Consider the following 53,520-nt stretch of genomic DNA (forward strand, 5'->3'; position numbering starts at 1 on the left):
GGCTGAAAAAGCCGCTTCCCAAGGCAGATCCTCGCGGCGGAAGAGATTTGGCGCGAGCGCCGCCTCCACTTCTTCGCGCGTGGTGTATCCAGCTGCCATTTCCGCATAGATAAGCGGATTGATCAGCAGAGGTCCGACGGCTCCAGCATTCGCCAACTGCGCCATCGACCAATCCGTGAAGGCGCTTCGTGTGTGAAATACGTCGATCAGCACATTTGTATCTACGAGCGTTGCCACCGACTCAGTCCCTCAGCAACCGATAGAATTCGTCGCCCGTGAGGTCCCCGAGATACATCGTGCCCTGATGGCGCCGAAGGTGGTCGGTCAATTGGCGGATATGCCGGTCGCGCTCCTCATGGGATGGTTCGACGCGCCGCAGCACGGCTTCGCCATCACGCAATTCGAACTCAACCTCGCTTCCAGCCTCGATCCCGAGATTGGAACGCACGGTTTTGGGAATCGTGACCTGGCCTTTTTCGGTGACACGCATGGTAATACCTCTCAAGTATTACTTATCGACCGAATTGGAACAAGTCAAGAACAAACCGTACGACACTCACCCCGCCAAGGCTTGGCGCATGCGGTTACCGCCGCGATTGTGGGCGTGGCAGATGGCGATCGCCAAGGCGTCGGCCGCGTCATTGCCCTTGAATTCCACCTTGGGCATCAGGATCTTCAGCATCATGTGGATCTGCTTCTTGTCGCCGTGGCCAACACCGATCACCGACTTCTTGACCGCATTGGGCGCATATTCGGCAACCGGCAATCCGGCGCGGGCCGGCACCAGCATGGCGATGCCACGGGCTTGTCCGAGTTTCAGCGTCGCCACCGCATCCTTGTTGACAAATGTCTGTTCGACGGCGGCCTCATTCGGCTGGTAGCTGTGCACCACTTCGGCGAGGCCGTCATGCAGCTGGCACAGGCGCGAGGCGAGATCCATGTCGCCATCCGAGGTGACGGTGCCCGATGCCACGAAGCGCAGCGAATTGCCGAGTGTTTCGATAACACCCCAGCCGCAGCGGCGAAGCCCCGGATCGATGCCGATGATGCGAATCGTCTGTGTCATGGCGGTTATCCTATCGTGGGGCCGTAAAAGCAGCCAGTGAAATGCGAACAAACCAAAAACATATGCCACGTTAACGCCCGGTTAATCCTCTTCCAACGGTTTTTGAAACTACCTCCGCATATGAGTCGTTGCTGAAATATCCCCGTCAGAACTATGGGGAAGAGGAGGTCATGATGACGATAGTGAAGCAGTTGCGGGCGCGGCCGGTGCAGGTCCTTTCCGTTCTGTTAATGATCAACGGCCTGGCTGTCGGCGCCATGATGGCGCAGGCGGTCCCGGTCGATCAGGCGGCAGAGACAGGTGTTCTGGTTCCATTGCTGGGCGCTTGCGCGCTGTTGGCAACGCTTGCATCGTTGATTGCGCTTGCACGTCTGGTGCGCGATCCGCTGGAGCGGCTGGAAACGGCCCTGCGCTCGGTCAGTGCGGAAGTGGCGCGTGGCGGTGATCCGGTTTCCGGCCTTGGCCTGCCGCTTGCCTGCAGTGGTGATCTGACGGCCTCCACCCGCTCCCTTTTGCGTCTGCGCCAGGTTGTTTCGGATCGCAACCGCCGCGCGGAGCAGGACATCCAGCATCGCCGCAATGTCGATGAATTGCTGGCGTCCGAATTTTTGAAGCGGACTGCCGACGAACAGGTGCGTCATGGCGCCGTCGCCGAACTAGCCGATGGCCTGCGCCGCCTCGCCAATGGCGAACTCGGCATGCAGTTGGAACTGGCGATGCCGGCGGAACTGGAGCCGGTGCGCATTCACTTCAACCGTGCCTCGATGATGATCGCCGAAAGCATCGGCGGTGACGGCAGCCATACGGCTATCCTGCGTGACACCGGGATCGCACTGGCCGCCAGCACGGACCTCGCCAAACAGGGCGCCGATCAGGCAAGCGGCATTGTCGAGCTGCGCCGCTCGGCCTCGATGCTTGGCCATGGCGCAGCAGTGCGTGCCGAAGAGGCGCAGGAGCTTGCAGCCCTGGCCGCATGGGCGCGCACCGAAATCATGCAATGCGCACAGACGATCGCTTCGGCAAAAACCGCTGTCGATACGGCCGCGAAGACCTCTGCGGAGATGAATGCAACGGCGGAAAGTGTTCGCGACATCCTGCGGGAAACCAGCTTTGCCTCGCTCAATCTGGGTATCGGTGCCGTCCAGTCCGGTGAAGCAGGTCAGGATGTGCCGGCTCTGCTTGAACAGGTGAGGGCGCTTGCCGACCGCGCGGCGCGTGCTGCCAGCAAACTCACGGGCACGACGATGCCGGGCAGTGCCAGAATGACTGCGGCCGCAACCGCGGTGGAAAAGACATTGGCCGATATCGAGGCAGTCGGTCAGCAGATCGAAGCCGTCGAGGATCGCGCCGCAACGCTTGCCCGCGCCGGCCATGAGGATGCGGTCATCATCGGCGAAGTCGAACTGGTGGCGCGTGAACTGGAAGCAGGTGCACGCGGCCATGCCAATACGGTCGAACAGACGGTGCTGGCGATGAGCGCTCTTTCCCGCAGCCTTGGCCGTCTGGAATTGAAGCTCGGTCTGTTCCGCCAGTTGGCGCCATCCGCACCGGCAATGCCGCCGATGCACGCACCGGCCAACACATCGCGCCCGACGGGGCCGCGGCCTTATCTTCGCCGCGTCAAATAGCCGCCTGCCGCGCAGGCATTTATGTGATGTCGGCCTGGCAAAAAACAATTCGGGGACCTTAGCATCTGCGCTAAGGTTTCCTACATGGAGGGTGCGGTGGATCGTCGTCTGCCGCATTTTCATGTTCGCCAGCAGGATTTCACGATGATCCCTTTTTCCATTCTCGACCTTTCGCCGATCGGTGAGGGCAAGACCGCTTCCGAGGCTCTCGACGAGTCGCGCCGGCTGGCCATCAAGGCCGAGGAGGAGGGCTTCAACCGTGTCTGGCTTGCCGAACATCACGGCATGCCGGGCATTGCCAGTGCCGCCACCGCCGTCGTCATCGGCCATATCGGGCAGGCCACAAAACGCATCCGCGTCGGCTCCGGCGGCATCATGCTGCCCAACCATTCGCCGCTCGTGGTGGCCGAACAGTTCGGCACGCTGGACGCGCTGTTTCCCGGCCGCGTCGATCTTGGCCTCGGTCGTGCTCCCGGCACCGACATGCGCACCGCGCAGGCGCTTCGCCGCAACATGGAGGCCGGCGTCGACAATTTTCCCAACGACATTCTCGAGTTGCAGCACTTGCTCAGCACGCCGCTGGAAAATCAGGCGATCCTTGCCATTCCGGGCATAGAATCCAACGTGCCTGTCTGGCTGCTTGGCTCCAGCGTCTACAGCGCGCATCTGGCGGCCGCACTCGGCCTGCCTTACGCCTTCGCCTCGCATTTTGCGCCTGACATGCTGTTCGAAGCGCTTTCCATCTACCGCGAACGTTTTCAGCCGTCTGCGACGCTGGACAAGCCTTATGTCATGGTCGGCGTCATGGGTGTCGGTGCGGAAACGGATGAGGAGGCAAAACGCCTGTTCACCTCGTCGCAGCAGCAGTTCGTCAACCTGCGCAAGAATATCCGCACAAAATTTCCAAAGCCGGTGGACAGCATGGATGCGCACTGGTCACAGGTCGAGCAGATCAATGTCGAACACACGCTGCGTTTCGCCGCCGTCGGTTCGGCTGCCACGCTGGAAAAACAGCTCGGCGAATTCCTGACCGACACGGCGGCGGACGAACTGATCGTCTCCATGCCGATCCACGATCTCGATGCGCGCCTGCGTTCGGTGGAGATTTTTGGCGGACTGTCGATGATGCGGAAAATCTCCGACTGATCCGGAAACCTTTCGATTGATCGGGCCTCGACCGGAACAAACCCGGTCGGGGCCTGTTTCGTCTTCAGAACCAAGGAGGCGAGACATGCGAAAAATCCGCGCCGGAACCAAGGTTGAATGGACCTGGGGTGCTCATGAGGCCGATGGCAAGGTGGAAAAGACTTTCACCGACGATGCCAGCGTCAGGATCACGGGCAAGCAGATCAAACGCAAGGCTGATGACAAAAAGCCCGCATTGCTGATCCGTCATGAAGATGGCGGCCGTGTTCTGAAAAGCCGTTCGGAAGTGAGGGCGGCCAATGTCAGGTAAGCAGGCATCCCGTGACCTTCAGTACATTCCGCCCGAACCGGTTTCGGCGGCCGCCCGCAAGGGGCTGGCGCTGCGGCAGAAATTTCACCGTGGCGGTACGATGGTGGGCGTTGCCCGCGCCCGAGATCTGAAAAACCGCACGCCGCTATCCGATGACATCATGAAGCGTATGGCCGCCTATTTCGCCCGCCACGATATCGACAAGCGCGCGCAAAATTTCGGCAATGACGAGGATCCGTCCCCCGGTTATGTCGCGTGGCTGATGTGGGGTGGCGATGCGGGGAAAACCTGGGTGGAGGGGCAGAGGCAGTCGCGTCTGCAGAGGCCTGCTGTAAAGTCGCATTAGGGTGACGATGGCTGAGCGGTTTGCGCCAGCGCGTGCAACGTGCCTGTGAGCCGCTCTCGCCCGCCGGGTTGCCAGCCCAAAGTTTTGAGTTGCGTCGTGTCCATTATGCTGACCATTGAATGATCAGCCGGTGCGGGCAGGGGATGTGACACGCCGCTTGCCCTGGCATGGAGCGACAGGATTTCGTATGTGTCTGTAACGATATCCGAAATGTTGAACACCTTGCCGTTTACCGCGTCGGGGTTATGTTCCAGCAGCAAAAGGATTGCCGCTGCCAGATCGTCGCCATGAACTTCGCTGCCGGCCCGCGATGCCACCGGTTTTCCGGCGCAGTAATCTTCAAACAGCGCATCCCATTTGTTCGGCCGGTGATGGCCGTAAACGCCGGTGGCCCGCAGGCTGGTGGTAATGAAACTGCTGGAAGAAAGCGCTGCAAGTGCCTGTTCAGACTCAAGCTTGATCTGGCCGTAGAGGCTGTCGGGCGCCAAGGCCATATCTTCCCTCAAGAGGGTGCCGGGTGGCACGCCATCATAGACGGCGCGACTTGAGAGAAAGATGCAGCGTTTCACGCCGGCCGCCTTCGCGTCCTCGAACAGTTTGACGCTGCCTTCGTGATTGAGTTTTCGAAACCGCACCGGATCATCGCCTTCACCGCCGCGATACCGGCCGGGCAGGTGATCGAAGGCGAGATGGATGAAGGCGTCGATGCCGGCGAAGTGTTGGCGCTGGTCGAGTGTGGGGTCGAGGGTGAGGGATAACGCTGTTGTTTGAGCAGCAATGGAGCGGCTGGCTCCCTCTGATCTCCCCCCTTGAGGGGGAGATGTCACCGTAAGGTGACAGAGGGGGGTGAGCAACGGTGAGGCAGATGGCGGGAAAGCGGCATTTGCGCCAGCATTACCCCCCTCTGCCCTGCCGGGCATCTCCCCCACAAGGGGGGAGATCGGCAAGTGGCGACGGCCCAACGTCACCGCATGCCCGGCAGCGACCAGCACCTCGACGACATAACGCCCGACCAGCCCCGTTCCGCCGGACACCAGAACCTTCATGCCGGCGCATCCGTCGGGTTGGCGAGCGTCGAAATTTCCGGCACCTCGCGCCCCTCATGGAAGGCGTGCCACAGGTCGATCAGCGGCCGCAGTTTTTCCGCCTTGGGGTGATCCGTCTCCCACGGCTTCTCATACTGGTAATGCAGCACGCCGATGCTCTTCCAGTCCCACAGGTCCGGCATGGCGAACCAGACATATTGCAGCATGTTCATCGTCACCGGCAGGCCGTGCCAGTCGGGGAAAAAGTGTTCGAGAAACGTCTGGTCAGTGCGCCGCCAGAAGGCGTCCGGCACGTCCAGCGCTTGAAGCATGGCGCCAAAAGTTTCGAGCGAGGGTTTTGCGACGAAGACGCCGGAATTCATCCGGTGAAAATCGCCAAGCCCTTCATAGACATTCGGGGCGGCGCAGAATTCCGGGTAGTCAAACAGCTTGTCTATATTCTTCAGGACCAGCGCATCGGCATCGATGAAAACGACGCGCTCGTATTCGGTCAGTTGCCACAGGCGCAGCTTGCAGAAATTGTCGAGCGGTGTGTGGAAATCCGGCTTGCGGCCCTTGGTGAAGGGGGCGGCACCATGCAGGTTCTTGCGGGCATGGCGTTCGTTGAAGGTGTCAGACAGCGGCAGGTGCTCGACTTCGATGAGGCGGCAGCCAAGCGCGGTCAGCGTCAACAGGTCGAGGCCGGAGACGGCGGCCGTGTGCAGCACGACGATATCGGCATCCGTGCCGGTGCGCAGGATGGAGCGGGCCAGCGCCGTGGCCCCCATGGCATAATCGGCATTGGTGACGAGTGTGACGAAAGCGTGGTTCATGGTTGCTGTTCCTTAACGCCCCCCCCCCCTCCGCCGTCATCCTCGGGCTTGTCCCGAGGATCTGCTACCGTTGAATGATCGCTGGCGTGCTTGGATCCTCGGGACAAGCCCGAGGATGACGGGAGAGGAGGTGTCATTCTTACCCAGTGATCGTCTCAGGAAACCGACTTCAGCCTTTTGCCTTCCGGATCATGCTCGATCTTGGCGGCAATATCCTTCGTCCAGGCGGAAACGGCCGGAACGCGTGTGCGATCAACACGATAGGCGTATTTCTTCGCAACGTCGACGATCTCCGCCAGCAGGCCTTCGCCAAGCGTTGTCGGTTCCAGGCCGAGGCCGAGGAACTTGTCGTTTTTCACGACCAGATCGTTTTCAGGCGCTTCCTTGCGCGGGTTGGGCAACCAGGCGATTTCGGTGCCGCTCATTTTTGAAATCATCTCGGCCAGATCGCGCACCCGGTGGGTTTCGGTCATCTGGTTGAAGATTTCCACGCGGCTGTTTCTCGCCGGCGGATTGTTCAGCGCGATTTCGATGCAGCGCACCGAATCCTGAATGTGGATGAAGGCGCGCGTCTGGCCGCCGACGCCGTGCACGGTCAGCGGATAACCGATCGCCGCCTGGATGAGAAAGCGGTTGAGGACCGTGCCGTAATCGCCGTCATAGTCGAAACGGTTGATCAGCTGCTCGTGGCGGCGGGTCTGCTGCGTATGCGTGCCCCAGACGATGCCCTGATGCAGGTCGGTGATGCGCAACCCGTCATTCTTGGCGTAGAAGGCGAACAGCTGCTGATCCAGCACCTTGGTCATGTGGTAGATCGAGCCGGGATTGCCGGGATAGAGGATTTCCTGCGACACCGTGCGGCCGTCCATTGTCTCGATGCCGACCGGCAGATAACCTTCCGGGATGGCGGCACCGACGGTCGAATACCCGTAGACGCCCATCGTGCCGAGATGCACGAGATGGGCATCGAGATCGAGTTCGACCAGCGCGTTCAAGAGGTTATGCGTGGCATTGACGTTGTTGTTGACCGTGTAGTTCTTGTGGCGGTCGGACTTCATCGAATAGGGCGCGGCGCGCTGTTCGGCGAAATGCACGATGGCGTCTGGGCGGTTTTTGGCCAGCCAGCCCTTGAGAAGCTCGTAATCCTTGGCGATGTCGATCAGGTTGAAATGGATGCGGCGGCCCGTCTCACCATGCCAGATGCGGGTGCGCTCCTGTATCGAGTCCATCGGCGTCAGCGACTGCACGCCAAGCTCGGTATCGATCCAGCGGCGGGAAAGGTTGTCGAGGATATGGACATCGTGTCCGGCATCCGACAGGTGAAGGCAAGTCGGCCAGCCGACAAATCCGTCGCCGCCCAGAACTGCAATCTTCATGGTAATGTCTCCGCTGGTTTTCGAGAAATTTCCTGTTAGGGAAGTTTCATGACAGGCAATAAGGCGTGGTGCGTGGTCCCTCCTTTATGAAGGGCGCAACATGAATTTTCCAAGGCATATCCATGACTGAGCACAGTTTTTCTCTTTCCGGCGAACTTATCGAAAACGGTCATCGTCTGGTTCAGCGGGTCTATTACGAGGACACGGATTTCTCCGGCTTGATCTATCACGCCCGTTATCTGCATTTTCTCGAGCGCGGCCGATCCGACTATCTGCGCTGCCTCGGCTGCGAGCAGAGCGCACTGATTTCCGTCGATGACGAGGGGCTGGTTTTCGTCGTCCACCGCATGGAAATCGACTTCAAACAGCCGGCCCGCATGGACGACGTCATCACCATCCAGACCATCACGGAAAAGGCCGGTGGCGCCAAGATGGTGCTCAATCAGGAGATCCGTCGTGGCGAAACGCTGCTGATTTCGGCCAAGGTGGTGATCGCGGTGATCAACAGAAACGGTCGCCCGCGGCGCTTGCCGGAGACGATTGCGGAGAAGTTTTTGGGGAAGGCCGAGTAGGGCGATTTCCGAGTCGTTTCAACTCTTTCGCGGCGGCCATTGCCGTGCGGTGTGAAGCAGGCGCAAGATGCGGATATGATCAGCTTCTATATCGTAGATGATCATATAGCGGGGATGTATGACCAACTCTCGCGTGCCCGCAACGCGCCCGGGTCGTCCTAACTTGGGATGTAAGGCGAGATGCAAAAGCTGCTTCTCTACACTCGCATCCATGGTGATCGCTGCTGACGGATTTTCAGCTTCAATAAAATCATAGACATCGTCACGGTCTCTGCTTCCGAGCGGTGTCCAGATGATTTTCATCTTAGGCCGCCAATTTTGCGAAGTGTCCGTTCTCGCCGCTCTGCGAAATGTCTCTCAACCTCTTCGGACGAGATCACATTGCCGGCATCAGCTTGAGCAATTCCTTCCTCTACCTGTTGTCGAAACCATGCGTCGTAGGCCGGGTCTGCCTCGCGTTCGATCACGAAATCGCGCATCAACTGGCGCAGGAGTTCGTCACTGCTCGTATCCTGTGCCTTTGCCGCGTGGTCAAATGCGGTCATCAGTTCGTCGTCGACTGCGAAGGTAAAGGTCTTATCCGTCATGGCTTTCTCCGCCGGATATTGCTCGCGCGCATCATAACATTCGCGATGGCAAAAGCACAGCCGATCTGCGCTCGACCTTCGTGATCACGAAAGATCATAACCCTTTATTAACGATAATCATGTCTTACTCAGGCGTGAGGAATTTGTGCAACGCACGCCTTCCTTTGACCAAATTTCAAGGCGAGAAGCCAAGCTGAAAACCTAGGACATCTGGGGTCAGTCGGTTTCTTTAGCGAACAGACACATACTCGCGAGAGCGCGCTTTTGAACCCGCCCGGTCTTTGAACAAGCCGGGCGTTTGGATTCGGGGATTGAGAGTTACATGGAACAGGTAGCGTTGGAAGCTGCGACACACGATGTCAGTCTGTGGGCGCTGTTCATGCAGGCCGGGTTTATCGTCAAGGCGGTGATGATCGGCCTCCTGATGGCGTCCGTGTGGACATGGGCCATCGTCATCGACAAGTACATCAACTTCGCCAAGGCAAAACGCCAGTTCGACCAGTTCGAACAGGTGTTCTGGTCTGGCCAGTCGCTTGAAGAGCTTTATCGCACGCTGTCCGATCGCCAGAATGTCGGCCTCGCTGCCATCTTCGTCTCCGCCATGCGCGAGTGGAAAAAGAGCTTTGAGCGCGGCGCCCGTTCGCCGATCGGCCTGCAGATGCGTATCGACCGCGCCATGGACGTCACGCTTGCCCGCGAAGCGGAAGGTTTTGAAGCGCGCCTCGGTTCGCTTGCCACCATCGGTTCGGCAGGACCATTCATCGGTCTGTTCGGTACGGTCATCGGTATCATGACCTCGTTCCAGGCGATCGCCGGTTCGAAGTCGACCAACCTTGCCGTTGTCGCACCGGGTATCGCCGAAGCGCTGCTCGCGACTGCGATCGGTCTGGTCGCCGCTATCCCGGCCGTTATTGCCTATAACAAGTTCATGGGCGATGCCGGCAAGCTGTCTTCGCGCATGGAAGGTTTTGCCGACGAGTTCTCCGGCATCCTGTCGCGCCAGATCGACGAGAAGCTGCAGCCGCGTCAGCAGGCTGCGCAGTAAATCCAACGGCGAAACGCGTTCTAGGAGCATAACCCATGGGCATGTCGGCCGGCGGTGCAAAAGGTGGTGGTGGCGGTCGTCGCGGTGGACGTCGTCGCCGTTCAGGTGGCGGTGCCATCAGCGAAATCAACGTGACGCCGCTTGTCGACGTCATGCTCGTTCTGCTCATCATCTTCATGGTTGCCGCACCGATGATGACCGTCGGCGTGCCGATCGACCTGCCGGAGACGCAGGCCAGCGCCATGAACTCCGATACCCAGCCGATTACGATCTCCGTCAACCCGGCTGGCGAAATCTATCTGCAGGAAACCCCGATCGGTATCGACGAAGTCGTGCCGAAGCTCGAAGCCATTGCCACGACCGGTTATAACGAACGCATCTATGTGCGCGGCGATACCGCTGCAGCCTATGGCGTCGTGATGAAGGTCATGGCCCGCGTTTCCGCGGCCGGCTTCAAGAATATCGGTCTGGTCACCCTGCAGGAAACAAAGTGATCGGGGTGCCATGAAGACCAGTCTCGGCACATCCTTTGCTCTTCACTCCGCGGCACTGGCCTTTGCGCTGGTGTCGATAGGCGCGCCTGCGCCCATGGAAGTGGCGCCGGTCGAGGCGCTGCCGGTCGATATCGTTCCGGTGGAATCGATTACCCAGATCCAGGAAGGCGACAAGAAGGCCCCCAAGGCCGAAAAATCCGCCCCGACCCCGACAAAAAAGCCGACCAACGTTCCCGATGCCCAGAACACCGGAGACAATAGCGTCGACCTGAAAAGTGCGCCTGTTCCGGTCGAGCGGCCGGTCAAGACCGAATCTGCTGCAGCACCGCCGAAGGTGGACAAGCCGCTGCCGGAGACGGCGAAAGAGAACAATGACGTCAAGGACGTGGTGAAGGAAGAGACGGCGCCGAAGCCGGTCGAAACCGCATCGCTGCCGCAGCCAAAACCTGAAATTCAGCAGCCGACGCCAAAGCCGCCGGAGCCGACGCCCGCGCCGACGGAAACCAAGGTCGAGGAAACACCGCTGCCTTCCAGCGTGCCGTTGCCGGCCGCGCGCCCGAAACCGGAGCCGCCGAAAGAACAGGCAAAGCCCGTCGAAAAACCGCCGGAAAAGCCGGTCGAGAAAAAGACCGAAACGAAGACGGCTGAAAAACCGGCTGACAAGAAGGTTGCCGAAAAGAAGCAGGAAACCGCCAAGACCACCAAGGCGGGGGACAGCAAGTTCAACCCGGACGATATCGAGAATTTCCTCAACAAGCAGGATGCGCCGAGCAGCGGTGCCAAGGCTTCGACGCAGACGGCAGCCCTTGGCGGCAAGAAGACGACGGGCGGCCAAAGCCTCAGCATGTCGGAAATGGACGCACTGCGCGGCCAGATCCAGAACAACTGGTCGACCTTCGCCGGTATCGAAGGCCTTCAGGGCATGATCATCACCGTCAGCTTCAGTCTCGACGAGGGTGGCAATATCGTTGGCAGTCCCAAGGTTTCATCGACGGGCGGATCGGATACCGCACGCCGGACGATGGAAGCCAGTGCCCGCCGCGCCGTTATGAAGTCGCAACCCTTCCAGGGCCTTCCGGCCGATAAATATGACACGTGGAGCGAGGTCATCGTCAATTTCGATCCCTCCGATTTCGCGCTCTAAACAGCTGAAAGCGTAGCTGAAAGGCTTTAATACCATGATGAAACGTTCTTTCATCCGTCTCGTGATCGCTCTGGCGGGCATGGCCGTGATGTTCTCAACCTCGGCCCAGGCGGCCGTGACGATCAACGTCAACAAGGGTCGTGTCGAGCCGTTGCCGATCGCGATCACGGATTTCCTGTCCAACGACGCGCTCGGTCCGCAGATCTCCCAGGTCATTGCTGCCGATCTGCAGCGTTCCGGCCTTTTTGCGCCGGTCAACAAGGCTGCGTTCATCGAAAAGATTTCCGATCCCAACAAGACCCCGCGTTTTGAAGACTGGAAGGCGATCAATGCGCAGGCCATGGTCTCCGGCCGCATCACGCGTGAAGCCGATGGCCGTCTGCGCGCCGAGTTCCGCCTGTGGGATACGTTTGCCGGCCAGCAGATGACCGGCCAGCAGTTTTACACCCAGCCGGACAACTGGCGCCGTGTCGCCCATATCATTGCCGATGCGATCTATCAGCAGATCACCGGTGAGAAGGGCTATTTCGATACCCGCGTCGTGTTCGTTTCCGAAAGCGGCCCGAAAACGGCCCGTCAGCGCCAGCTGTCCATCATGGACCAGGATGGTTTCAATGTCCGTGCGCTGACCAATGGCAAGGATCTGGTTCTGACGCCGCGCTTCTCGCCGAGCCGTCAGGAAGTCACCTACATGTCGTTTGAAGGCGACCAGCCGCGCGTCTACCTGCTGCAGCTAGAAAGTGGACGCCGCGAAGTCGTCGGCAATTTTCCGGGCATGACCTTCTCTCCGCGCTTCTCGCCGGATGGCCAGAAGGTGATCATGAGCCTTCAGCAGGAAGGCAATGCCAATATCTATACGATGGACCTGCGCTCGCGCACCACGACACGGCTGACCAACACTGCTGCTATCGATACCGCACCGTCCTATTCTCCGGATGGCCGACAGGTAACGTTCGAAAGCGACCGTGGTGGTCGTCAGCAGATCTATGTCATGAATGCCGATGGCTCCGGCCAGAACCGCATTTCCTTCGGCGACGGCTCCTATTCGACGCCGGTCTGGTCTCCGCGTGGCGATCTCATCGCCTTCACCAAGCAGTCGGGCGGAAAGTTCTCGATCGGCGTGATGAAGCCGGATGGTTCGGGCGAGCGTATCCTCACCTCGGGCTTCCACAACGAGGGCCCGACCTGGGCGCCGAACGGCCGCGTGCTGATGTTCTTCCGTCAGGCCGCCGGCTCCGGTGGTCCGCAGCTCTACTCGATCGACCTGACCGGTTACAACGAGCAGGCCATCAAGACCCCGACATTCGCGTCCGACCCGGCGTGGTCGCCGTTGATGGAATAGCATGAGAGCGACAAGAGGCGGGTGACCGCCTCTTTTGCTTTGTGAGACCGGAGGCAGGCGACCGCCTCTTTACTGCCGCAATGTCCTGAAAAAGCGCAGAAAGGGACATTGGTGACGTTTCGTTAACCATAACCGTTTGCCGTCGATTAACCGAGAAAGGTTAGGGTCCGGCAACCGTAAAGTTTATCCAAGGAGAAACCGGCCATGAGCCGCATTGAGACCCAGGCGATGAGCCGCATGCAGACACTTGCCCGCAACCCGGCCGTCATCGCACTGACGCTCGCTCTTGCTCTGGCCGGCTGCGCCAACAAGAAGAACATGCCGAACAATGCCGGTGATCTCGGCCTGAACGGCGGCGCCGGTGGTGCAGCAACCCCGGGCTCCGCCCAGGACTTCACCGTCAACGTCGGCGACCGCATCTTCTTCGACACCGACAGCACTTCGGTTCGCGCCGATGCCCAGCAGATCCTCGACCGTCAGGCCCAGTGGCTGCAGCGTTACCCGCGCTACGCCATCACCGTCGAAGGCCATGCCGACGAACGCGGCACCCGCGAATACAACCTGGCTCTCGGCGCACGTCGCGCTGCCGCCACCAAGGAATACCTCGCATCGCGTGGCGTACCGGCCAACCGCATGCGCACGATCTCCTACGGCAAGGAACGTCCGGTCGCCGTTTGCGACGACATCTCGTGCTGGTCGCAGAACCGTCGCGCCGTTACCGTTCTCGGCGGCGCCGGCATGTAATTCGAATTGCCCCGTCAGTTTCGGGGCACGAAAAGTTGAAGGCGGCCCGCGGGTCGCCTTTTTCGTTTCTCCTTAGTTTGGCCGAGTTTCACTTGTTTTTTGACGGCAACTAACAAAATGTCTGCTTGCGCCAATCCGGCGTAGCTTCAGATGATTCGGGATCGACGATATGAAGAAACTTGTCTTGGCAGCGATGCTGGGGCTTGCCGCTGCAGGCGGCCAGGCGGAAGCTTTCACGCTGCCGTTTCTGAGCAAGGCTGAAAAACCACAGACGCAGCAGGCACCGGTGGTGCTGGCCCAGGCCGGCAACGACGCCGTGCGCGTTCAGCAGCTGCAGGAAGAAATCCGCCAGTTGAACGGCCGCATCGAGGAAATGAGCTTTCAGCTTTTGCAGATGCAGGAACAGATCCGCAAAGCCCAGGAAGACAACGAATTCCGTTTCCAGGAACTCGAAAAATCCGAGGGCGGCGGTTCTGGTAACCGTCCCGCAGTCGCTGCCGCTCCGGCAGATGGCTCAAAAAAAAACGATGAACTCAGCCAGATCATCGAACAAAATCCGGGGATGAACGGGCAGGGCGGGTCTTCGCCGGCCCCTTCAGCCCGTAATCCTGGCCAGAATTCCGGCACCGGTGCGCCGCCGCCGACCACGCTCGGCTCGATCGAAATGGACCAGTCTGGCTTGCCCAAGGGCGCCACGATGAACCAGGGCGCCAACAATGGTTCGCGCAACCTGCCGGGTGTCGATAGCGGTTCGTCCGGCAGCCGTGGCGGCCAGCAGACGGCAGGGCTTACAAACGAAAGCGAAGCGTACCGCGCCGCTTACGGCCATGTCCTTTCGGGCGACTACAAGATCGCCGAACAGGAATTCAACGATTATATCGCCGCCCATCCCAAGGCCGATCGTGCTGCCGATGCTCATTTCTGGCTTGGTGAAGCGCAGTATTCGCAGGGCAAATACAATGAGGCGGCCAAAACCTTCCTCGACGCTCACAAGGCGTTCGGCACCTCTCCGAAAGCGCCGGAAATGCTGCTGAAGCTCGGCATGTCGCTTGCCGCGCTCGACAACAAGGACACGGCCTGCGCAACGCTGAAAGAAGTGACGCGCCGTTATCCGAATGCCCAGCGCGCCGTGACCACCAAGGTCGGCACCGAACAGAAACGCCTCGGCTGCTGATGCGGCGGCCCGCGCCGTGACGCCGCCGCCCCATTCCACGATCGCCGGTCATCCGGATCGCAGCCTGCCGCTGATGTCGGCGCTCTCCGGTTTTCTGGCTGACTTCAAAAAGCCCGCGCATCTGCTTGTCGCCATTTCCGGCGGCAGCGATTCCACCGGCCTGCTGGTCGGTCTGCATTCGGCACTTTCTGCCTTTCCCGATATCCGCATTTCCGCTGCCACGATCGACCACGCGCTGCGCCCCGAAGCGGCTGAAGAGGCGCGGGCGGTGGCAGCGCTTTGCGAAAAGCTCCGCATTTTTCATGTGACCCGCCGCTGGCAAGGCGAAAAGCCGGCAACCGGCATTTCCGCCGCCGCCCGCGAGGCGCGTTATTCGTTGCTATCGGCCATCGCCGACGAGATCGGCGCGACCGCTATCGTCACCGGCCATACGCTGGATGATCAGATCGAGACGGTGGTGATGCGGGCGGGACGCTCCGGCGAGACGTTGCCACCCCCCTCTGTCAGCTTCGCTGACATCTCCCCCTCAACGGGGGAGATCGAAGGGGCTATGCCGCCCCGCTCTTCAGTCGGCCTCTCCGGCATGGCCCCAGCCACGCTGCTCGATACCCGCCACTGGATTTTGCGCCCGCTACTCCATACCCGCCGCGCCGATATCCGTGCCTGGCTCACCGACAATGCAGTCGGCTGGGTCGATGATCCCAGCAATGTCGATCCGCATTACGAGCGGGTGCGCATCCGTCAGGCGCTGGCTTTCGAACCAGCCATCGATCCGGCCATCATTGCCACAGCCGCACAGGCGCGGGAAAAACTTGCCCAGGACGGCGCCGACTGGCTTGCCGCCTGTGCCACGATCGAACATGCCGTCATCGCAAAGATAACCCTCGACGGCCTGCGCGAAAACCCCATTGTGGTTCGCCACGCCCTTTCAACCCTTGCGGCCGTTCTCGGTGGGCGCCCGCACAATCTTTCGCGCGAAAGCGCCGATCGGTTGATGGCATTTATCACCGGCAGCCGTGGCCGGATGACTGCCGGAAGAGTGGTTTTTGATCTGCGCCGCGACGGCCTGTTCATGCTGCGGGAAAACCGCAATCTGCCGCATGTCACCGTGCCGCCGGGAGAAACAGTGGTTTGGGACGGTCGCCTTGCCGTCACCAGCCATGTCGCGACGCCGATCGAGGTGCTGCCGGGGCGGCAGAGCACCGATGGTTTCGAAAATCTGGCGTCCGGCCTTGCGAAACTTGCCGCCCGCGTGTTGCCTCATGCCGCATGTCAGGGGGAGGGCGCGCTTGCCATATCGCCGCATCTGGCGGTGTTCGACCGCTTTTTGCCGGTCTACGACCTGCCGCTTGCCAGCCGGATTGCCGCCCTTATGGGGCGTGGGGCCTATTTATTGCCACCCGTTTAACGCTTTCGCACGGAAAACGTGAAGGTTACCGGCGCTTTGCCTTGGCAACGGCCTGCCACAATCCTATGTTAGGGGTCAATAAAGGCGGCGGCCTAAAGCTGTCGTGCATATCGGGGAGTTCGATGAACCCAAATTTTCGTAATTTTGCTCTTTGGGCGGTGATTGCTCTGTTGCTGATCGCTTTGTTCAGCATGTTCCAGACGGCGCCTTCGCAAACGAGCTCGAGAGAAATCCCGTACTCGAAGTTCTTGACTGATGTCGATTCCGGCAAGGTCCGTGACGTGGTAGTCACCGGCAACCGTGTTCTCGGCACCTACACGGACGGCAGCCCGGGATTTCAGACCTATTCCCCCGTCATCGACGACTCGCTGATCCAGCGCCTGACCGAAAAGAATGTTCAGGTGTCTGCGCGCCCCGAAACGGATGGTTCCTCCGGCTTTTTGAGCTATCTCGGCACGCTTTTGCCGATGCTGCTGATCCTCGGTGTCTGGCTGTTCTTCATGCGCCAGATGCAGGGTGGATCGCGCGGCGCGATGGGCTTTGGCAAGTCCAAGGCCAAGCTTTTGACCGAAGCGCATGGCCGCGTCACGTTTGACGATGTTGCCGGCGTCGACGAAGCCAAGCAGGATCTCGAGGAAATCGTCGAATTCCTGCGCGATCCGCAGAAGTTCCAGCGTCTTGGCGGCCGTATTCCGCGCGGCGTCCTGCTTGTCGGCCCTCCGGGCACGGGTAAGACACTGCTTGCCCGCTCGGTTGCCGGTGAAGCCAATGTGCCGTTCTTCACGATTTCCGGTTCGGACTTCGTCGAAATGTTCGTCGGTGTCGGTGCATCGCGTGTGCGTGACATGTTCGAGCAGGCCAAGAAGAACGCGCCCTGCATCATCTTCATCGACGAAATCGACGCCGTCGGTCGTCATCGTGGCGCAGGCCTCGGCGGTGGTAACGACGAACGCGAACAGACGCTCAACCAGCTGCTCGTCGAGATGGATGGCTTTGAAGCCAATGAAGGCATCATCCTGATCGCTGCCACCAACCGTCCCGACGTTCTCGATCCGGCGCTGCTGCGTCCGGGCCGTTTCGACCGTCAGGTCGTGGTGCCGAACCCGGATATCGTCGGCCGCGAGCGCATCCTCAAGGTTCACGCCCGCAACGTGCCTTTGGCACCGAATGTGGATCTGAAGGTTCTGGCCCGCGGTACGCCCGGTTTCTCCGGTGCCGACCTGATGAACCTCGTCAACGAATCCGCCCTGATGGCTGCGCGCCGCAATAAGCGCCTTGTCACCATGCAGGAATTCGAAGACGCCAAGGACAAGATCATGATGGGTGCGGAACGCCGCTCGTCCGCCATGACCGAAGCCGAAAAGAAGCTCACCGCCTATCACGAAGCCGGCCACGCCATTACGGCGCTCAAGGTCGCGGTTGCCGATCCGTTGCATAAGGCAACGATCATCCCGCGCGGCCGTGCTCTCGGCATGGTCATGCAGTTGCCGGAAGGCGACCGCTATTCGATGAGCTACAAGTGGATGGTATCGCGCCTGACCATCATGATGGGCGGTCGCGTTGCCGAAGAACTGACGTTCGGCAAGGAAAACATCACCTCGGGTGCATCTTCGGATATCGAGCAGGCCACCAAGCTTGCCCGCGCCATGGTTACCCAGTGGGGCTTTTCCGATATCCTCGGTCAGGTCGCCTATGGTGAAAACCAGCAGGAAGTCTTTTTGGGCCACTCGGTTTCGCAGTCCAAGAATGTCTCGGAATCGACCGCCCAGAAGATCGACCAGGAAGTGCGTCGTCTGATCGACGAAGCCTATACCGAAGCACGTCAGATCCTCACCGACCATCACGATGGCTTTGTGGCGATTGCTGAAGGTCTGCTGGAATACGAAACGCTGACCGGCGAAGAGATCAAGTCGCTGATCCGTGGCGAAAAGCCGTCGCGTGATCTGGGTGACGACTCGACCCCGAACCGCGGTTCGGCCGTGCCCTCTGCCGGCCCCAAGAAGGACGAGCCTAAAGGCGACGCTTCCGAAGGCGGACTGGAGCCGCAGCCGCACTAAGCGGGTGTGACGGTTATTGAGATGGAGCCACCCTTGCGCGAGTGAGGGTGGCTTTTTTTCGTATATCAGGAAGGTGGTCTGCTCGATCGGACCTCGTTGCGACCCGCACCGATATCAAAGAAAGCGTTGTTATGAAAAAGCTCGTGGCTCTATCTCTGTTGGCAGTTGTGCTTGCCGGTTGCACCAGCAAGGCCAATCCGGAATTTGCTGCCATTGATTTTGCGCCCGGCATTCCGCCAATCGCCGGCAGTCTCAAATATGGGCCGCAATCGAAGGGGCGTTACCGGAACATGCCCGTGGGCTATACCTTTACCCGCGAGTTCATCGGCAGCTTCGGAAGCCGCGTCAGCGAGCGTTACCGTGTGAACGAGGATGGCAGCATCGAATTGCGCAGCCGCAGGATTTCTCCGATCAAATTCTGACGCCAAGCCGGCCATGAGCAGAATGCCGTCCAACGCGGTAACAAGATGTAATCCTTTTTGACGCTATTTTACGTGCCTGAATCCATGAAGTGTGGCATGAGCCAGCTTTGAGGCCATGCACGCGAAAAGAGCAGTCGCAGATGACGCCCCAGCCAAACTCAGGCAAGCCAAAAACGGTGAAGCCCGCAACGGCCAAGACAAAGACAGCGCGCTCCAAAAAGCTGCGCGAACCCCAAGGAGTTTCCATGACACGTCGCTATTTCGGCACTGACGGTATTCGCGGCCAGTCCAACGTGTTTCCGATGACGCCGGATCTGGCGATGCGCGTCGGTATTGCCGTCGGCACGCTGTTCCGCCGTGGCAGTCACCGCCACCGCGTCGTTATCGGCAAGGATACACGTCTGTCGGGTTACATGCTGGAAAACGCGCTGGTCGCCGGGTTTACCGCCGCCGGTCTCGATGTTTTCCTGCTCGGCCCGATCCCGACGCCAGCTGTGGCCATGCTGACGCGTTCGCTGCGCGCCGATATCGGCGTGATGATTTCCGCCTCGCACAATCCTTTCGAGGATAATGGCATCAAGCTGTTTGGCCCGGATGGCTACAAGCTCTCCGACGATCTGGAAATGCAGATCGAGGAACTGCTCGACAAGGATATCTATGCGCAGCTTGCCAAGCCGCACGAGATCGGTCGCGCCAAGCGTGTCGAGGGCGATATCTACCGTTATATCGAACACGCCAAGCGCACGCTGCCGCGCGATGTCACGCTTCAGGGTCTGAGGATCGCCATCGACTGCGCCAATGGCGCCGCCTACAAGGTCGCCCCTTTGGCGCTGTGGGAACTGGGGGCCGAGGTCGTCACCATCGGCAACGATCCCAATGGCACCAATATCAATCTCGATTGCGGCTCCACCAGCCCGAAGGCGCTGCAGCAGAAGGTGCATGAAGTGCGCGCCGATATCGGCATCGCGCTCGATGGTGATGCCGACCGCGTCATTATCGTCGACGAGAACGGCCAGATCGTCGATGGCGACCAGCTGATGGCGGTGATCGGCGAAAGCTGGGCCGATGCCGGCACGCTGCGCGGCAATGGCATTGTCGCCACCGTCATGTCCAATCTCGGTCTTGAGCGTTTCCTAGGCGACAAGGGCCTGTCGCTTGCCCGCACCAAGGTGGGGGACCGTTATGTGGTCGAGCATATGCGCAACCACGATTTCAACGTCGGTGGTGAGCAGTCCGGCCATATCGTGCTGTCGGATTTCGGCACGACCGGCGACGGCCTCGTGGCCGCACTGCAGATCCTTGCCTGCGTGAAGAAGCAGGACCGTCCGGTCAGCGAAATCTGCCGCCGGTTCGAGCCGGTGCCGCAGCTTCTGAAAAACGTGCGTTTTGCCGGCGGCAAGCCGCTGGAGGAGGCCATCGTGCGTCAGGCGATCGCCGATGCGGAAGCGGAGCTTGCCGGCAAGGGCCGTCTGGTCATTCGCCCGTCGGGTACCGAACCACTGATCCGCGTCATGGCCGAAGGTGATGATCGCGCTCAGGTGGAGCGTATCGTCAATGGTCTGATCGGCATCATCGGCAATGTTCGTTCGGCTGCTTGATTTCTAAATTCGCATAAACTGAAATATATTGCGGCGGCCATACTTGGTCGCCGTTTTTGTTTTATTCTACTTGGTCGTTTTGGCGGTGATTACTTCGATTTCAAATATAACTCATTGTCTGTTATGCTTAATGGCTCCTTAACCTTTATCGTTAATGATCGGGGATGAAACAAGCCGGGAGTAAAGCCCGGCAAAAAAGATTCTAGCCCCGGAGTGGAAGCCATGAAGAAAATTCTGAGCGGTGCGGTCGCCCTTCTGCTGGCGACGACTGCTGTCAACGCTGCCGACCTTTATCAGCCCCAGCCGATCCCGCAGGATGTGCCGGAAGTCGAGATCCAGCAGTCGTCCGGCGGCTGGTACCTGCGTGGCGATGTGGGTTATTCCTTCAACAAGCTGCGCGGCGCGCGCTTCTATCAGGGCGGTTCGTCGGCTGACGAGGTCGATTTCGCCTCGGCGCGCGTTGATGACAGCTTTATGCTCGGCGGCGGTGTCGGTTACCAGTTCAACAACTATCTGCGCGGCGACGTCACCTTCGACCACATGACGAAGACCGATTTCCGCGGCGGTACGATCGGCACCTGCCCGGGCGGTACTGTCTGCACCTCGGATGACCGCACGGCGATGCGCGCCTATTCGCTGATGGCCAACATGTATGTCGATCTGGGTACCTATGCTTCGATCACGCCTTATGTTGGTGCCGGTTTCGGTGCGACCTATGTGAAGTGGGACAGACTGCGCAACACGATCTGCGACGATCCGGATGCCGGCGGCTGCTACACGACCGAGCACGGCGGCAAGGGCAAGTGGCGCGCCACGGCTGCTCTGATGGCCGGTGCGTCCGTCGATATCACCTGCAACCTGAAGGCCGATCTGGGCTATCGCTTCCGTTATGTCGACGGTGGCAACATGTTCGGTTATGCCGACAATGGCGGCCCTGGCCGCGACAAGGGCTTTTACAGCCACGAAGCCCGCCTCGGCGCCCGTTATGCCTTCAATGGTTGCGAGCAGGCAGCTTACAGCGAACCGGCAGACATGCCGCTGCAGCCGGCAGTCTACAAATAAGCCGCCTGGCGGTTCAGTTTTCGCGATCCACCGAAATGACAAAAGCCGCTCCGACAAGGGGCGGCTTTTTGCGTTCTCATCGCGCTTAGAAGAGGGGGGCTTGCGGCCGGTAGGCGCATAGTTTTTTCGCTACTCGCTACTCGCTACTCGCTACTCGCTACTCGCTACTCGCTACTCGCTACTCGCTACTCGCTACTCGCTCTTTGCCGATGCCGTCTCACCATGGCGACAATGGTTTCATACAGTTCGTCCTGCGCCTCTTCCTGCTGCAACTCGCCGTTGGCTGCGGCTGCAGAAAGAGCCTCGGCGGCGCCGAGCATGGCGAGAAGGCCGGCTTGGCCGATCCTCGGCGCGAAAGGGCCAAGCGCATCCCGGCAATGCGTCAGAAAAACGTTCTCGCATTCGCGTTTCACCGCTTCCAGTTCCGGCGAACTGGCAAGCGCTGCGATGATGCCGGTAATCTCCCGGCCCTGGGCCATGACGCAGCCGATATAGGCCGAGGCGATGATCGCTGCCCTGTCTTCAAGCGTCGGTGCGCTTGTCTGCAGGGCCTGCGCCATGCGGTCGGTCTGTAGTGCGTCAAATTCCCGATAGAGCAGCACCAGCAGGCCGGATCGCGTGCCAAAATGATTGTAGACGACCGGCTTGGTCACGCCCGCCGCCTCTGCCAGTCGGCCGAGCGTCAGAGCTTCGGTGCCTTCCTGGCGGACCAGAGCCCATGCCGTTTCGACGAGCTGCTTTTGCCGGTGCTCTTTCGGCAGTCTGCGCTGTGAAGCCGAGGGAATTTGAACGGGCGCAGAGGTGCCCTTTGTCGCGGTTGACATGTTAACTTACCAAAGGTAACTTACTAAAGGTAATTTCATCATACAGGTTTTGCCGACCGTCGCAAACAGGAGGCTTGTCATGCACGCTCTCATCGTTCTCTCTCATCCCGACACCGCGTCGCTGACGCACGCCGTCGCCACCCGGATCGGGGAGGGGCTTGTCGAAGCGGGCAGCAGTTTCGAGATCGCCGACCTGCATTCGGAGGGGTTTGATCCCCGCTATTCGGCAGGTGACGGTGCCGCACATCACCATCAGGCATCCCGGCCGGCAGATGTCGTTGCGGAACAGGTCCGCATCGAACGGGCGGATGCGCTGGTTCTGGTGTTTCCGGTCTACTGGTGGTCGATGCCGGCCTTGATGAAGGGCTGGATCGATCGTGTCTTTTCCAACGGCTGGGCCTATGACGACAGCGGCGACAAGGTGATCAAGAAGCTCGGACATCTGCCGATCCACCTCGTTGGTATCGGTGGTGCCGATATAGGCACCTATGAGCGGCACGGCTATGTCGATGCCATGAAAACCCAGATCGATCACGGCATTTTCGATTATTGCGGTGCGCCGGTCAGCCGGTCGGAACTGCTTCTGGAATCGGATGCGCCGGATCAGTCGAAAAATCTGGAAAGTGCGCGCTCGATCGGTCGGGCTGTGTTTGCTGAACTGCTGAAGAAGAATGCCGGCTAGACCGTGATCTTTGCCGTCATGTGAAATGCAGACAAACAAAAAGGGGCCGGCGGGGCCCCTTTTCGCCGTCCTCAAGGTAAGCCTCGGCGGCGGGCGAGGCTGACCTTGATCTTACAGCGCGCCGCCAGGTGTGGCCTGAACTGCGGGCGCTGTAACTGGTTTGATCATGCCATCCGGCCGATCAGAATTTTACGGCGAGGCCGACCTTGACGACGCTCTGGTCGAAATCGACGTTCATGCCGCGCACGATCTCCTTGCTGCCGAAATCGCTGTAACGATATTCGCCGCGCAGGAAGACCTTGTCGGTGACGGCGTAATCGACACCGGCGCCGGCGGTCCAGCCGCTGAAGGTTTCGCTTTCACTGGCGCCGGGGAATTCGATATGGCCCTTGGCCATCGTCCAGCCGGCGGTGCCGAACACCATCAGGCGATCGAAGGCATAACCGAGGCGACCACGGGCAGAACCCTGCCAGTCGGTGCCAAACGTGCGATAGCCGAAGAATTTTTCGTCATTGGAATTGTATTCGATGTCGCCTTCGATGCCGGCCACGATGCCGTTGCTGAACTGCCAGTTATAACCGGCGAAACCGCCGAACACGGTGCCGTCGAAATCCTGCTGGTCGTGATAACGGCCCATCTTGGTGGTCGAGCCGTTCAGCCAGCCGGCGCCGCCGGAAATACCGATATAGGCGCCCGTCCAGGTGAAGGCAGGGGTCTCCAAGGCAATCGGCGGAACCGGGTTGCTCTCGGTGAGGTCGGCTGAGAGGCCGATGGCGGAGGTGGAGAGAAGAATGGCCGAAGCCAGCATGATTTTCTTAAGCATTTGAAACCCCTTCATTTGATAGGGGAATTCGTAGTGCGGATTTTGAAGAAAAACGAAGGTAAAATTACGATTAACGAGCGATTAAATGTGTATTTCTTCAAAAATGTTCAGCATGAATTTGATTGAATATATCGATAATGTGAAATTTACGAATCTACTATTTATAATTAAAGTATAATCATGGGTATTTATTGTTTTTACAACGGCGTATTTACGATCTAATCTTGTTTGATCTATGTTGTTTTTAAGGCGTCTTGCCACAATTGCGTTTTGAGGGCTGGGAATGGCCCGTGAGTCGCGCACCATTCGAAGGGAGGTGGCGAATCTGTGCGGCATTGCAGGTGCTCATGCATGCTCTTTGCGCGTTCCGGGAGCAGGAGGCCTCGGGGTGGTAACAACGCAAAAAGACAGGCCCGGTGCATATGCACCGGGCCTGTCTTCGTCACCCTTCAGAGGATTTTATTCTGTCTTTGTTTTGTTCGTGTCGATTTACTCGACGTTGAAGACCAGCGGACGGGCCTGCTTGATCGCTGGGTTGGCGGTCAGCTTGTCGAGAACGGCCTGCGAAACCGGTGCGTCCACGTAAAGCAGCGCAATGGCATCGCCACCACCGACTTCGCGGCCGAGCTGGAAGTTGGCGATGTTGACGCCCGCGTCACCCAGCGTCGTACCCATGAAGCCGATCATGCCGGGAACGTCGGTGTTGGAGATGTAGACCATGTTGGCGCCGACATCGGCATCCATGTTGATGCCCTTGATCTGGATGAAGCGCGGCTTGCCGTCGGAGAAGACGGTGCCGGCGACAGAACGGGTCTGCTTCTCGGTCTTGACCGTCAGCTTGATATAGCCGTCGTAAACGCCGGTCTTGTCGCGCTTGACCTCGGAAAGGACGATGCCCTTTTCCTTGATCATGATCGGTGCCGAAACCATGTTGACGTCCGAAACCTGGTTACGGATCAGACCGGCCAGCAGTGCGGAGGTCAGCGCGCGGGTGTTCATACCGGCGGTCTGGCCATCGAACAGGATTTCGATTTCCTTGATCGGATCATCGGAAACCTGACCAACGAAGGCGCCGAGAACGTCCGCCAGACGAATGAACGGCTTGAGGATCGGTGCTTCTTCGGCGGTGATCGACGGCATGTTGATGGCGTTGGAGACGGCACCCTTGACGAGGTAGTCCGACATCTGTTCGGCAACCTGCAGGGCAACGTTTTCCTGGGCTTCCGTTGTCGACGCGCCCAGATGCGGCGTGCAGACGACGTTATCGAGGCCGAAGAGCGGGCTTTCCGTGGCGGGCTCGACTTCAAAGACGTCGAAACCGGCACCGGCAACGTGGCCGGACTTGATGGCTTCGGCCAGCGCTGCCTCATCGACCAGGCCACCGCGAGCGCAGTTGATGATGCGAACGCCCTTCTTGGTCTTGGCAAGGTTTTCAGCGCCCAGAATGCCGCGGGTCTTGTCGGTCATCGGTACGTGCAGGGTGATGAAATCGGCGCGTGGCAGCAGTTCTTCCAGCTCGACCTTTTCCACGCCCATTTCCTGGGCGCGTTCAGCCGACAGGAAGGGGTCGTAGGCGATGACATGCATGCCAAGGCCGATGGCCTTCTTGCAGACGATGCCGCCGATATTGCCGGCGCCGATGACGCCAAGCGTCTTGCCGGTGATTTCGACACCCATGAATTTCGACTTTTCCCACTTGCCGGCCTGCGTGGACGCATCGGCCTGCGGCAGCTGGCGGGCAACGGCGAACATCAGTGCGATGGCGTGTTCGGCCGTCGTGATCGAGTTGCCGAACGGGGTGTTCATGACGATGATACCGCGCTTGGAGGCGGCCGGGATATCGACGTTATCGACGCCGATGCCGGCGCGGCCGATGACCTTCAGGTTGGTCGCAGCGGCGATCAGCTTTTCTGTCGCCTTGGTGGCGGAGCGGATGGCGAGACCGTCGTAATTGCCGATGATTTCGGCGAGCTTGTCCTTATCCTTGCCGAGCTTCGGCTGGAAATCCACTTCAACGCCGCGATCGCGGAAAATCTGGACGGCGGTTTCCGACAGTTCGTCGGACACGAGTACGCGAGGTGCCATGTTTGGGCTCCTTAAAAGGGGTTTTGACTGAAACCTCTCCGCCGTCATGCTCGGGCTTGTCCCGAGTATCTGCGACCGATCGGTCCTGTTGGTGTGGTCAGATCCTCGGCACAGGGCCGAGGATGACGAAATCATGCACTGGAAGTTTAGGCAGCGGCCTTGGTGAGCGCGGCCTTCTGCGTTTCGAACGCGTAGGTCAGCCACGGCATCAGGGCGGCCATGTCGGCCGTTTCGATGGTGGCGCCAGCCCAGATGCGTAGGCCCGACGGCGCATCGCGGTAAGCGCCGATGTCGAGAGCGACGCCTTCCTTTTCGAGGATGGAGGTGACGCCCTTGGCGAAGGCTGCCTGCGCGTCGGCATCGAGAGCGGCGACATCGGCGTCGACGATCTTCAGGCAGACGGAGGTGTTGGAACGGGTCTCATCGACTTCGGCCAGATTGGCGATCCAGTCATTGGCCTCGACGAAATCGAAGATGACCTTGGCATTGGCATCGGCGCGCGCGATCAGGCCTTCGAGGCCGCCAACCGTCTTTGCCCATTCCAGCGCATCGATATAGTCCTCGACGCAGAGCATCGATGGCGTGTTGATCGTTTCGCCCTTGAAAATGCCTTCCGAGAGCTTGCCGCCCGAAGTGAGGCGGAAGATCTTCGGCAGCGGCCATGCCGGAACGTAGGTTGTCAGGCGTTCGACGGCGCGGGGCGACAGGATGATCATGCCGTGACCGCCTTCGCCGCCCAGAACCTTCTGCCAGGAGAAGGTGACGACGTCGAGCTTGGAAAAGTCCATGTCCTGCGCGAAGGCGGCCGAGGTCGCGTCGCAGATGGTCAGGCCCTTGCGGTCTGCCGGGATGAAGTCGGCGTTGGGCACGCGGACGCCGGAAGTGGTGCCGTTCCAGGTAAAGACCACGTCACGGTCGAAGTCGATCGTGGAAAGGTCAGGCAGAAGGCCGTAATCGGCCTCGATCTTGCGGACGTCCTTGAGCTTCAGCTGCTTGACGACGTCGGTGACCCAGCCGGCACCAAAGCTTTCCCAGGCGACCATGTCGACGCCACGCTCGCCGAGCAGCGACCACATCGCCATTTCAACGGCGCCGGTGTCGGATGCGGGAACGATGCCGATGCGGTAATCGGCAGGAACGTTCAGAACTTCACGGGTGAGATTGATGGCTTGTGCCAGCTTGTCCTTGCCAACCTTGGCGCGGTGCGAACGACCGAGCGGGGCATCGGAGAGAGCGTCTAGCGACCAACCGGGGCGCTTCGAGCAGGGGCCTGAAGAAAAATGAGCATTATTCGGACGTACGTCCGGCTTCGCGGTGCCATTGGCCATATGTATACCCTCACAGGTAATTAGCCTCTCGTTGGGGAGAGGTGTCCCGCCGTCGGAGATATTCCCGATGAGATTTTCAGTCAAGCGGAATTGTGCGGATCATCACAAATGCCGGCATCCGCACGCGCCTGTGCTGACTGTGGAAGTATTTGATGTTGAAATAGTGCCGCAGCGTGTGATCACGTTTTTGAGAACACTTATCCAAAATACGCCTGCACTTTGGGTTGTCGGTAGAATAACGATCTAGACTCCCCGTTGTTGTTGCCATTTTGCTACAGACTCTTTGTGTGAAACTCCCTATCTGCCGCTCCACAGTTTAAGGAGTACCACATGTTCAAGACCATCGCCCTGGCTTCGGCCCTCGTACTTTCCGCTTCCGTATCGGCCATGGCTGCTGATGCCGTTTATGAAGTCCCGGCCGCTCCGGTTGCCGTTGACGCTCCGGCATTCACCTGGGCCGGCGCTTACGCCGGTGTACAGGGCGGCGCAGGCTGGCTCGACGGCACGTTCGGTCTGGCTGGCGTCGGTAGCGCCAAGCAGGACTTCGACGGTGGCGTGGTTGGCGGCTTCGTTGGTTACAACTGGCAGTTCAGCAACGGTTTCGTTGCCGGTATCGAAGGCGACCTCGACTATAACTTCAACGAGGAAAGCGCTGCTGGCATCGATATCGGCACTGATTGGGCCGGTTCGGTTCGCGGCCGCGTCGGTTACGCATTCGACCGCGCACTGGTTTACGGTGCAGCCGGCTGGACCTTCACCAACGGCTACGTCAAGGGCGCTGGCATCGATGAAAACGAAGTCTTCAACGGCTGGACCGTTGGCGCCGGCGTCGATTTCGCCGTCACCGACAACCTGTTCGTTCGTGGCGAATACCGCTACAACGATTTCGGCGACAAGGACATCGTACCGGGCCTGAACGCCGATCTCGACCAGAGCGTCGTCAAGGTCGGTCTGGGCGTCAAGTTCTGATCCTGCCGCATTATTTTTGGAAAAGGGGCCTTCGTGGCCCCTTTTTTGTGTCTGGAATCGCTGTCAGCTGGCGAGGCCGCCGGCCATGTCGATGACGCTGCCCGACATGTAACCGGCATTCGGGCCGGCGAGAAAACCGACCAGGGCGGAGACTTCCTCAAGCGTGGCAATGCGGCGAATGGCGTGCATGTCGAGAAACGCGTCCGGTGCCGTCGTGCTGCCCAGCGCTTCGATCATCATGTCGGTGGGCATCGCGCCCGGCTGTACGACGTTGACGGTGATGTTGCGTCGGCCGAGGTCGCGGGCGACGCCCCTTGCGTATCCATTGATGGCGGCCTTGGTGCCGGCATAATCCGCGACGCCCTGCATGAGGGCGTGGGTGCCATTGAGCGAGCCGATAAAAATGATCCGGCCGCCATCGGAAATGACCTGCGCTGCGGCGCGGGTGGTGGCGATGACGCCCATCACGTTGATCTGCCACTGGCGGTCAAGTGCCGCCGTGTCCAAGTCCGGGTCATCGACCGTCTGGCCCTTCGCGACCACGGCCGCATTGTTGATAAGGATATCGAGCCTTCCGAAATGCGCGGTCACTTTTTCGATCAACGGCTTTGCGGCCGCCATGTCGGCCTGGTCGCTCTGGATTGCCAGCGCACGCACGCCCTTTGCCTTCAGCTTCTCCACGACCGCCTCGGCCTTTTCCGCTGAGGCGACGTAGGTGATCGCCACATCGGCGCCGAGATCGGCCAGCGTTTCGGCAATGACGGTGCCAAGACCACGCGATCCGCCAGTCACCAGCGCCACCTTGCCCTTCAATGAATTCGACATGTTCGTTCTCTCTTCTCTCAACCGGGACGAGGCCCTGATTTAAATTTCATAACGGTCATTGCGTAACGATCGGTATGAAATTTGACAGAGAGCGTCAAGCGTTTTAATAATGGTCGTTATGAAATGGATTGGCACGAACTGATGGGACGCCATCGCGAATTCGATGTTGAAAAAGCGCTGGATGCCGCCATGTGCGTTTTCTGGCGCAAGGGTTATGAGGGGGCGTCCTATGCCGACCTCACGCAAGCGGCCGGCGTGGAACGCCCTGCGCTCTATTCCGCTTTCGGCAACAAGGAGGCGCTCTTCAAAAAAGTGCTGGTGCGCTATTACGAGCACCATCTCGATTACATTCCGGTCGCCTTGGCTCTGCCGACGGCGCGCGAAGTTGCCGCGCATATCCTGTACAACGCCATCGATCTCAACACCCGTTATCCCGAACACACGGGTTGCCTCGGCATCAACGGTGTTCTGGCGGGCTCTGACGAGGCGGAGCCGGTGCGGCTGGCGCTGATCGAGGCGCGTGCGGAAGGCGAGGCGATGCTGGTCGAACGTTTCGAGCGGGCAAAGGCGGAGGGCGATTTGCCGCAGGCTGCCAGTGCCCAGACATTTGCAGCATTCCTGCTGGCCATTCTGCACGGCATGGCGGTGCAGGCCAAGGCCGGTTTCAGCCGCGAAACGCTGCGGGCCGTGGCCGATCAGGCGCTGTCGGCCTGGCCGGCTCCGAAATAGACTTGGCCGTAAATTCTCCCGCCCGATCAAATAGTTCGGCTGCCTTATCACATCCATGTGAGTGAAGTTCAGTTGGCGGTTCCCGATCTGTTGACTATCTACGATCACGGGAAATTCCGGTGGCGCCTCTAACATTGCAAGTCTGCCATCGCCATATGATGCGGGACAGATCGCAATTGTGCGATCGGAAGGAGAGTTTGATGTTATCGAAAATTCAGCGGTTCAAGCATGTGTTCGCAGTCGCCGCTCTCGGCGTTGCGGTTTCGCTGGTTGCCGTGGATTTTGCTGAAGCCCGTCGCGGCGGCAGCAGTTTTGGCAGCCGTGGTTCGCGCACCTATTCCGCGCCCGCCACCACCAATACCGCTCCCGGTGCCGCAACAGGCATCAACCGTTCGATGACCCCCAACACCCAGCAGAACGCCGCAACGCCTGCAAACGGCGCAGCCGGCGCGCAGGCTGCCCAGCAGCAGCGTCGTCCCGGCATGTTCGGTGGCATGGCCGGTGGTCTTCTCGGCGGTCTGGCCCTTGGCGGCCTGTTCGGCATGATGATGGGCAACGGCTTTGGCGGCATGGCAGGCTTCATGGGCATGCTTCTGCAGATCGCCCTGATCGCCGGTCTCGCCATGCTGGCTTTCCGCTTCTTCGCACGTCGCCAGCAGCCGGCCGGTCCGGCCGGTGGTTACGGTTCGCAGCGCAATGCCCATGACGCCCCGCGTGGCGGCAATGGCAACAATGCTGGCGGCAACGGCGGTCAGCCGGGCTTCCGCATCCCGACCATGGGTGGCGGTGCTGCGGCGGCTGCAGCAACGGCTGCGCCGCGCAAGGCAGGTTCGGATACCGACGAAATCGGCATCACCGACCGTGACCTGACACAGTTCGAAAAGCTGCTGCAGGACGTGCAGGGTGCTTATGGCGCCGAAGATTATGCCAAGCTGCGCGCTTTGACGACACCGGAAGCCATGTCCTATCTCGCCGAAGAACTCGGTGAAAATGCCACGGCCGGTGTCAAGAACGACGTCAAGGACATTCAGCTTCTGCAGGGTGACCTTTCGGAAGCCTGGCGCGAAAACGGTCAGGAATACGCAACCGTTGCCATGCGTTACTCCAGCATCGACGTCATGCGTGACCGCAATACCGGCGCCGTCGTTCAGGGTGATGAACATACCCCGACCGAAACGGTCGAGGTCTGGACTTTCGTGCGCAAGACCGCGGGCGAATGGCAGCTGTCGGCCATCCAGGGCGCATAAGCGCCCCGGAGAGGTCTTCACCTAATTGAGAAAGGCAAGCGTGCGTTCGTCGCGCTTGCCATCGCAGAATTCTTCAAGGGCTTGCTCGAAAGGCGAGCCCTTATTTGCGACCTCTGCAAACAGCGTCATCGACGAGCAGAATTTCATGTTGTCGGGTGAGCCGAGAATGTCATGGGCGGAACGGCCCGGATGGGACAGCATCGCTTGCGTGCATTCCGCAAGCCGCGCTCCCAGGATGGGGTCGGCGAGATAGGCTTCCGCTTCGGCACGCGAGGCGATGCCATAACGCTGCGCCATCGGCGAGCGCCCAAGCCCTTTTGCCTGCGGAAAGATGAACCACATCCAGTGGCTCTGCTTGAAGCCGTCGCGCAGTTCTTCGAGCACGTTCGGATACACCGCCTGCTGGGCGGCGAGAAAGCGGCCGAGATAAAAGTCATCGTGCCATTGTGTCTGACTGGGCTGTGATCCGCGCGTCTGCTCGGGCGGCTGGTTTGCCAGTGTCTGTACCATGCTTTTCTCCTTCCTTTCCCTCCCAACGGGTAAAAACGCAATCGGTTCGCCCCGGTGCTGACAAATGCGTGAAATTTTCGCGATCGGGGTTTTTTATGCTGCAATGCACCCTAGCTGGGAGGGATGGACCAATTTATCGCTGATTTCCGCGCCTATACCGATTGGCTGCCAAACTGGGTGGTCAGCATCGGCGTGCTCGTCGTCGCCGTATTCGTCGGGCTGGCGATCCACCGTCTCGCCTTCCGCATTTTTACGCGCGTGGTGGAAAACAAGGATCTGTTCTGGCGTTCGATCGTCTCACGCGGCAAGCGGCCGCTGAAGCTGGCCATCCTCACCTTCACCTTGTCCTTTGCCGCATCCATCGCGCCGCTTGCGCCGGGACCGGCCAATTTCATACGCCACCTTCTGCTGCTCGGATTCATCCTCGTGCTCGGCTGGTCAGCCAAGGCGGCGCTGCATATCTGGATGACGATCTATCTGCGTCGCTTCAAGCTGGATGCCGAAGACAATCTTCTGGCCCGCACGCATGTCACCCAGTCTCGCATCGGCGAGCGGGTCGGCGGTTTCATGATCGTGACGCTGACGATTGCCGCCATGCTGATGACCTTTCCGGCCGTGCAGCAATATGGCGTCAGCGTTCTCGCGTCGGCCGGTGTCGCCGGTATCGTGCTTGGTCTGGCGCTGCAGCCGATGCTGAAAAACATCTTTGCCGGCATACAGCTCGCAATCACCCAGCCGATCCGCATCGATGATGCGCTGATCGTCGAAGGCGAGTGGGGCAATGTGGAAGAGATCACCTCGACCTATGTGGTGGTCAAACTGTGGGACTGGCGACGGATGATCCTGCCGCTCTCCTATTTCATCGAGACACCATTCCAGAACTGGACCCGCGAAGGTTCGGCGCTGATCGGCACGGTGATGATATATCTCGATTATTCGGTGCCGGTCTCGGCCATCCGCAAAAAGGTCGAGGAAATTGCCAACGAATCAAAAATCTGGGACCGCAAGGTGGTCAATGTGCAGGTGACCGATTTCAAGGAAAGCGTGATGGAGATCCGCATCCTGATCTCCGCCCCCAGCGCGCCAAAAACCTTCGACATGCGCTGCGAGATGCGTGAAAAGATCATCGATTTCATCCAGCGCGATTATCCCGCCGCTCTGCCGCGGGTGCGGGCGGAAGGGGTAGCCAATGCCAATGGCGCCGCTGTGATGGACGGCGTTCGCCAGCATGCATTTCAGAACTGAGGTTCACCCGATCCTGACGATCTCCAGTTCCTGTCCGCCGACCGTCACCACATCGCCCACTGTCTTGCCGTGGAGAACACGCGCCACCGGCGAGACGTACGAGATCGAGCCGGCCTTCGGGTCGGCTTCGTCCTCGCCGACGATGCGGTAGGTCTGTACCCGGCCATCGTCACGCTCGAAGGTGACGAGGCTGCCAAAGGCAACGGCGTCGGTGGAGGCCGGGGCAGGGACCAGTTGCGCCGTGCGCAGCCGCTCGGACAGATAACGGATGTCGCGCAAGGGGGCGGCCGTCTGGCGCCGCTTCTCGTTGACGTCATCGATATTTTCCACCGCGGCATAGGCGGCGCGTGCGTCTGCCAATTGGCTTTCCAGCGCCTTCAGCCCCGCCTCGGTGACGAGGTTAGCGTGTTGCGAGATCGGCCGCTCGGGCAAAAACGTTTCGGCGGCCGTCTCGGCGCTTTCTTCCTTGGTGAAGGCGACGCTCACATCAAAACTCCATGGGGCAAACGAAAACAGGGATCAAACGTCCATTATGCCTGCTTTTGCAGGCGTATAACAGGGCTCCCCGGCATGGCTGCGGACGGTGGCGGTGCATTTCGTCGATGGGCGGCAGAACCATTTTTGGGTTTCACAGACTTTTGCTGCGTCTGCGAACAGTTCAGTATTTACTTAATTTGCAATTAATGGTTTTCGTGCATTGTCACCACAGTCCCGAATCCTCGGGCATCCGCCGGATATTTGCAGATGGATACAATCCACAATCTCTTTCCCTTGTTCATTGCGTCTGCTGCCATTTATTTCTTCTTCCGCTGGGTCGTTCGCGACATGAACAAGCGCGGCTGATCCAACGCATCCCCATCTCCTTTATCCGCTTGAAATATGAGGCAAAGACGCTAGTTTTCGCCGGACATATCGCATGCATGGGGATGACATGAAACGGACGGGACTTTTGCTGGTGGCGCTTCTGTGCGCCGCAACCGGCGTGATGGCGCAGACCAAGGGATCGCGGCCGGAGCCGCAGCCTGCCAGCAAACAGGAATGGGCTTCCGCTATCTCTCGAAAAATCCAGCGCGGCGTGCGTCTTCCCCGTCCGATCAAGGGCGTCAGCGGCCTCCACACGGCCAAGATCGCCTTTGTCGTGCATAGGGACGGTACGATCACGGATGTGGTCGTCCAGGAAAGTTCCGGCGTGCCGCAGGTCGATGAAGGCGCCCGACAGGCCATCCTTCGGAGTTCGCCGGTTACCGCCTTTTCTCCCGACATGACGGGCGAAACGGAAAAGGTGGTGGTGCCGATCCGCATGGAAATGATCCTGCCGAACCCAACCACCAAGGATGACGCAACCGGCCTGACCTTCACCACGCCGGCGGAGCTGGAAAGCACCGGCAAGGTCGATCCACCGGGTACGGAAACGGTCAAGTACAATCTCATCAGCACCGCGCCGGATCGCATTCCCAATGCTCCGGGATCGGCGCTTTGCCAACTCGGTTTTCGTGCCTGGGCAAAGGATCATCCGCGTTACGGCTGGTCCCAGGAAAAGCTCAATGGCGATGCCATGTTCGGCGAACTGGGCACGACCTTGCGCAGCCAGCTGGAAACGGCCGGCAAGGTGATCGAGGACACGCAGACGATCGACATGAAGGATGCAAAGGCGGTCGAGATCGTCGCGGCGCCGACATCCGGCCCTGATTTTGAAAACGTGCTGCATTACGCCGCCTTCACGGATACGCCGACCGGCCGCATCACGCTTTCCTGCGCCACGACGCGTGCGGCCATGAGTGCCGCTCGACCGGTGTTCAAGGCATTGGCGCAGACGGTGCAGATAGTGCGGTAGGCTGCCGTCCACGAGACAAAAAACGACCCAACCCGGACAGCGCAGCCCGCTTTCCGGGTTTTCTTATGAAACGGCCCCGTAAACGTTAGATTAGAATTTAGCGATATATAAAAGGCCCTAGCAATTTCGGTGATTTACACAGGGGTTGCGTCTTATCCGGGCCTCATCATGATCCTTGAACTGCAGAATGCCATTCTCGAAATGATCGCGCGCGGTGAGCCGCTCGAAAAGACCATCGATCTTCTGTGCCGCGAGGTGGAGGTGATCGCCTCCGATATCGTGTGCTCGGTTCTTTCCGTCCGGGAAGGGCTTTTGCATCCGCTGGCCGGCCCGTCGCTGCCGCCGCATTTTTCCGCGGCTGTCGATAACCATCCGATCGGCCCTGCGGTCGGGTCCTGCGGCACCGCCGCCTTTATCGGCCAGCCTGTTGTCGTCGATGATATTGCCACCGATCCGCGCTGGAGTGAATTCAAGTTTCTGGCGCTGCCGCTTGGTCTCGTTGCGTGCTGGTCCTCGCCGATCATGGTGGGCGACAGGGTGGCGGCAACCTTTGCCTTCTATTTTCGCGAAAACCGCGGCCCCAACGAAACCGAAAAGCAGATCGTCGAGGCCTGCGTGCATCTCTGCTCGATCGCCATAGAGCGCAACGAACGGGTGATGGAACGCGAGCGGCTGACCTATACCGACGCGCTGACCGGCCTTCCCAATCGGGCGCGTTTCAACAAGGTGCTGGCAGGACTCGACAATGCCATCAGCCCATGGGGCATCCTTCTCGTCGATATCGACAATCTCAAACTGGCCAATGACACGTTTGGCCATGCCGCCGGCGATGGCCTGATCCAGACGGTTGCCAGCCGCGCATCGGCCCTTGGCGGGCCGGACAGCACATTCCGGCTCGGCGGCGACGAGTTCGCCATCATCGTCTATCGGGGCAATGCTCCGAATGATCTGGAGAGGATGGCAAGCGACATCCTGTCGGCACTGTCCGCGGCCTGCAATTGTGCCGGCCATGTGGTTTTCCCGAAAGCCACGATCGGCGGCGCGCTTGCCGGCGAGGACGAGACGCCCGACACCGTGCTGCAGAATGCCGATCTGGCGCTTTACCATGCCAAGGAGCGCAGCCGCGGCCAGTATCTGCAGTTTTCCGAGGGGCTGGGCACCGCCATCACCCGCCGTTTCCGTGCCATCCGCGATGTCGGGCTGGCGCTGGCGCAGGCCCGCATGCATGCCTGGTACCAGCCGATCGTGCGGCTCGACACGCGTCGGGTGGTCGGTTTCGAGGCGTTGGCCCGCATGCGCACGCCGGGCGGCGATATCGTTTCGGCCGGGCATTTTCACGAAGCCACCAAGGATGCGCAGGTGGCCGCCGAACTCACCCAGCGCATGCTGGAGCAGGTGGCACGCGACATGCGCGTCTGGCTGGACGAGGGGCTGCCGCTGCAACATGTTGGCGTCAACCTGTCGGCTGCCGACCTTGCCGGCGGCAATCTCAACGAGCGCATCTGCACCGTGTTCGCCGATGCCGGCGTTCCGCTGAAACACGTGATCGTCGAAGTCACCGAATCCGTCTATTTCGGGCAGGGCGGGTTCGATATCGGCGACGAGATCCGACGTCTGCGGGCAAGCGGCCTGCGCGTCGCGCTCGACGACTTTGGCACCGGGTTTGCCTCGCTGACGCATCTGCTGACGGTGCCGGTGGATATCATCAAGATCGACAAATCCTTTACCGACCGACTGCGCCCGCGCGATCCGGCTGCCTTCATCGTCGAGGGTATCATCGATATCGCCCGAAAACTCGGCATCCGCGTGGTGGCGGAAGGCATCGAGGAAAATGCGCAGGCGGTGCAGCTGATGGATCTCGGCTGCGCGCTGGGGCAGGGTTACCTGTTTTCCAAGGCGGTCGATCGCGATGCCGCGGCGGTGCTTTTGCGGCATTCGGCGCAGAGGCCTGAGGAGGTTGGCGCGAACAGGCGGGCGTGAGGGGAATAGCGGCGCTTCGGAGTGCTTGCCTTGCCTTGGCAATCCGTGACAGTTTTGGCGCATGATCCTGACCATCGCCATTTCGGGCTACCGCTCCCTTCGCAACCTCGTTCTGCCACTCGAAAAGCTCACTGTCGTTACCGGTGCAAACGGCGCGGGAAAGTCGAGTTTTTATCGCGCCCTGCGACTGCTTAGCGATGTTGCGCAGGGGCGGGCCATCGCATCGCTTGCGGCAGAAGGTGGGCTTCAATCAACGATCTGGGCCGGGCCGGAGGCTTTTTCACGCGGCATGAAGGATGGCAGCGTGCCCGTGCAGGGGACGATGCGGAAAAATCCGGTGGCGCTGAAACTGGGATTTGCCTCGGAAGATTACGGTTATGCGATCGATCTGGGTCTGCCGCCGCCGCCGATGCCATCACCGCCGCCGCCAGTCTATTTTGCGCTCGATCCCGAAATAAAGGCAGAGGCGGTCTGGGCGGGCGAGGAACTGAGCCGTCGCAACGTTTTCGCGGAACGCAGAGGCCCGGTCGTCACCGCATTGTCGGCAAGTGCCCAGCGGCAGGTGCTGCTGCATGATCTGGCTTCGTTCGAAAGCATGATGACGCAATCGGCCGATCCGAAAAACCTGCCCGAGCTTCTTTATCTGCGCGCTCAGATGAACGGCTGGCGCTTTTACGATCATTTCCGCACCGACCCACAGGCGCCCGTTCGTCAGGTGCAGGTTGGCACCAGAACGCCGGTCCTGTCGTCCGATGGTGCCGATCTGGCGGCCGCCGTCGCCACCATTCTGGAAATCGGTGATGTTTCGGCTTTCCACGACGCCATCGAGGACGCCTTTCCCGGCAGTTCCGTCGAAATCATCGAGGATCGCGGCCGCTTCGAGCTTCTGATGCGGCAAAGGGGCCTGTTGCGGCCGCTATCGGCCGGCGAACTGTCCGATGGCACCCTTCGTTATCTGCTGCTCGTGGCGGCCTTGATGACGCCCCGGCCGCCAGCCCTGATGGTGTTGAACGAACCTGAAACCAGTCTGCATCCGAGCCTGCTTGCGCCTCTATCCCGCCTGATCGCGCAGGCTTGCAAGCGCTCGCAGATGATCGTCGTGTCCCATGCCGGTGAACTGGTGTCGGAACTGGGCGCTGATGGCGGCGCTCTGATGGTGACGCTGACCAAGGTGCTTGGTGAGACTGTGGCAGAAGGGATCGACGCGCCTGCCTGGACCTGGCCGGCGCGTTGAAACATTGCCAGCCCAAAGCCGACACAATCTCCTGTCATCATTTGCGGGCGCAGGCTGATGCGCATTGGTGGGAGATCGTCACATGAGCAATTCCTGTCCCGTCGTCACGCCGGCCGAACGGCAGGTGGCCGATACCCTTCAGCGTGTCGGCGAAGGACTGACGGTGGCGGTCCAGAGGGCACTGGAAGAGGCGACGCAGCAAGCCGCCGGGGAGTGGCCGGCCGGTGATCCGACGCTTGCTCCGCCACCTTACGAATATTTCGCCGCCGTGGTGCATCAGAAGATGTTTCTGCTTCTGTGCGGTGCCGATACGGAGACGATGACGGGCGGTGATCCGGTTCTTGCCGGCCATCTCATCCGCAATCAGCAGAACATCGTTGCCCATTACTGGACGGATGACGGGCAGGGCGATTGAGGTGAGGCCACTGCCATCCGAACTCCGGAGGCAAAAGCAGCCTTGCATATGCCGCCAGACTGCCCCGCGCCGGCTCGTCTTGCGCAGACACGCATTCCTTTCTATATCCGGCAGATGAAATTAAGCCCGGTTGCGGTCGATCCCGCATCCCGGCAAACATCAGCCGCTCCCATTCGAGCGCCAAACCATATCGAGAGAGTTTCGTGAACACGCTGGATTTTGACAAGAGGCCGGAAGACACGCGCGTTGTCGTCGCCATGTCGGGCGGCGTGGATTCCTCGGTCGTGGCCGGCCTTCTGAAGCGGCAGGGTTATGACGTGCTGGGCATCACGCTGCAGCTTTACGACCATGGCGCTGCCGTCCACCGTGCCGGCTCCTGCTGCGCAGGACAGGATATCGACGATGCCCGCCGTGTGTCCGAAACGCTCGGCATTCCGCACTACGTGCTCGATTACGAAAAGCGTTTTCGCGATGCGGTGATCAATCCGTTCGCCGAAGCCTATGCAATGGGCGAAACGCCGATCCCATGTGTTGCCTGCAACCAGACGGTCAAGTTCGCCGATCTTTTGGCGACGGCGCGCGAACTCGGTGCCGATGCGCTGGCGACCGGCCATTACATTCGCTCGGCGCTCAATCCTTCGCCGGAAAATCCGAACCGCCGCGCGCTTTATCGCCCGACCGATGCCGATCGCGACCAGAGCTGGTTCCTGTTCGCCACCACGCAGGAGCAGATCGATTACCTGCGCTTTCCGCTCGGTGGCATGGGCAAGGCACAGGTGCGCGAACTTGCCGAAGAAATGGGCCTCGTCGTCGCCAAGAAGGCCGACAGCCAGGACATCTGTTTCGTGCCGGCCGGCAAATATGCGGATATCATCAACAAGGTGAAGCCGAATGCGGCGCTGGGTGGCGATATCGTCCATATGGACGGCCGCGTGCTCGGCCGCCATGACGGCATCCTGCATTACACGATCGGCCAGCGCCGCGGCATCGGTGTCGCCACCGGCGAACCGCTTTACGTGGTCTATCTCGATGCCCGCTCGCGCCGTGTCATCGTCGGCCCGAAGGAAGCGCTCGATACGCACCGCGTCTACCTGCGCGACGTGAACTGGATCGGCGACGGCTCGCTTGCCGCCGACGCGGCGGACGGTTTTGCCTGCTTTGCCAAGGTGCGCTCCACACGCCCGCCGGCACCGGCGGTGCTTCGTGCCGATGAAAACGGCATCTATGTCGATCTGGCCATCGGCGAAGCGGGTGTCGCGCCGGGGCAGGCCTGCGTCCTCTATTCCGGCGAAGGTGCCGATTCGCGCGTTTATGGCGGCGGCTTCATCGAACGGTCGGAACGCGCGGCCGAGGCGGAACTGGCATTGAAGGCATTGTTGTCCACATCTGTTGCGGCCTGAAATCCGGGCTTATCGGCAGGGGAGGAAAGAACGATCCTAGTCTCCCCGAATTTTTGCCGAAAGCCTGCTTGACACTTTGGTGACACGGGTCTTATAAGCCGCACATCAAACGGCGGGACGATCGAAAACGATCTTCCCAACCGGTGTGGCTGGGTAGCTCAGTTGGTGAGAGCGCAGGATTCATAACCCTGAGGTCGGCGGTTCAATTCCGCCCCCCGCTACCAAATTTCCCTTTCTTTACATCCGATCCATACAAGGTTTTTTGGTTCACGAAAGTGTCGAGCCGCCTTTTCGTGGTTTCCGCCATAGCCTTCGGATAACGGATATAAGCGGATGACACATGCCTAGCCCCTCGCTATGAGACCAGTACGTCAGTGTATGGGGGCATGCAGACATGAATTTCAATCTTCTCAAGGCGCTTATTTTCCCTTCAAAGCGAGATCGTTATCTCACGCGCCTCTGGAAACAGAGGGGCACGATAGATCCCGGTCTGGTGGTCACCGGCTGCATTTCGGCCGGTATCGATACGCTCGGGTTTCGATATCTCGGAAAATATCCTGTCCTGCTCGATGTTCACGGCCAAAGCATCCCGGAATCGGTTTTGAGACATGGCCATTTCCAGTTCGACCTGTTCGAAACCCTTGCTGATATCTACCCGCGACGCGATGTTCGTTTCATCAACATTGGCGCAAACATCGGGACCTCATGTCTGAACGCTTATGAAGCTGGCTTTCGTGATATCGTGGCATTCGAGCCGGTTGGCCGGAATTTCCATTTGCTCACCCACAATCTCGCGTCCATCGAAGCCGATATTCGCCATCAGGCTGTCGGCGATCAAAACGGTCGCCTCACGATCCATCTCAACCGGGGAAGCACCGGCATGAACTCGTTCATGCGAGATTATGGAGATGGCGGCGAAGAGGTCGAGATCGTTCGGCTGGATGATGCGATCGAACCGGTACCAAGTTTCCTCTGGATCGACACGGAAGGATACGAGGTTCACGTTTTGCGGGGAGCAGAGCGCCACCTTGCGGAAAGCGTGCAGGGTCTTTGCGTTGAAGTAACGCCATCGATACTGAAGGCAGAGGGACTTGCGGCACTCGAAGAGATTCTAAAGCGCCACTTTACGCGGTTTTATCTCAACACGGGACCGGTACAGGAGTTGGACATCAAGCGCCTCACTGCGGATGGAAAGCATGGCAAGCAGATAGACCTGATCGCCCTGAAATGACGATGCGGCCCCGTCCAGATTCACTATTTCTCCGCTTTGGAAAATAATGACCAGCGGGTCGTTTCCTCGATCAACGGCTGCGCCAACCGGCGACGCATTTCAGTCACTGAATGTTTCCCGCTACCAAATTTTCTTCATACTATCATTGTCATCACGAATTCGGGCGCTGCTGATTGCATCCTTGGGCCCTGTCTGGCAGTGTTATCCCTAATTTGCAGGGCAGGCGTGCGATTCCGTGCATCCTGTCCAGCATCATAAGGGGAGCTCGAAACCGGTATGAATTCCAAACGCTTCAACGAATGTCTGCGTGTCATTCGCTGGACGCCCATCAATATCGCTTCAGCATTGCAATGCGATCTCTCCTGGATCGAGGCGTTGGAGGCCGGAAACGAAGAGGTTCCGGAGGGCTTGGCAACATGGCTTGAGGCCTTGGCAAAGGTTCATGAAGCCGCGCCGCCGCCAAAAACTTTTGCGGGCCACAGGGCAAAACTCTGATCGTTCAGCCAAAACACTTGCCAACATCTTCTGAGGTCATGTTCAAGACGCTCTGAACTTGTCTTTTGCTTCATTGTATCAGCTTTTATTTCACGTCCTGTGCGCTCAAGCTGGAACAAAAAAGCGTGAGTATGCGTTTCTCCGCCGTCAGACAATTGTGTGCGACCGGCTCAGGATGGGGCGGCGCCAAGGAGGAGCAAATGCTGAAGTTCATTTCGACCGCCGGTCTGGCGCTGGCGATCAGCGCAGGCGCCCTGACCGGTGCCGTCACCACCGCACAGGCGCAGGACGTGCAGCTGCGTATCGGCCCCGATGGCATTCGCCCGGTCGTGCCGGATCGCGACCGTGATCGTTACGACCGCCGCGATGACCGCCGTGCTGGCGGCTGCAGCGAACGCGATGCCCGCCGTGCCGCCCGCGAATCCGGTCTGCGCGATGCCGAAGTGACCCGCGTCACCCGTCGCAGCATCACCGTCGAAGGTATGACCCGTCGTGGTCCTGACCGCATCACCTTCGCCAATGAACGTGGTTGCCCGGAAATCTGATCCCGGCTCCTATGACGTTCGATGAAGCCCTGCCGACCCGGCGGGGCTTTTTCCATGGGATGACGGCAGAGCCCGCTTGAGCGCCGCCAACGCCCGGTCCATTGTCCACACCCTTCCGTCTCCACAGGAACAGTCTTCCATGCCTTTCTCGCTCAGCCCTGCTGCCGTGTGGCCCATTGTCATGCTGGTCGCATCCAACGTGTTCATGACCTTCGCCTGGTACGGCCATCTCAAGCACAAGGGCAGCGCCATCTGGATCGCTATCGCGGCATCCTGGGGCATCGCCTTTTTCGAATATTGCCTAGCCGTGCCGGCCAACCGCATGGGCTCGGAAGTCTATACGACGGCGCAGCTGAAGACGATCCAGGAGGTCATCACCCTCATCGTCTTCGCCGGCTTTTCGGTGTTCTGGCTGGGTGAAAACCTGACCATCAACCATGTCATCGGTTTTGCCATGATCGCCATCGGCGCGTCGTTCATTTTTCGCGCCTGAAACCGCGACAAGGCGGGGCAGATTGCCGCGCCTCACGGTCCAGCACTTGCTCCTCGCGTGCATTCGGCGATAGTTGCAATCGTCAAGTCATGCGCGCGGGAGGAATGCCGTCATGGTGGGAGAGATAACCGACGAGCGGCATTATACGCCACTGCCGCCATTCGAAACCGGCATACGCGGCCGCTGCCCGCGTTGCGGCAAGGGACATCTGTTCAACGGGTTTCTGACGCTGCGCCCCGATTGCGAAGTCTGCGGGCTGGATTATTCGTTTGCCGATCCGGCCGATGGCCCGGCCTTTTTCGTTATCTGCTTCGGCTGCGTGCCGAGCGTGGCGCTGGCCGTGTGGATCGAGGTGGCGCTGCAGGCACCCTATTGGGTCCACCTGTTCACCTCGCTTCCCTTCATGCTGCTCACCTGCATACCGCCACTGCGGCCGCTGAAAGGCTGGCTGGTGGCCAGCCAGTATTTCTACAAGGCGCAACAGGGCGAGCTGGCACGGCGCGATGCGGCTGATGCTCCCAAATCTCCCTGATTTCCAGCTTTCGCTGGCCCGAGACGGAACAAAGCGGTCGCTCAACTCATTCGTCTCGTGCAATCAGGGAGCACATCATGTCGGATGCGGAAGTCATCGAAAACGAACACCAGCGGCGTGCACTCGCCGTCGAAGGCGCGTTGATGCTGCTGATCGACGGACTGGCCTCGCGCGGCACGATTTCCGTGGACGAGGCGGAAGACATGCTGCGGGTCATCTCCAGCAGTTCGCAAGGGTCTGCCACGCGCGCGTCGAGTTCGATCAGGGTCATGAAACAGATCCGCAAGCTGCGCCGCGGTGATGGCATGGCGACGCCGGGCGCCTGATCCGGGGGATACGGAAAGCCTTAAAAACAAAGGCTTTCGACAGTGTCCCAAAAGCGGAACCTTTTCACGCCTTAAACCGTTCGCTTCACAACAAATAAAAAGGAGACTTCATCATGAACAGCATCGTCTGGCTTGTCGGCGCCGTCGTCATCGTCATCGCCGTTCTCAATCTGGTTGGTTTTGCATAAGCCGCCAAACACCTGATTTAAAAAAGGAAAGGAAACCATCATGAACAGCATCGTTTGGCTCGTCGGAGCCGTGGTCATCGTTCTCGCCGTCCTGTCCTTCGTCGGCATTGCCTGACACCTGGAGCGGTTAGGACACGGAATCAAACAGGGCGCCGATCGGCTGGATCGGCGCCCTGTTTGCGTTCTGGGCCCAAGGATTGGTGCCGCGGATCAATCCTCGGCAACCAAAAGGGTGAAATGCTGGCCGGCCAGCGCTTCAGCAACGGAAAGCTTTTCGCCGGCCGTGATCGTGCGTCCGGAAAACAGGTCACGGTACCGGCGGTTGGCGAGATTTCCGTCGAGCGGCAGGATCGTCTCGTGCCAGCCGTCCATCACCGATGGCAGGCCGGCGGGTGAGGGGTGGTGGGCGAAGGCGCTGAGCACGAGGCGGGGCGCGATCAGCACCATCGCATCGGCATCATCGGCGCGGGCAAAGCTGACGATGTTGCGGGCGCGCTTTCCGCTGGCGTTGAGGGCGATGTATTTTCCCTTGCCGAAAAGCGCTGGCTTGTTTTGGCGCAGGCGCAGCGCGCGAGCGATGATCTGCTGTTTCAGGGCGCCGCTCAGCCAGTCCTCATCGGTGACAGGAAGATGCGTGGTGGCCGACAATTGTTCGGCCAGCGCCGCGAAATCCGGCACGCGGCGATTGTCGGGATCGACCATGCTGAGATCGAGTGTCTCGCTGCCCTGATAGATGTCCGGAATGCCGGGTGCGACCAGCTTGATCAGCGTCTGGGTGATGCCATTGACGGCGCCCGCCGACCAGAAGGGCTGCATGGTGGTGATAAAATCTGAGAGAAAGATGCGGTTGGCGAACAGGCCGCGCGCATAATCGGCGATGGCCTTTTCATAGGCCTCGTTCGGGTCTCCCCAGTTGGTGCGCAGTTTCGCCTCGCGCAATGCCTTTTCGACATAACCGAGAAAGCGCTCCTGCAATGCCTCGATACCATCGTGATCATGCAGGCCAAGTTCGGCCGGCCAGACACCGGCGAGCGCCTGATACAACAGCCATTCGATCGCCGGTTCGGGTGCTGCGCCATCGGTCAACGACTGGATATGTGCGGCGTTGAGGCCGCGCCAGCGGGTGACGGCTTCGGCAAACAGGTCCGGCGCCTCGGTCAGCGCATGCAGCCGGGCTCGTGCATCCTCGCCGCGTTTGGTATCGTGGGTGGAGCTGGCCGACAGGCCAAAAGGCTGGCTTTGCAGCCGTGCCTGCATGGCGGCATGAAAATGCTCGAGACCGTAATCGCGCGGATAAGGCTCGCTGCCGACTTCGTTCAGAACCGGATGCGGGTTGATACGGAAGAACAGCGTGTCCTCGATGGATTTCGCCGTCAGCGGCCCGGTCAGCTGCTGCAGGCGGATGCGGAATGTGGTGGCCTTTTCCGCCTCTGCGGGCGACACGTCGCCGAGGATGATCCGTTCCAGCAAGGCCAGTGCGTCGTCATTGGCGCTCTCATTGCGGCGCACGTCTTCCAGAACGTTTGACAACAGCTTCTTGTCGGCATCCGGCAGGCCGTCTGCGGTGCCATAGGTGCGATAAACGGGGAAGGCGAGCATGATCTCCCGCAGCGCCGTGCGCAAGGCGTCATCTGCGACCTGGACCGTGCCGCCGATAGAGGTGCCGAGTTCCTTTGCCAGCCGCAGCAGGGTGGACACCTCGCCGGCAAAATTGCGGTCGAACATCAGTCCCTTGGCGTCGCGGACTTCCGAGACGATGTGGGTGGGACGGCCGCGCAGGCGGTCATAGGTCTGGCCGAGCGATTTCAGGCCCGCGCCGTCGGTCGTCACATCGGTGAGTTCGGCGATGAATTCGTAACCGGTGGTGCCGGAAACCGGCCAGTCGGCGGCAAGTTCCTCGCCATAGCCGAGGATCTTTTCGATGATCAGATAGGTGTCCGGGCCGATTTTTTCGCGCAGCCGGTCGAGATAACCCTTCGGGTCGGCCAGACCGTCGACGTGGTCGATGCGCAGGCCATCGACGGTGCCGTCGCGCACGAGGTCGAGCACAAGGCGATGGGCATCCTCGAACACCGCGTCATCTTCGACGCGAAGGCCGGCAAGGCCGGTAATCTCGAAGAAACGGCGATAGCTGAGGCTGTCAGCGGCGGTGCGCCACGAGGTCAGTCGCCATGGTTGAAGATCGTGTATTTTCCGCAGGTTATCGGGATCGGCGGAGAATTTTTCGAGGACGGATGCCAGCGCCATCGTATCGGTCGGGCTGAAACTGGCCTTGCTGCCGGTGGACAGAAGAGCACGCACGCTGGCGTGGAAATCCCCCGCATTTTCCGGGGACGCCTTTGCGGCGAGGGCTGCGATCTCAGTTGCGACCGGCAGACCGATGCCGCCCAGCACGGCGGCGTAGCTCGATGGATGCAGCGGGTAGCGGCTGTCGTAATAGGCAAGCGCCAGACAGCCGGTCTGCGCATCGGCGGTGATGGACAGATGCGATATCACCGTATCGAAATCGTCGCCGAGGAAGGGCAGGGTCAGCGGAAGTGCCCAGTCCACATCGAAATGGCGGGCGTAAGTGCTGTCGGCACCCCATTCGATGATATCGCGCCACCACGGGTTTTCCAGCGAGGCGGCCATGTGGTTGGGCACGATATCGAGGATGAGGCCGAGGCCGGCCTGTTTGAGGGCGGCCGACAGGGTGTCGAAACCTTCGCGGCCACCGAGCGAGGGATCGATCTCGTTGGCATCGGTGACGTCATAACCATGGGTGGAGCCGCTGGTGGCGGTAAAGATCGGCGAGGCATAGAGGTGGCTGATGCCGAGAGTTTTCAGATACGGCACCAGCGCCGTGGCGCGCTCGAATGTCATGCCGTTGCGAAATTGCAGGCGATAGGTGGAGGTGGGCAGAGCCATTATTCCGAGCCCTCCGCGCCATCGATCGTCACCACCACGTTCCAGGGCGGCAGCAGCCCGTCATTGGCGCCGGCTCTGTTGCCGGCCTTGCCGCTGGTGGTTTCGTGGATGATCTTGCCGGCGAGTTGCGGCTGTTGTGCCGCTTCGTCCGAAAGGTTGGCGGCCATCGACAGGGTGGCATCGCCGAGCTTCCAGCTGACGGCGATGGTACCGCCTTCGACGCTCAGCACTTTGCCGGCATGGCCGCGTGCCTCGCCCAGAAGCGGCACGATCTTCTCATGCCGCAGGGTCAGCATGTCCTCGACAAAACCGGTCCAGTTGCGGCCGATGTCCTTTTCGAGTTTGTCCCAATCGAGCTTGCAGGCGTCGAATGTCTTTTTGGCGTTGGGGTCCGGGATGTCGGACGTGTCGCCTTCGCCCTCGCGGAAACCGGCATGGCCGGCAAATTCCTTGCGGCGGCCCTCGCGGACAATTTTTGCCAGATCGCCATGGAAATCCGTGAAGAAAAGGAAGGGGCGGTCTTCGCCGAATTCCTCGCCCATGAACAGAAGCGGGATATGCGGGGAGAGCAGAAGAACGGTCATGAGAGCCTTCACCTTGTCTTCGCCGGCCAAGGTCAGCAGGCGCTCGCCGAGCGCGCGATTGCCGACCTGATCGTGGTTCTGGATGAAATCGACAAAAGCCGTGGGTGGCTGGTGGGTGCTGGTATTGCCGCGTTTCTTGCCGGTGGAGGCCGCGACTTCGCCCTGATGGGCAAACCCTTCGGCCAGCACGCGGGCCAGATGTTTGTGCGGATTTTTGGCGAAATCCTTGTAATAGGCATCGGTCTCGCCGGACGCGATGACATGGATGACATTGTGGAAATCGTCGTTCCACTCGCCAGTGTGATGCGGCACCGCGCCATCCTCGCCGCGTTCGTGCAGGCTGGTGATGTTGCGATTGTCCTCGGTGGTGAGGTGGATGTGGCGGCCGGGATTTTCCGCCCGGATGGTTTCCGCCACCTCGATCAGAAAATGCTTTTCGCTGTCATCGCGGATCTGGTCGACGGCATCGAAACGCAGGCCGTCGAGGTTGAATTCCTCCAGCCAGTAAAGCGCGTTTTCGAGGAAGAAGCTGCGCACGGCAGGTTTGTCATAGGCAATCGCCGCGCCCCATGGGGTAGGCGTGTCGGGATGAAAAAATTCCGGCGCACAAGCGGGCAGGTAGTTTCCGTCCGGGCCAAAGTGATTGTAGACGACGTCGAGCAGCACCATCAGCCCATGTTGGTGGGCCGCATCGACAAAGGCCTTAAAATCCTCCGGCGGGCCATAGGCGCTGTGGGGAGCGTAAAGCAGCACGCCGTCATACCCCCAGCCTCTGGTGCCACCGAACTGGGCGACGGGCATGATTTCGACAGCCGTGATGCCGAGCTTCGCGAGATAGGGCAGGCGCTCGATGGCAGAGCGGAAGGTGCCGCCAGCGGTAAACGTGCCGATATGCAGTTCGTAGATGACGGCTTCTTCCCAGGGGCGGCCGTTCCATCCGGTCGTGTGCCAGGGGTAATCGGTCGGGTCGATGACGAGGGAAGGGCCGTGCACGTCGCCCTTCTGGGCGCGAGAAGCAGGGTCGGCGATGGCCAGGCCGTCATCGAGCACGAACTGGTATTCGGCACCCGGTTCGACGCCGGTGGCAAGGATTTCGAACCAGCCATCTTGGCTTGCGGACATCGCTGTGTCCTCGCCGTTCAGGCGTAGCTGCACCTCTTTCTGGCCCGGTGCCCAGAGGCGAAAACGCACCTCTCCGGCGGCGACATATTCGGCGCCCCATGTCTTTGGAAAGGTTCGGAATTCGCTGTCATTCTTGGCAGTGATGTCGGTTGCAGGCATCAAAATCCCCATGTGATCATGACGCCCTCAACGGGCCATCCGGCCTTCGGGTTCCCGTCGTCCCGAAGGGTTTTGCTAAAATTGCTGCCGTTACAGTTCAAGCAGCGCGTAAGGGCGTCCGGTCGGCTTTTCGATATGGGCGGCTACGTTGTAAACCGGCGCGCCACCGGGCGTCTTGCCCTCATAGGTGCCGCGATGGGCATGGCCATGTACGACGGCGGTGACCGGAAAACGGTCAATGGTTTCCGCCAGCCGTGACGAGCCGAGGAAGGGGTAGATGGCTTCCGGTTCACCGGCCACGGTTTCGGCAATCGGGGCATAATGCAGCACCACCAGCGCGCGGTGCGAACGCACCTGCCGCAGTGCATTTTCCAGCCGCATGGATTCCTCCACGCTTTCCGCCACCATGGCCTTGATCGCCGGTTCGCCGAAGGAGCCGAGCATGTGGCGGCCGAAACCGCCGGCAAACCCTTTTACCCCGGCAAAGCCGACGCCGCCGATTTCCACAGCCTGACCTTCGAGTAGATGCACGCCGGCATCCTTCAGGATTTCCTTCACCTCCTCGACCGAACCGCATTCGTAATCATGATTGCCGAGGACGCCTACGACGGGGATGGTGCAGCTGCGCAGGTCGGCGGCCAGAAGCTCCGCCTCCTTCGGTTTGCCGAGATCGGTCAGATCGCCGGCCATCACGAGAACGTCGGCCTTGCCGGAAATCTCGGCGAACAGTTCCCGGTAGGACTGGCTGCCGCTTTCCTTCACATGCAGATCGGCAACGGCGGCGACACGCAGCGGCTTATGGGCGGCTTCAGCCTCGGGCAGGTCCTGCGGCGGATTGTTGGCGCTCTGGTGGATCGTTTCGTCTGTCACAGCAGTGCTCCTTCCTGGGCTTCGTCGCGGAGGTCACCTTCGCCACCCACATCGGCAAAACCCCATTCTTTGACGTCGATCTCGAAATCGATGCGCGAGAACATCCGGCCTCGACAAATCTTCATCTGTGGGGGCGGGAGCTGGCGCTGGGCGGCAAGGCGGTCGAGCAGCTCGTCCATCAGCCATTCCGGCACCTTGTCGCGCTCGGTCGGGTAGATCCAACGGAAATTCAGGAGGTGGATCAAGAGCACCTCCCAATGCACCTCCATATGGCCGAGCAGGCGTTCCCAGTCGATCTGGTCATGGGCTTTCAGGATGACATGCACGACATCGGCGCCGTCGTAGCGGTGGCGCAGCTGCACGAAACACTTGGACCAGATCAGTTCGGTCGGGGCGATGACGCGGACATTGTGACCGTGCATCTCCATCTGGCGGGCATTGTCGAGCCACAGATCACCGATCGGCATTGTGCCGTTCGAGCCGGCAAAGATGACATCGAGAAAATGCCGGCCGCGCTTGACCTTGCCGAGCCAGCGATCGTCCTCCACTTCCACCTCAAAGCCCTTGGATTTGAAATGGGCAAGGATACGAGCGTAGTCGCCGGCCTTGCAGAAAATGTCGAGATCCTTGGTCGGCCGCGATATGCCGGTATAGGCACTGACGGCAAATGTGCCGGCGACAAGAAACGGGATGTGGCAGGCGACAAGCTCTTCGATGGCTTCCGCCGCAAAGGCTTCCGCTTCGGCGTCCGCCAAAGTTGGTGAGGCCTTGGCCTCGATGTTCATTTCGTTGCCGGCGCTTTCATCGGCTGACACGCGCGGTTCGCCGCGTGGCGGAGCGGATTTTGTCTCCGACGCCGGGGTGGTGTCGCGAATGTCTGCCAGCGCCTGATCCTGCACGGCCTTCTTTTGGGCGTTCATGCGTTTCCTCCAGAATGGTTGCGCGGGACAACCCGTCTACCCGCTTTCGGTTCCCCGAAAGCGGCGGGCAAGCTCGGGTTACTTTTCGGGATTGTCGGCATTGGCTAGCGGGCTGGGGCGACCATCGTCACCGTCCGTGCCTTCACGCTGGTCGGCATCCTCGAGGTCGGATTTGACGAGGAAGGTGTCGATCGTGCCGAGCCTTGCCGCTTCACGCAGGGCTTGCGGGTTGGTGGTGTCGAGGGTTTCCTGTTCGATCGACTGGTCGAGCTTCTTGTCCTGATCGTTGTCCATGATTTTGGCCTTTCGGGTTTCATGCGTCGACAGGACAACACGTGCGGCTGGCTGTGGTTCCAAGCCGGTCGATTTTCGGAACTTCCGGTGACATCTGCCGGTTAGGTGGAATGGCGCATGTGGCGTCGAGCAAAAGGGAGTTTCAAAAATGCCGGCAGTATCGAAAGCACAGAAGGCCGCCGGTGCGGCCCTGTCCGCCAAGCGCGGCGACACAGCCAAAAAGGATTTGAAGGGCGCTTCGAAGGAGATGGAAAAATCCATGACCGAAAAGGAGCTGCGCGACCTTGCCGCGACCAAACACAAGGGCAAGCCGGAGCATCGCCCTTCCTGATTGTCGTTTGATCCGGTAACCTCCCGTCATTCGCCATTTGACCGGAGATTTTCGATGGAGAACGCGATGCCGCCGGATGAGCTCGCCAAGACGCTGGAGATCCTGCCATTGAGGGTGGGGGTATATATTCCCGACGATCTTCTGGAGGACTGGTTTGCGCCGGGCACCGGCATGAACCCGCCAAGCGAAGCGGCGCTGAAGGCAGCGGAAGCCTATGGCCGAAAATTCGAATGCGAGTTCAAATATTATCCGGAACGGCGGGAAGCCGTGTTGTGGAAATGGGTGCCGGCGATGTGAACCGCGATTGCGATCGCCCACCCGGCCCAATCTCTGGAAGCCGGGTGGAGATCTTTTCGGATCAAGCCTTGTAGCTGTCGCGCAGGGCTTCGAATTTTGCCAGCTGTTCGCTTTTCAGCTCGCGATTTTCGTCACGGCGGACGTAGATCTTCAGCATGGCCGCGCCCTTCTTGTTCATCAACCATACGGAGCAGGAGCGGCGGCCGTGGAAAGCGCGGTCCACAAAGCTGACGCCGGCGCAGTTATCCTTCTTGATATGGCCGCCGATCGGGCTGTCGCTGTGGATGTTGAACCAGCCATGGCTCTCGGATCCCACCGGCAATGCGCCCGCAGCTTCCACCACGACATCTTCGGTCTGCACGACATAGAGAACTTCGCCCCAGGTGGTGAGCTCGGTCCAGATTGAATCGAACGCATCCTTGGGCGCGGTAACGGCGACGCCCTCCGGCAGAAGTTCGAGGATTTCGGCCGGCGTCACCCGTGCTTCGGTGGCGATCGTCTCGACCATGTCATCGGGTTTGGCGGCAAGGGCGGCAGAGGCGCGAGCGCGTCGCTCGGTGCTATTTTCGGATTGGGCGTCCATGTGAAAAGACCTCAAGCGACTTCGGCGCGGGCGCCGGTCTTGTCTTCGTGGATAATGACTTCAAAACCTTCGAAATGCGGGCCGGAGAGATATTCGACCTTGCCACGGTTGGCGCCGGCATTGGCGTGGGCCGCGCGGAACTGTTCCGACTTCGTCCAGGCGACAAAATGCTCCTGGGTCTCCCAGACGGTGTGCGAGGCATAAAGCGTATGGTCTTCTGCCTTCGGGCCTTTCAGCATGTGGAATTCGAGATAACCGGGCAAGGTGGAGAGGTGGCGCTCGCGGTTCTTCCAGATGCCCTCAAAAGTCTCTTCAAAACCGGGGACGACACGGAAGCGGTTCATGGCGATATACATTGATTATCTCCTCTAGTGATTTCGGTTTTTTGTTCAGGCACGGCCGTCGGGCCGGCTGACGATGAAGGCGGATGAGCCGAGCATGATGACGGCAACCAGTACAGCCAGCCACGGCGCCGGATGGCTGCCGAACCAGAAGCCGACATAACTGGCCGCCATCAGACAGATGGCCATGATTTTTGCGCGGCGTGATATGCCGCCATGTTCCTGCCAGTTCCTGAGCGGCGGGCCGAAGGTCGGATGGTTCAGGAGCCAGGCTTCCAACCGTGGCGATGAGCGGGTAAAACAGGCAACGGCGAGCAGCAGGAACGGTGTCGTCGGCATGACCGGCAGGAATGCCCCGATCACGCCGAGCGCGACGAAAAACCATCCGAGACAGAGAAAGACGATGCGCATTCCAAAATCCTGTTTCCAATCGGGCGCGACGATATGCGCTTGCATCAAAGGTCGCAATTCCTTTCCGCAAATCTCCACTTTTGTGAAGGGGGAGGCGGTACTGGATATTTGAGTCCTGCTCATTATATTGCGCCGCAACACTGCAACCTGAAAACTCGAGGTGTCGATGTCGAAGAAGAAAGTGCTCGTGGTCGGCGGTGCCGGCTATATCGGTTCGCACAACTGCCTGCTTCTGGCGGAAAGGGGTTATGAGCCGATCGTCTTCGACAATCTCTCCAATGGCCATTCCGAATTCGTCAAATGGGGACCGCTCGAACAGGGCGATATCCGTGACCGCGCGCGGCTGGATGAGGTGTTTGCCAAGCACAAGCCGGATGCCGTGCTGCATTTCGCGGCACTGATCGAGGTGGGGGAATCGGTGAAAAACCCGGTCGCCTTCTACGACAACAATGTCATCGGCGCGCTGACGCTGCTGTCGGCCGCCATGGATGCCGGCGTAAAAGCGTTCGTGTTCTCCTCGACCTGCGCCACCTATGGCCTGCCGGATTCGGTGCCGATGGATGAAACGCACAAACAGGCGCCGATAAACCCTTATGGCCGCACGAAATTTATCGTCGAGCAGGCGCTCAAGGATTACGGCACCTACAAGGACCTGAAGTCCGTCATGCTGCGCTATTTCAATGCGGCAGGCGCCGATTTCGAAGGCCGCATCGGCGAATGGCATACGCCGGAAACCCATGCCATTCCGCTCGCCATCGAGGCCGCACTCGGACGCCGTCAGGGCTTCAAGGTGTTTGGCGATGACTATGACACACGCGACGGCACCTGCGTGCGCGATTATATCCATGTGCTGGATCTGGCCGATGCGCATGTGCGGGCGGTGGATTATCTGCTGGCCGGTGGCGAGACTGTCGAGCTTAATCTGGGGACAGGCACCGGCACGACCGTGAAAGAGCTGCTTGGCGCGATTTCGGCTGTTTCCGGCAAGCCGTTTCCGGTGGAATATGTCGGCCGCCGCGATGGTGATTCCACCACGCTCGTCGCCAATAACGACAAGGCCAAGGCCGTGCTCGGCTGGGAACCGCAATATACGCTGGACGATATCATCCGGTCCGCCTGGGACTGGCATTCGCGCAGCAACCACATACTGACTTGAGGATTTTCATTCATGGCAAAACTGGTGCATTCGATGATCCGCGTTCTCGAAGAGGCGCGGTCGGTCGATTTTTACGAGAAGGCATTTGGCCTGACGATTGCCGAACGCGTGCCCTTTGACGGTTTCACGCTGATCTATCTTTCCAACCCGGAAACCGGTTTCGAGCTGGAACTGACCGTCAATGACGGCAAGACCGAAGCCTATGAGCTGGGCAATGGTTACGGTC

60 protein-coding genes and 1 tRNA gene (2 of these 61 only partly in view) are annotated in these 53,520 nt (G+C 60.0%); 37 read left to right on the top strand and 24 right to left on the bottom strand.

The annotated features are described in order from the left end of the window. From AAIH70_RS07925 to ruvC, 3 genes are all read right to left on the bottom strand, one after another. Positions 1–237 carry the 5' portion of a type II toxin-antitoxin system VapC family toxin gene (locus AAIH70_RS07925; protein WP_132271634.1) on the bottom strand. Its footprint begins 195 nt before the window's first position, so only the first 237 of its 432 coding nucleotides appear in the window; it begins with the start codon at positions 235–237; its stop codon lies off the left edge, out of view. Between the two features lie 4 nt (positions 238–241). Further along, the gene (locus AAIH70_RS07930; protein WP_132271635.1) at positions 242–490 is read right to left on the bottom strand and encodes an AbrB/MazE/SpoVT family DNA-binding domain-containing protein; all 249 of its coding nucleotides are present in this window, start codon (positions 488–490) and stop codon (positions 242–244) included. Between the two features lie 66 nt (positions 491–556). After that, entirely contained in the window at positions 557–1,066 is a 510-nt protein-coding gene (gene ruvC / locus AAIH70_RS07935) for a crossover junction endodeoxyribonuclease RuvC (protein ID WP_132271636.1), read from the bottom strand. 173 nt (positions 1,067–1,239) lie between these two features. Here ruvC and AAIH70_RS07940 point away from each other — a divergent pair, with 173 nt between their 5' ends. The 4 genes from AAIH70_RS07940 to AAIH70_RS07955 all read left to right on the top strand — a co-directional run bounded on the left by AAIH70_RS07940 (position 1,240) and on the right by AAIH70_RS07955 (position 4,496). Beyond that, positions 1,240–2,694 carry a hypothetical protein gene (locus tag AAIH70_RS07940; protein WP_132271637.1) on the top strand — a complete coding sequence of 485 codons (1,455 nt, stop codon included), beginning with the start codon at positions 1,240–1,242 and terminating at the stop codon, positions 2,692–2,694. Positions 2,695–2,838: 144 nt separating this feature from the next. After that, on the top strand, positions 2,839–3,840 hold the full coding sequence (locus AAIH70_RS07945; protein ID WP_132272538.1) for an LLM class flavin-dependent oxidoreductase: 1,002 nt from the start codon (positions 2,839–2,841) through the stop codon (positions 3,838–3,840). A gap of 85 nt (positions 3,841–3,925) precedes the next feature. Next, positions 3,926–4,150, top strand: coding sequence for a DUF2945 domain-containing protein (locus tag AAIH70_RS07950; RefSeq protein WP_430033755.1), 225 nt, complete (start codon positions 3,926–3,928; stop codon positions 4,148–4,150). Next, positions 4,140–4,496, top strand: a complete 357-nt coding sequence (locus tag AAIH70_RS07955; protein WP_132271639.1) for a hypothetical protein — start codon at positions 4,140–4,142, stop codon at positions 4,494–4,496. The genes AAIH70_RS07950 and AAIH70_RS07955 overlap by 11 nt, the downstream gene beginning before the upstream one ends. On the opposite strand, the gene AAIH70_RS07960 is transcribed toward AAIH70_RS07955, so the two are convergent. From AAIH70_RS07960 to AAIH70_RS07970, 3 genes are all read right to left on the bottom strand, one after another. After that, positions 4,493–5,542 (bottom strand): NAD-dependent epimerase/dehydratase family protein, encoded by a 1,050-nt coding sequence (locus tag AAIH70_RS07960; protein WP_245519002.1) that lies wholly within the window; start codon positions 5,540–5,542, stop codon positions 4,493–4,495. The genes AAIH70_RS07955 and AAIH70_RS07960 overlap by 4 nt on opposite strands. Next, positions 5,539–6,354, bottom strand: a complete 816-nt coding sequence (locus AAIH70_RS07965; RefSeq protein WP_132271640.1) for a glycosyltransferase — start codon at positions 6,352–6,354, stop codon at positions 5,539–5,541. The genes AAIH70_RS07960 and AAIH70_RS07965 overlap by 4 nt, the downstream gene beginning before the upstream one ends. 155 nt (positions 6,355–6,509) lie before the next feature. Next, positions 6,510–7,730: an NAD-dependent epimerase/dehydratase family protein gene (locus AAIH70_RS07970; RefSeq protein ID WP_132271641.1), complete on the bottom strand. Its 1,221-nt coding sequence runs from the start codon at positions 7,728–7,730 to the stop codon at positions 6,510–6,512. Between the two features lie 122 nt (positions 7,731–7,852). On the opposite strand from AAIH70_RS07970, the gene ybgC reads away from it, so the two are divergent. Further along, positions 7,853–8,302, top strand: a complete 450-nt coding sequence (ybgC, locus tag AAIH70_RS07975; RefSeq protein WP_132271642.1) for a tol-pal system-associated acyl-CoA thioesterase — start codon at positions 7,853–7,855, stop codon at positions 8,300–8,302. Between the two features lie 18 nt (positions 8,303–8,320). Here the strand turns inward: ybgC and AAIH70_RS07980 are convergent, their stop codons facing one another. Together AAIH70_RS07980 and AAIH70_RS07985 are read right to left on the bottom strand one after the other, a co-directional pair. Further along, positions 8,321–8,605 (bottom strand): type II toxin-antitoxin system RelE/ParE family toxin, encoded by a 285-nt coding sequence (locus tag AAIH70_RS07980; protein WP_132271643.1) that lies wholly within the window; start codon positions 8,603–8,605, stop codon positions 8,321–8,323. Next, the gene (locus AAIH70_RS07985; protein WP_132271644.1) at positions 8,602–8,889 is read right to left on the bottom strand and encodes a CopG family ribbon-helix-helix protein; all 288 of its coding nucleotides are present in this window, start codon (positions 8,887–8,889) and stop codon (positions 8,602–8,604) included. Before AAIH70_RS07985 ends, AAIH70_RS07980 begins: the two co-directional genes overlap by 4 nt. Before the next feature lie 322 nt (positions 8,890–9,211). On the opposite strand from AAIH70_RS07985, the gene tolQ reads away from it, so the two are divergent. The 11 genes from tolQ to AAIH70_RS08040 all read left to right on the top strand — a co-directional run bounded on the left by tolQ (position 9,212) and on the right by AAIH70_RS08040 (position 21,379). Further along, complete coding sequence (gene tolQ / locus AAIH70_RS07990; protein ID WP_132271645.1) at positions 9,212–9,934, top strand: protein TolQ; 723 nt, start codon at positions 9,212–9,214, stop codon at positions 9,932–9,934. Between the two features lie 35 nt (positions 9,935–9,969). Further along, entirely contained in the window at positions 9,970–10,428 is a 459-nt protein-coding gene (gene tolR / locus AAIH70_RS07995) for a protein TolR (protein ID WP_132271646.1), read from the top strand. A 10-nt stretch (positions 10,429–10,438) separates the two neighbouring features. Further along, the gene (locus AAIH70_RS08000; RefSeq protein WP_132271647.1) at positions 10,439–11,572 is read left to right on the top strand and encodes a hypothetical protein; all 1,134 of its coding nucleotides are present in this window, start codon (positions 10,439–10,441) and stop codon (positions 11,570–11,572) included. A 34-nt stretch (positions 11,573–11,606) separates the two neighbouring features. Then, the gene (gene tolB / locus AAIH70_RS08005; protein WP_132271648.1) at positions 11,607–12,914 is read left to right on the top strand and encodes a Tol-Pal system beta propeller repeat protein TolB; all 1,308 of its coding nucleotides are present in this window, start codon (positions 11,607–11,609) and stop codon (positions 12,912–12,914) included. Between the two features lie 204 nt (positions 12,915–13,118). Next, positions 13,119–13,658: a peptidoglycan-associated lipoprotein Pal gene (pal, locus tag AAIH70_RS08010; RefSeq protein ID WP_132271649.1), complete on the top strand. Its 540-nt coding sequence runs from the start codon at positions 13,119–13,121 to the stop codon at positions 13,656–13,658. A gap of 169 nt (positions 13,659–13,827) precedes the next feature. Continuing rightward, complete coding sequence (gene ybgF / locus AAIH70_RS08015; protein WP_132271650.1) at positions 13,828–14,832, top strand: tol-pal system protein YbgF; 1,005 nt, start codon at positions 13,828–13,830, stop codon at positions 14,830–14,832. A 16-nt stretch (positions 14,833–14,848) separates the two neighbouring features. Further along, complete coding sequence (gene tilS, locus AAIH70_RS08020; RefSeq protein ID WP_245519009.1) at positions 14,849–16,240, top strand: tRNA lysidine(34) synthetase TilS; 1,392 nt, start codon at positions 14,849–14,851, stop codon at positions 16,238–16,240. A 122-nt stretch (positions 16,241–16,362) separates the two neighbouring features. Next, the gene (gene ftsH / locus AAIH70_RS08025; RefSeq protein ID WP_132271651.1) at positions 16,363–18,297 is read left to right on the top strand and encodes an ATP-dependent zinc metalloprotease FtsH; all 1,935 of its coding nucleotides are present in this window, start codon (positions 16,363–16,365) and stop codon (positions 18,295–18,297) included. A gap of 47 nt (positions 18,298–18,344) precedes the next feature. Further along, complete coding sequence (locus AAIH70_RS08030; RefSeq protein ID WP_132271652.1) at positions 18,345–18,719, top strand: hypothetical protein; 375 nt, start codon at positions 18,345–18,347, stop codon at positions 18,717–18,719. A gap of 245 nt (positions 18,720–18,964) precedes the next feature. Next, positions 18,965–20,317, top strand: coding sequence for a phosphoglucosamine mutase (gene glmM, locus AAIH70_RS08035; RefSeq protein ID WP_132271653.1), 1,353 nt, complete (start codon positions 18,965–18,967; stop codon positions 20,315–20,317). Positions 20,318–20,539: 222 nt separating this feature from the next. Beyond that, positions 20,540–21,379, top strand: coding sequence for an outer membrane protein (locus tag AAIH70_RS08040; RefSeq protein ID WP_132271654.1), 840 nt, complete (start codon positions 20,540–20,542; stop codon positions 21,377–21,379). A gap of 185 nt (positions 21,380–21,564) precedes the next feature. On the opposite strand, the gene AAIH70_RS08045 is transcribed toward AAIH70_RS08040, so the two are convergent. Next, complete coding sequence (locus AAIH70_RS08045) at positions 21,565–22,203, bottom strand: TetR/AcrR family transcriptional regulator (protein WP_132271655.1); 639 nt, start codon at positions 22,201–22,203, stop codon at positions 21,565–21,567. A gap of 79 nt (positions 22,204–22,282) precedes the next feature. On the opposite strand from AAIH70_RS08045, the gene AAIH70_RS08050 reads away from it, so the two are divergent. Then, positions 22,283–22,885, top strand: coding sequence for an NAD(P)H-dependent oxidoreductase (locus AAIH70_RS08050; protein WP_132271656.1), 603 nt, complete (start codon positions 22,283–22,285; stop codon positions 22,883–22,885). A gap of 181 nt (positions 22,886–23,066) precedes the next feature. Here the strand turns inward: AAIH70_RS08050 and AAIH70_RS08055 are convergent, their stop codons facing one another. From AAIH70_RS08055 to AAIH70_RS08065, 3 genes are all read right to left on the bottom strand, one after another. Then, positions 23,067–23,708, bottom strand: coding sequence for an outer membrane protein (locus AAIH70_RS08055; protein ID WP_245519011.1), 642 nt, complete (start codon positions 23,706–23,708; stop codon positions 23,067–23,069). A 489-nt stretch (positions 23,709–24,197) separates the two neighbouring features. Continuing rightward, complete coding sequence (gene serA, locus AAIH70_RS08060) at positions 24,198–25,793, bottom strand: phosphoglycerate dehydrogenase (protein WP_132271658.1); 1,596 nt, start codon at positions 25,791–25,793, stop codon at positions 24,198–24,200. 146 nt (positions 25,794–25,939) lie between these two features. Further along, the gene (locus tag AAIH70_RS08065) at positions 25,940–27,121 is read right to left on the bottom strand and encodes a phosphoserine transaminase (protein ID WP_132271659.1); all 1,182 of its coding nucleotides are present in this window, start codon (positions 27,119–27,121) and stop codon (positions 25,940–25,942) included. A 330-nt stretch (positions 27,122–27,451) separates the two neighbouring features. Between AAIH70_RS08065 and AAIH70_RS08070 the strand changes: the two genes are divergently transcribed. After that, positions 27,452–28,090, top strand: coding sequence for an outer membrane protein (locus tag AAIH70_RS08070; RefSeq protein ID WP_132271660.1), 639 nt, complete (start codon positions 27,452–27,454; stop codon positions 28,088–28,090). A 63-nt stretch (positions 28,091–28,153) separates the two neighbouring features. Here AAIH70_RS08070 and AAIH70_RS08075 read toward each other — a convergent pair whose 3' ends face one another. Further along, entirely contained in the window at positions 28,154–28,915 is a 762-nt protein-coding gene (locus AAIH70_RS08075; RefSeq protein WP_132271661.1) for an SDR family NAD(P)-dependent oxidoreductase, read from the bottom strand. Positions 28,916–29,056: 141 nt separating this feature from the next. Here AAIH70_RS08075 and AAIH70_RS08080 point away from each other — a divergent pair, with 141 nt between their 5' ends. Together AAIH70_RS08080 and AAIH70_RS08085 are read left to right on the top strand one after the other, a co-directional pair. Beyond that, positions 29,057–29,644, top strand: coding sequence for a TetR/AcrR family transcriptional regulator (locus AAIH70_RS08080; protein WP_132271662.1), 588 nt, complete (start codon positions 29,057–29,059; stop codon positions 29,642–29,644). Positions 29,645–29,844: 200 nt separating this feature from the next. Next, positions 29,845–30,891: a Tim44 domain-containing protein gene (locus AAIH70_RS08085; RefSeq protein WP_132271663.1), complete on the top strand. Its 1,047-nt coding sequence runs from the start codon at positions 29,845–29,847 to the stop codon at positions 30,889–30,891. A gap of 21 nt (positions 30,892–30,912) precedes the next feature. Here AAIH70_RS08085 and AAIH70_RS08090 read toward each other — a convergent pair whose 3' ends face one another. Beyond that, positions 30,913–31,401, bottom strand: a complete 489-nt coding sequence (locus AAIH70_RS08090; protein WP_132271664.1) for a DUF1810 domain-containing protein — start codon at positions 31,399–31,401, stop codon at positions 30,913–30,915. A gap of 123 nt (positions 31,402–31,524) precedes the next feature. Between AAIH70_RS08090 and AAIH70_RS08095 the strand changes: the two genes are divergently transcribed. Next, positions 31,525–32,646 (top strand): mechanosensitive ion channel family protein, encoded by a 1,122-nt coding sequence (locus tag AAIH70_RS08095; RefSeq protein WP_132271665.1) that lies wholly within the window; start codon positions 31,525–31,527, stop codon positions 32,644–32,646. Positions 32,647–32,649: 3 nt separating this feature from the next. Here the strand turns inward: AAIH70_RS08095 and greA are convergent, their stop codons facing one another. Continuing rightward, complete coding sequence (gene greA / locus AAIH70_RS08100; RefSeq protein ID WP_132271666.1) at positions 32,650–33,132, bottom strand: transcription elongation factor GreA; 483 nt, start codon at positions 33,130–33,132, stop codon at positions 32,650–32,652. A 445-nt stretch (positions 33,133–33,577) separates the two neighbouring features. Here greA and AAIH70_RS08105 point away from each other — a divergent pair, with 445 nt between their 5' ends. From AAIH70_RS08105 to AAIH70_RS08160, 12 genes are all read left to right on the top strand, one after another. Then, complete coding sequence (locus AAIH70_RS08105) at positions 33,578–34,480, top strand: TonB family protein (protein ID WP_165931925.1); 903 nt, start codon at positions 33,578–33,580, stop codon at positions 34,478–34,480. A gap of 168 nt (positions 34,481–34,648) precedes the next feature. Further along, on the top strand, positions 34,649–36,460 hold the full coding sequence (locus AAIH70_RS08110) for a putative bifunctional diguanylate cyclase/phosphodiesterase (RefSeq protein WP_430033768.1): 1,812 nt from the start codon (positions 34,649–34,651) through the stop codon (positions 36,458–36,460). Between the two features lie 61 nt (positions 36,461–36,521). After that, the gene (locus AAIH70_RS08115; RefSeq protein WP_132271669.1) at positions 36,522–37,694 is read left to right on the top strand and encodes an AAA family ATPase; all 1,173 of its coding nucleotides are present in this window, start codon (positions 36,522–36,524) and stop codon (positions 37,692–37,694) included. Between the two features lie 82 nt (positions 37,695–37,776). Beyond that, positions 37,777–38,109: a hypothetical protein gene (locus tag AAIH70_RS08120; protein WP_132271670.1), complete on the top strand. Its 333-nt coding sequence runs from the start codon at positions 37,777–37,779 to the stop codon at positions 38,107–38,109. Positions 38,110–38,312: 203 nt separating this feature from the next. Continuing rightward, positions 38,313–39,509, top strand: coding sequence for a tRNA 2-thiouridine(34) synthase MnmA (mnmA, locus tag AAIH70_RS08125; RefSeq protein WP_132271671.1), 1,197 nt, complete (start codon positions 38,313–38,315; stop codon positions 39,507–39,509). Between the two features lie 147 nt (positions 39,510–39,656). Next, a tRNA-Met gene (locus AAIH70_RS08130) sits at positions 39,657–39,733 on the top strand. Between the two features lie 170 nt (positions 39,734–39,903). After that, complete coding sequence (locus AAIH70_RS08135) at positions 39,904–40,740, top strand: FkbM family methyltransferase (protein ID WP_132271672.1); 837 nt, start codon at positions 39,904–39,906, stop codon at positions 40,738–40,740. A 276-nt stretch (positions 40,741–41,016) separates the two neighbouring features. Beyond that, positions 41,017–41,235, top strand: a complete 219-nt coding sequence (locus tag AAIH70_RS08140; RefSeq protein WP_132271673.1) for a hypothetical protein — start codon at positions 41,017–41,019, stop codon at positions 41,233–41,235. A 200-nt stretch (positions 41,236–41,435) separates the two neighbouring features. Continuing rightward, positions 41,436–41,780 (top strand): hypothetical protein, encoded by a 345-nt coding sequence (locus AAIH70_RS08145; RefSeq protein ID WP_132271674.1) that lies wholly within the window; start codon positions 41,436–41,438, stop codon positions 41,778–41,780. A gap of 139 nt (positions 41,781–41,919) precedes the next feature. Continuing rightward, positions 41,920–42,273, top strand: a complete 354-nt coding sequence (locus AAIH70_RS08150; RefSeq protein ID WP_132271675.1) for a DMT family protein — start codon at positions 41,920–41,922, stop codon at positions 42,271–42,273. Positions 42,274–42,385: 112 nt separating this feature from the next. Continuing rightward, positions 42,386–42,805, top strand: coding sequence for a DUF983 domain-containing protein (locus AAIH70_RS08155; protein WP_132271676.1), 420 nt, complete (start codon positions 42,386–42,388; stop codon positions 42,803–42,805). A gap of 77 nt (positions 42,806–42,882) precedes the next feature. Beyond that, on the top strand, positions 42,883–43,131 hold the full coding sequence (locus AAIH70_RS08160; protein WP_132271677.1) for a hypothetical protein: 249 nt from the start codon (positions 42,883–42,885) through the stop codon (positions 43,129–43,131). Between the two features lie 71 nt (positions 43,132–43,202). Here AAIH70_RS08160 and AAIH70_RS08165 read toward each other — a convergent pair whose 3' ends face one another. From AAIH70_RS08165 to AAIH70_RS08190, 6 genes are all read right to left on the bottom strand, one after another. Beyond that, a complete protein-coding gene (locus tag AAIH70_RS08165; protein ID WP_430033773.1) occupies positions 43,203–43,427 on the bottom strand; it encodes a hypothetical protein in 225 nt (74 codons plus the stop codon). A gap of 102 nt (positions 43,428–43,529) precedes the next feature. Then, positions 43,530–46,226, bottom strand: a complete 2,697-nt coding sequence (treY, locus tag AAIH70_RS08170) for a malto-oligosyltrehalose synthase (protein ID WP_132271679.1) — start codon at positions 46,224–46,226, stop codon at positions 43,530–43,532. Beyond that, positions 46,226–48,091 (bottom strand): malto-oligosyltrehalose trehalohydrolase, encoded by a 1,866-nt coding sequence (treZ, locus tag AAIH70_RS08175; protein WP_430033775.1) that lies wholly within the window; start codon positions 48,089–48,091, stop codon positions 46,226–46,228. The genes treY and treZ overlap by 1 nt, the downstream gene beginning before the upstream one ends. A gap of 90 nt (positions 48,092–48,181) precedes the next feature. Next, positions 48,182–48,883 (bottom strand): metallophosphoesterase family protein, encoded by a 702-nt coding sequence (locus AAIH70_RS08180; RefSeq protein ID WP_132272541.1) that lies wholly within the window; start codon positions 48,881–48,883, stop codon positions 48,182–48,184. A 74-nt stretch (positions 48,884–48,957) separates the two neighbouring features. Next, on the bottom strand, positions 48,958–49,746 hold the full coding sequence (locus AAIH70_RS08185) for a nucleotidyltransferase family protein (RefSeq protein WP_132272542.1): 789 nt from the start codon (positions 49,744–49,746) through the stop codon (positions 48,958–48,960). Between the two features lie 213 nt (positions 49,747–49,959). After that, complete coding sequence (locus AAIH70_RS08190; protein ID WP_132271681.1) at positions 49,960–50,175, bottom strand: hypothetical protein; 216 nt, start codon at positions 50,173–50,175, stop codon at positions 49,960–49,962. Positions 50,176–50,323: 148 nt separating this feature from the next. On the opposite strand from AAIH70_RS08190, the gene AAIH70_RS08195 reads away from it, so the two are divergent. Beyond that, positions 50,324–50,506, top strand: coding sequence for a DUF3008 family protein (locus tag AAIH70_RS08195; RefSeq protein WP_132271682.1), 183 nt, complete (start codon positions 50,324–50,326; stop codon positions 50,504–50,506). A gap of 66 nt (positions 50,507–50,572) precedes the next feature. After that, the gene (locus tag AAIH70_RS08200) at positions 50,573–50,803 is read left to right on the top strand and encodes a hypothetical protein (RefSeq protein WP_132272543.1); all 231 of its coding nucleotides are present in this window, start codon (positions 50,573–50,575) and stop codon (positions 50,801–50,803) included. Between the two features lie 61 nt (positions 50,804–50,864). Here the strand turns inward: AAIH70_RS08200 and hutX are convergent, their stop codons facing one another. Genes hutX through AAIH70_RS08215 form a run of 3 tightly spaced genes read right to left on the bottom strand, consistent with a single transcriptional unit; the run spans position 50,865 to position 52,138 of the window. Further along, positions 50,865–51,386 (bottom strand): heme utilization cystosolic carrier protein HutX, encoded by a 522-nt coding sequence (gene hutX, locus AAIH70_RS08205; protein ID WP_132271683.1) that lies wholly within the window; start codon positions 51,384–51,386, stop codon positions 50,865–50,867. A gap of 11 nt (positions 51,387–51,397) precedes the next feature. After that, positions 51,398–51,742, bottom strand: coding sequence for an antibiotic biosynthesis monooxygenase family protein (locus AAIH70_RS08210; RefSeq protein ID WP_132271684.1), 345 nt, complete (start codon positions 51,740–51,742; stop codon positions 51,398–51,400). A gap of 33 nt (positions 51,743–51,775) precedes the next feature. Beyond that, positions 51,776–52,138: a YbaN family protein gene (locus AAIH70_RS08215; RefSeq protein WP_132271685.1), complete on the bottom strand. Its 363-nt coding sequence runs from the start codon at positions 52,136–52,138 to the stop codon at positions 51,776–51,778. Positions 52,139–52,304: 166 nt separating this feature from the next. On the opposite strand from AAIH70_RS08215, the gene galE reads away from it, so the two are divergent. Then, complete coding sequence (gene galE / locus AAIH70_RS08220; RefSeq protein WP_430033779.1) at positions 52,305–53,294, top strand: UDP-glucose 4-epimerase GalE; 990 nt, start codon at positions 52,305–52,307, stop codon at positions 53,292–53,294. 12 nt (positions 53,295–53,306) lie between these two features. After that, on the top strand, positions 53,307–53,520 hold the 5' portion of the coding sequence (locus AAIH70_RS08225; RefSeq protein ID WP_132271687.1) for a VOC family protein. Its footprint extends 182 nt past the window's final position; 214 of the gene's 396 nt are visible here — the first part of the coding sequence; its start codon is at positions 53,307–53,309; its stop codon lies beyond the right edge, outside the window.

This window comes from Neorhizobium sp. BT27B, from assembly GCF_050455485.1.
In the GTDB taxonomy this organism is placed as follows: Bacteria; Pseudomonadota; Alphaproteobacteria; order Rhizobiales; family Rhizobiaceae; genus Neorhizobium.

What these genes read in the sequence shown, in the direction of transcription:
- AAIH70_RS07930 (WP_132271635.1), bottom strand. Translation starts at nt 490, where the DNA reads ATGCGTGTCACCGAAAAAGGCCAGGTCACGATTCCCAAAACCGTGCGT.
- ruvC (WP_132271636.1), bottom strand. Translation starts at nt 1,066, where the DNA reads ATGACACAGACGATTCGCATCATCGGCATCGATCCGGGGCTTCGCCGC.
- AAIH70_RS07940 (WP_132271637.1), top strand. Translation starts at nt 1,240, where the DNA reads ATGACGATAGTGAAGCAGTTGCGGGCGCGGCCGGTGCAGGTCCTTTCC.
- AAIH70_RS07945 (WP_132272538.1), top strand. Translation starts at nt 2,839, where the DNA reads ATGATCCCTTTTTCCATTCTCGACCTTTCGCCGATCGGTGAGGGCAAG.
- AAIH70_RS07950 (WP_430033755.1), top strand. Translation starts at nt 3,926, where the DNA reads ATGCGAAAAATCCGCGCCGGAACCAAGGTTGAATGGACCTGGGGTGCT.
- AAIH70_RS07955 (WP_132271639.1), top strand. Translation starts at nt 4,140, where the DNA reads ATGTCAGGTAAGCAGGCATCCCGTGACCTTCAGTACATTCCGCCCGAA.
- AAIH70_RS07960 (WP_245519002.1), bottom strand. Translation starts at nt 5,542, where the DNA reads ATGAAGGTTCTGGTGTCCGGCGGAACGGGGCTGGTCGGGCGTTATGTC.
- AAIH70_RS07965 (WP_132271640.1), bottom strand. Translation starts at nt 6,354, where the DNA reads ATGAACCACGCTTTCGTCACACTCGTCACCAATGCCGATTATGCCATG.
- AAIH70_RS07970 (WP_132271641.1), bottom strand. Translation starts at nt 7,730, where the DNA reads ATGAAGATTGCAGTTCTGGGCGGCGACGGATTTGTCGGCTGGCCGACT.
- ybgC (WP_132271642.1), top strand. Translation starts at nt 7,853, where the DNA reads ATGACTGAGCACAGTTTTTCTCTTTCCGGCGAACTTATCGAAAACGGT.
- AAIH70_RS07980 (WP_132271643.1), bottom strand. Translation starts at nt 8,605, where the DNA reads ATGAAAATCATCTGGACACCGCTCGGAAGCAGAGACCGTGACGATGTC.
- AAIH70_RS07985 (WP_132271644.1), bottom strand. Translation starts at nt 8,889, where the DNA reads ATGACGGATAAGACCTTTACCTTCGCAGTCGACGACGAACTGATGACC.
- tolQ (WP_132271645.1), top strand. Translation starts at nt 9,212, where the DNA reads ATGGAACAGGTAGCGTTGGAAGCTGCGACACACGATGTCAGTCTGTGG.
- tolR (WP_132271646.1), top strand. Translation starts at nt 9,970, where the DNA reads ATGGGCATGTCGGCCGGCGGTGCAAAAGGTGGTGGTGGCGGTCGTCGC.
- AAIH70_RS08000 (WP_132271647.1), top strand. Translation starts at nt 10,439, where the DNA reads ATGAAGACCAGTCTCGGCACATCCTTTGCTCTTCACTCCGCGGCACTG.
- tolB (WP_132271648.1), top strand. Translation starts at nt 11,607, where the DNA reads ATGATGAAACGTTCTTTCATCCGTCTCGTGATCGCTCTGGCGGGCATG.
- pal (WP_132271649.1), top strand. Translation starts at nt 13,119, where the DNA reads ATGAGCCGCATTGAGACCCAGGCGATGAGCCGCATGCAGACACTTGCC.
- ybgF (WP_132271650.1), top strand. Translation starts at nt 13,828, where the DNA reads ATGAAGAAACTTGTCTTGGCAGCGATGCTGGGGCTTGCCGCTGCAGGC.
- ftsH (WP_132271651.1), top strand. Translation starts at nt 16,363, where the DNA reads ATGAACCCAAATTTTCGTAATTTTGCTCTTTGGGCGGTGATTGCTCTG.
- glmM (WP_132271653.1), top strand. Translation starts at nt 18,965, where the DNA reads ATGACACGTCGCTATTTCGGCACTGACGGTATTCGCGGCCAGTCCAAC.
- AAIH70_RS08040 (WP_132271654.1), top strand. Translation starts at nt 20,540, where the DNA reads ATGAAGAAAATTCTGAGCGGTGCGGTCGCCCTTCTGCTGGCGACGACT.
- AAIH70_RS08045 (WP_132271655.1), bottom strand. Translation starts at nt 22,203, where the DNA reads ATGTCAACCGCGACAAAGGGCACCTCTGCGCCCGTTCAAATTCCCTCG.
- AAIH70_RS08050 (WP_132271656.1), top strand. Translation starts at nt 22,283, where the DNA reads ATGCACGCTCTCATCGTTCTCTCTCATCCCGACACCGCGTCGCTGACG.
- AAIH70_RS08055 (WP_245519011.1), bottom strand. Translation starts at nt 23,708, where the DNA reads ATGCTTAAGAAAATCATGCTGGCTTCGGCCATTCTTCTCTCCACCTCC.
- serA (WP_132271658.1), bottom strand. Translation starts at nt 25,793, where the DNA reads ATGGCACCTCGCGTACTCGTGTCCGACGAACTGTCGGAAACCGCCGTC.
- AAIH70_RS08065 (WP_132271659.1), bottom strand. Translation starts at nt 27,121, where the DNA reads ATGGCCAATGGCACCGCGAAGCCGGACGTACGTCCGAATAATGCTCAT.
- AAIH70_RS08070 (WP_132271660.1), top strand. Translation starts at nt 27,452, where the DNA reads ATGTTCAAGACCATCGCCCTGGCTTCGGCCCTCGTACTTTCCGCTTCC.
- AAIH70_RS08075 (WP_132271661.1), bottom strand. Translation starts at nt 28,915, where the DNA reads ATGTCGAATTCATTGAAGGGCAAGGTGGCGCTGGTGACTGGCGGATCG.
- AAIH70_RS08080 (WP_132271662.1), top strand. Translation starts at nt 29,057, where the DNA reads ATGGGACGCCATCGCGAATTCGATGTTGAAAAAGCGCTGGATGCCGCC.
- AAIH70_RS08085 (WP_132271663.1), top strand. Translation starts at nt 29,845, where the DNA reads ATGTTATCGAAAATTCAGCGGTTCAAGCATGTGTTCGCAGTCGCCGCT.
- AAIH70_RS08090 (WP_132271664.1), bottom strand. Translation starts at nt 31,401, where the DNA reads ATGGTACAGACACTGGCAAACCAGCCGCCCGAGCAGACGCGCGGATCA.
- AAIH70_RS08095 (WP_132271665.1), top strand. Translation starts at nt 31,525, where the DNA reads ATGGACCAATTTATCGCTGATTTCCGCGCCTATACCGATTGGCTGCCA.
- AAIH70_RS08105 (WP_165931925.1), top strand. Translation starts at nt 33,578, where the DNA reads ATGAAACGGACGGGACTTTTGCTGGTGGCGCTTCTGTGCGCCGCAACC.
- AAIH70_RS08110 (WP_430033768.1), top strand. Translation starts at nt 34,649, where the DNA reads ATGATCCTTGAACTGCAGAATGCCATTCTCGAAATGATCGCGCGCGGT.
- AAIH70_RS08115 (WP_132271669.1), top strand. Translation starts at nt 36,522, where the DNA reads ATGATCCTGACCATCGCCATTTCGGGCTACCGCTCCCTTCGCAACCTC.
- AAIH70_RS08120 (WP_132271670.1), top strand. Translation starts at nt 37,777, where the DNA reads ATGAGCAATTCCTGTCCCGTCGTCACGCCGGCCGAACGGCAGGTGGCC.
- AAIH70_RS08135 (WP_132271672.1), top strand. Translation starts at nt 39,904, where the DNA reads ATGAATTTCAATCTTCTCAAGGCGCTTATTTTCCCTTCAAAGCGAGAT.
- AAIH70_RS08140 (WP_132271673.1), top strand. Translation starts at nt 41,017, where the DNA reads ATGAATTCCAAACGCTTCAACGAATGTCTGCGTGTCATTCGCTGGACG.
- AAIH70_RS08145 (WP_132271674.1), top strand. Translation starts at nt 41,436, where the DNA reads ATGCTGAAGTTCATTTCGACCGCCGGTCTGGCGCTGGCGATCAGCGCA.
- AAIH70_RS08150 (WP_132271675.1), top strand. Translation starts at nt 41,920, where the DNA reads ATGCCTTTCTCGCTCAGCCCTGCTGCCGTGTGGCCCATTGTCATGCTG.
- AAIH70_RS08155 (WP_132271676.1), top strand. Translation starts at nt 42,386, where the DNA reads ATGGTGGGAGAGATAACCGACGAGCGGCATTATACGCCACTGCCGCCA.
- AAIH70_RS08160 (WP_132271677.1), top strand. Translation starts at nt 42,883, where the DNA reads ATGTCGGATGCGGAAGTCATCGAAAACGAACACCAGCGGCGTGCACTC.
- AAIH70_RS08165 (WP_430033773.1), bottom strand. Translation starts at nt 43,427, where the DNA reads ATGCCGACGAAGGACAGGACGGCGAGAACGATGACCACGGCTCCGACG.
- treY (WP_132271679.1), bottom strand. Translation starts at nt 46,226, where the DNA reads ATGGCTCTGCCCACCTCCACCTATCGCCTGCAATTTCGCAACGGCATG.
- treZ (WP_430033775.1), bottom strand. Translation starts at nt 48,091, where the DNA reads ATGCCTGCAACCGACATCACTGCCAAGAATGACAGCGAATTCCGAACC.
- AAIH70_RS08185 (WP_132272542.1), bottom strand. Translation starts at nt 49,746, where the DNA reads ATGAACATCGAGGCCAAGGCCTCACCAACTTTGGCGGACGCCGAAGCG.
- AAIH70_RS08190 (WP_132271681.1), bottom strand. Translation starts at nt 50,175, where the DNA reads ATGGACAACGATCAGGACAAGAAGCTCGACCAGTCGATCGAACAGGAA.
- AAIH70_RS08195 (WP_132271682.1), top strand. Translation starts at nt 50,324, where the DNA reads ATGCCGGCAGTATCGAAAGCACAGAAGGCCGCCGGTGCGGCCCTGTCC.
- AAIH70_RS08200 (WP_132272543.1), top strand. Translation starts at nt 50,573, where the DNA reads ATGCCGCCGGATGAGCTCGCCAAGACGCTGGAGATCCTGCCATTGAGG.
- hutX (WP_132271683.1), bottom strand. Translation starts at nt 51,386, where the DNA reads ATGGACGCCCAATCCGAAAATAGCACCGAGCGACGCGCTCGCGCCTCT.
- AAIH70_RS08210 (WP_132271684.1), bottom strand. Translation starts at nt 51,742, where the DNA reads ATGTATATCGCCATGAACCGCTTCCGTGTCGTCCCCGGTTTTGAAGAG.
- AAIH70_RS08215 (WP_132271685.1), bottom strand. Translation starts at nt 52,138, where the DNA reads ATGCGCATCGTCTTTCTCTGTCTCGGATGGTTTTTCGTCGCGCTCGGC.
- galE (WP_430033779.1), top strand. Translation starts at nt 52,305, where the DNA reads ATGTCGAAGAAGAAAGTGCTCGTGGTCGGCGGTGCCGGCTATATCGGT.